45 protein-coding genes, 19 tRNA genes and 2 pseudogenes are annotated in these 57,671 nt (G+C 40.7%); 31 read left to right on the plus strand and 35 right to left on the minus strand.

Going from position 1 to position 57,671, the window contains the following annotated elements:
- The first annotated feature begins 58 nt into the window (after nucleotides 1–58).
- The 10 genes from J8Z25_RS06300 to J8Z25_RS06345 all read left to right on the plus strand — a co-directional run bounded on the left by J8Z25_RS06300 (nucleotide 59) and on the right by J8Z25_RS06345 (nucleotide 10,041).
- Nucleotides 59–373 (plus strand): YqcC family protein, encoded by a 315-nt coding sequence (locus tag J8Z25_RS06300; RefSeq protein ID WP_130051872.1) that lies wholly within the window; start codon nucleotides 59–61, stop codon nucleotides 371–373.
- Nucleotide 374: 1 nt separating this feature from the next.
- Nucleotides 375–1,148 carry a tRNA pseudouridine(65) synthase TruC gene (truC, locus tag J8Z25_RS06305; RefSeq protein ID WP_130051871.1) on the plus strand — a complete coding sequence of 258 codons (774 nt, stop codon included), beginning with the start codon at nucleotides 375–377 and terminating at the stop codon, nucleotides 1,146–1,148.
- Entirely contained in the window at nucleotides 1,135–1,581 is a 447-nt protein-coding gene (locus tag J8Z25_RS06310) for a flavodoxin (RefSeq protein WP_130051870.1), read from the plus strand. The genes truC and J8Z25_RS06310 overlap by 14 nt, the downstream gene beginning before the upstream one ends.
- Nucleotides 1,582–1,692: 111 nt before the next feature.
- Nucleotides 1,693–2,424, plus strand: a complete 732-nt coding sequence (locus J8Z25_RS06315; RefSeq protein ID WP_250661860.1) for a TrmH family RNA methyltransferase — start codon at nucleotides 1,693–1,695, stop codon at nucleotides 2,422–2,424.
- Between the two features lie 60 nt (nucleotides 2,425–2,484).
- Nucleotides 2,485–5,886 (plus strand): chromosome segregation SMC family protein, encoded by a 3,402-nt coding sequence (locus J8Z25_RS06320; RefSeq protein WP_250661861.1) that lies wholly within the window; start codon nucleotides 2,485–2,487, stop codon nucleotides 5,884–5,886.
- Between the two features lie 37 nt (nucleotides 5,887–5,923).
- A complete protein-coding gene (gene zipA / locus J8Z25_RS06325; RefSeq protein ID WP_130051867.1) occupies nucleotides 5,924–6,652 on the plus strand; it encodes a cell division protein ZipA in 729 nt (242 codons plus the stop codon).
- Nucleotides 6,653–6,735: 83 nt separating this feature from the next.
- Nucleotides 6,736–8,757, plus strand: coding sequence for an NAD-dependent DNA ligase LigA (ligA, locus tag J8Z25_RS06330; protein WP_130051866.1), 2,022 nt, complete (start codon nucleotides 6,736–6,738; stop codon nucleotides 8,755–8,757).
- A complete protein-coding gene (locus tag J8Z25_RS06335) occupies nucleotides 8,750–9,094 on the plus strand; it encodes a DUF3392 family protein (RefSeq protein WP_167658503.1) in 345 nt (114 codons plus the stop codon). The genes ligA and J8Z25_RS06335 overlap by 8 nt, the downstream gene beginning before the upstream one ends.
- Nucleotides 9,091–9,579: a DUF2919 domain-containing protein gene (locus J8Z25_RS06340; RefSeq protein WP_167658504.1), complete on the plus strand. Its 489-nt coding sequence runs from the start codon at nucleotides 9,091–9,093 to the stop codon at nucleotides 9,577–9,579. Before J8Z25_RS06335 ends, J8Z25_RS06340 begins: the two co-directional genes overlap by 4 nt.
- A gap of 9 nt (nucleotides 9,580–9,588) precedes the next feature.
- Nucleotides 9,589–10,041, plus strand: a complete 453-nt coding sequence (locus J8Z25_RS06345) for a hypothetical protein (RefSeq protein WP_250661862.1) — start codon at nucleotides 9,589–9,591, stop codon at nucleotides 10,039–10,041.
- A gap of 61 nt (nucleotides 10,042–10,102) precedes the next feature.
- Here the strand turns inward: J8Z25_RS06345 and J8Z25_RS20845 are convergent, their stop codons facing one another.
- Nucleotides 10,103–10,231, minus strand: a complete 129-nt coding sequence (locus J8Z25_RS20845) for a CxxxxCH/CxxCH domain-containing protein (protein WP_350338354.1) — start codon at nucleotides 10,229–10,231, stop codon at nucleotides 10,103–10,105.
- Here J8Z25_RS20845 and msrB point away from each other — a divergent pair.
- Nucleotides 10,203–10,565: pseudogene (gene msrB / locus J8Z25_RS06350) on the plus strand (peptide-methionine (R)-S-oxide reductase MsrB); the annotation flags it as partial. The gene J8Z25_RS20845 and the pseudogene msrB sit on opposite strands and share 29 nt — an antisense overlap.
- On the opposite strand, the gene J8Z25_RS06355 reads toward msrB, so the two are convergent.
- The 10 genes from J8Z25_RS06355 to J8Z25_RS06400 all read right to left on the minus strand — a co-directional run bounded on the left by J8Z25_RS06355 (nucleotide 10,562) and on the right by J8Z25_RS06400 (nucleotide 16,787).
- Nucleotides 10,562–12,511 (minus strand): ATP-binding protein, encoded by a 1,950-nt coding sequence (locus tag J8Z25_RS06355; protein WP_130051861.1) that lies wholly within the window; start codon nucleotides 12,509–12,511, stop codon nucleotides 10,562–10,564. The pseudogene msrB and the gene J8Z25_RS06355 sit on opposite strands and share 4 nt — an antisense overlap.
- Nucleotides 12,508–13,884 (minus strand): ABC transporter substrate-binding protein, encoded by a 1,377-nt coding sequence (locus J8Z25_RS06360; protein ID WP_250661864.1) that lies wholly within the window; start codon nucleotides 13,882–13,884, stop codon nucleotides 12,508–12,510. The genes J8Z25_RS06355 and J8Z25_RS06360 overlap by 4 nt, the downstream gene beginning before the upstream one ends.
- A gap of 7 nt (nucleotides 13,885–13,891) precedes the next feature.
- Nucleotides 13,892–15,526 carry a response regulator gene (locus tag J8Z25_RS06365; RefSeq protein WP_250661865.1) on the minus strand — a complete coding sequence of 545 codons (1,635 nt, stop codon included), beginning with the start codon at nucleotides 15,524–15,526 and terminating at the stop codon, nucleotides 13,892–13,894.
- Nucleotides 15,527–16,043: 517 nt separating this feature from the next.
- A tRNA-Val gene (locus J8Z25_RS06370) sits at nucleotides 16,044–16,119 on the minus strand.
- A gap of 33 nt (nucleotides 16,120–16,152) precedes the next feature.
- Nucleotides 16,153–16,228 (minus strand) — tRNA-Val (locus J8Z25_RS06375).
- Between the two features lie 35 nt (nucleotides 16,229–16,263).
- A tRNA-Val gene (locus tag J8Z25_RS06380) sits at nucleotides 16,264–16,339 on the minus strand.
- A 43-nt stretch (nucleotides 16,340–16,382) separates the two neighbouring features.
- Nucleotides 16,383–16,458, minus strand: a tRNA-Val gene (locus J8Z25_RS06385).
- A 39-nt stretch (nucleotides 16,459–16,497) separates the two neighbouring features.
- A tRNA-Val gene (locus J8Z25_RS06390) sits at nucleotides 16,498–16,573 on the minus strand.
- Nucleotides 16,574–16,599: 26 nt separating this feature from the next.
- A tRNA-Val gene (locus tag J8Z25_RS06395) sits at nucleotides 16,600–16,675 on the minus strand.
- A 36-nt stretch (nucleotides 16,676–16,711) separates the two neighbouring features.
- Nucleotides 16,712–16,787: transfer RNA gene (locus J8Z25_RS06400), tRNA-Val, on the minus strand.
- Nucleotides 16,788–17,430: 643 nt separating this feature from the next.
- Here J8Z25_RS06400 and J8Z25_RS06405 point away from each other — a divergent pair.
- From J8Z25_RS06405 to J8Z25_RS06465, 13 genes are all read left to right on the plus strand, one after another.
- Nucleotides 17,431–17,506: transfer RNA gene (locus J8Z25_RS06405), tRNA-Ala, on the plus strand.
- Between the two features lie 39 nt (nucleotides 17,507–17,545).
- Nucleotides 17,546–17,621, plus strand: a tRNA-Glu gene (locus J8Z25_RS06410).
- A 130-nt stretch (nucleotides 17,622–17,751) separates the two neighbouring features.
- Nucleotides 17,752–17,827 (plus strand) — tRNA-Glu (locus tag J8Z25_RS06415).
- A 168-nt stretch (nucleotides 17,828–17,995) separates the two neighbouring features.
- A tRNA-Glu gene (locus J8Z25_RS06420) sits at nucleotides 17,996–18,071 on the plus strand.
- 77 nt (nucleotides 18,072–18,148) lie between these two features.
- A tRNA-Glu gene (locus tag J8Z25_RS06425) sits at nucleotides 18,149–18,224 on the plus strand.
- 77 nt (nucleotides 18,225–18,301) lie between these two features.
- Nucleotides 18,302–18,377: transfer RNA gene (locus J8Z25_RS06430), tRNA-Glu, on the plus strand.
- Nucleotides 18,378–18,454: 77 nt separating this feature from the next.
- Nucleotides 18,455–18,530: transfer RNA gene (locus J8Z25_RS06435), tRNA-Glu, on the plus strand.
- Nucleotides 18,531–18,696: 166 nt separating this feature from the next.
- A tRNA-Glu gene (locus J8Z25_RS06440) sits at nucleotides 18,697–18,772 on the plus strand.
- Between the two features lie 317 nt (nucleotides 18,773–19,089).
- Nucleotides 19,090–20,037: an HlyD family secretion protein gene (locus J8Z25_RS06445; protein WP_167659210.1), complete on the plus strand. Its 948-nt coding sequence runs from the start codon at nucleotides 19,090–19,092 to the stop codon at nucleotides 20,035–20,037.
- Complete coding sequence (locus J8Z25_RS06450) at nucleotides 20,034–20,960, plus strand: ABC transporter ATP-binding protein (RefSeq protein WP_167659211.1); 927 nt, start codon at nucleotides 20,034–20,036, stop codon at nucleotides 20,958–20,960. The genes J8Z25_RS06445 and J8Z25_RS06450 overlap by 4 nt, the downstream gene beginning before the upstream one ends.
- A 2-nt stretch (nucleotides 20,961–20,962) precedes the next feature.
- Nucleotides 20,963–22,111 carry an ABC transporter permease gene (locus tag J8Z25_RS06455; RefSeq protein WP_178927465.1) on the plus strand — a complete coding sequence of 383 codons (1,149 nt, stop codon included), beginning with the start codon at nucleotides 20,963–20,965 and terminating at the stop codon, nucleotides 22,109–22,111.
- 92 nt (nucleotides 22,112–22,203) lie between these two features.
- Nucleotides 22,204–23,343: a sugar ABC transporter substrate-binding protein gene (locus J8Z25_RS06460; protein ID WP_250661866.1), complete on the plus strand. Its 1,140-nt coding sequence runs from the start codon at nucleotides 22,204–22,206 to the stop codon at nucleotides 23,341–23,343.
- Nucleotides 23,340–25,577 (plus strand): ATP-binding protein, encoded by a 2,238-nt coding sequence (locus tag J8Z25_RS06465; protein WP_250661867.1) that lies wholly within the window; start codon nucleotides 23,340–23,342, stop codon nucleotides 25,575–25,577. Before J8Z25_RS06460 ends, J8Z25_RS06465 begins: the two co-directional genes overlap by 4 nt.
- A 10-nt stretch (nucleotides 25,578–25,587) precedes the next feature.
- Here the strand turns inward: J8Z25_RS06465 and gloA are convergent, their stop codons facing one another.
- Together gloA and J8Z25_RS06475 are read right to left on the minus strand one after the other, a co-directional pair.
- Nucleotides 25,588–25,986, minus strand: a complete 399-nt coding sequence (gene gloA / locus J8Z25_RS06470; protein WP_054553771.1) for a lactoylglutathione lyase — start codon at nucleotides 25,984–25,986, stop codon at nucleotides 25,588–25,590.
- Nucleotides 25,987–26,238: 252 nt separating this feature from the next.
- Nucleotides 26,239–28,146, minus strand: a complete 1,908-nt coding sequence (locus J8Z25_RS06475) for an aminotransferase class V-fold PLP-dependent enzyme (protein WP_167659214.1) — start codon at nucleotides 28,144–28,146, stop codon at nucleotides 26,239–26,241.
- Nucleotides 28,147–28,399: 253 nt separating this feature from the next.
- Between J8Z25_RS06475 and J8Z25_RS06480 the strand changes: the two genes are divergently transcribed.
- Entirely contained in the window at nucleotides 28,400–29,938 is a 1,539-nt protein-coding gene (locus J8Z25_RS06480) for a S10 family peptidase (protein ID WP_250661868.1), read from the plus strand.
- A gap of 124 nt (nucleotides 29,939–30,062) precedes the next feature.
- Here the strand turns inward: J8Z25_RS06480 and J8Z25_RS06485 are convergent.
- Nucleotides 30,063–30,300: pseudogene (locus J8Z25_RS06485) on the minus strand (iron-sulfur binding domain-containing protein); the annotation flags it as partial.
- A gap of 230 nt (nucleotides 30,301–30,530) precedes the next feature.
- Here J8Z25_RS06485 and J8Z25_RS06490 point away from each other — a divergent pair.
- Nucleotides 30,531–31,724, plus strand: coding sequence for a sensor domain-containing diguanylate cyclase (locus J8Z25_RS06490; protein WP_250661869.1), 1,194 nt, complete (start codon nucleotides 30,531–30,533; stop codon nucleotides 31,722–31,724).
- A 214-nt stretch (nucleotides 31,725–31,938) separates the two neighbouring features.
- On the opposite strand, the gene nth is transcribed toward J8Z25_RS06490, so the two are convergent.
- The 12 genes from nth to J8Z25_RS06550 form a co-directional block, all read right to left on the minus strand.
- On the minus strand, nucleotides 31,939–32,571 hold the full coding sequence (gene nth, locus J8Z25_RS06495) for an endonuclease III (protein ID WP_130051851.1): 633 nt from the start codon (nucleotides 32,569–32,571) through the stop codon (nucleotides 31,939–31,941).
- A 38-nt stretch (nucleotides 32,572–32,609) separates the two neighbouring features.
- Nucleotides 32,610–33,308 carry an electron transport complex subunit E gene (locus tag J8Z25_RS06500; RefSeq protein WP_130051850.1) on the minus strand — a complete coding sequence of 233 codons (699 nt, stop codon included), beginning with the start codon at nucleotides 33,306–33,308 and terminating at the stop codon, nucleotides 32,610–32,612.
- The gene (gene rsxG, locus J8Z25_RS06505; RefSeq protein WP_130051849.1) at nucleotides 33,308–33,943 is read right to left on the minus strand and encodes an electron transport complex subunit RsxG; all 636 of its coding nucleotides are present in this window, start codon (nucleotides 33,941–33,943) and stop codon (nucleotides 33,308–33,310) included. The genes J8Z25_RS06500 and rsxG overlap by 1 nt, the downstream gene beginning before the upstream one ends.
- The gene (gene rsxD / locus J8Z25_RS06510) at nucleotides 33,943–34,998 is read right to left on the minus strand and encodes an electron transport complex subunit RsxD (RefSeq protein WP_130051848.1); all 1,056 of its coding nucleotides are present in this window, start codon (nucleotides 34,996–34,998) and stop codon (nucleotides 33,943–33,945) included. The genes rsxG and rsxD overlap by 1 nt, the downstream gene beginning before the upstream one ends.
- Entirely contained in the window at nucleotides 34,995–37,457 is a 2,463-nt protein-coding gene (gene rsxC, locus J8Z25_RS06515; RefSeq protein ID WP_250661870.1) for an electron transport complex subunit RsxC, read from the minus strand. Before rsxC ends, rsxD begins: the two co-directional genes overlap by 4 nt.
- Before the next feature lie 8 nt (nucleotides 37,458–37,465).
- Entirely contained in the window at nucleotides 37,466–38,020 is a 555-nt protein-coding gene (rsxB, locus tag J8Z25_RS06520) for an electron transport complex subunit RsxB (RefSeq protein WP_178926809.1), read from the minus strand.
- Between the two features lies 1 nt (nucleotide 38,021).
- Nucleotides 38,022–38,603, minus strand: coding sequence for an electron transport complex subunit RsxA (gene rsxA, locus J8Z25_RS06525; protein WP_054553689.1), 582 nt, complete (start codon nucleotides 38,601–38,603; stop codon nucleotides 38,022–38,024).
- Nucleotides 38,604–38,779: 176 nt separating this feature from the next.
- Nucleotides 38,780–40,723: an EAL domain-containing protein gene (locus J8Z25_RS06530; RefSeq protein ID WP_130051846.1), complete on the minus strand. Its 1,944-nt coding sequence runs from the start codon at nucleotides 40,721–40,723 to the stop codon at nucleotides 38,780–38,782.
- Between the two features lie 193 nt (nucleotides 40,724–40,916).
- Nucleotides 40,917–40,993 (minus strand) — tRNA-Asn (locus J8Z25_RS06535).
- Nucleotides 40,994–41,022: 29 nt separating this feature from the next.
- Nucleotides 41,023–41,099, minus strand: a tRNA-Asn gene (locus tag J8Z25_RS06540).
- 19 nt (nucleotides 41,100–41,118) lie between these two features.
- Nucleotides 41,119–41,195: transfer RNA gene (locus J8Z25_RS06545), tRNA-Asn, on the minus strand.
- 21 nt (nucleotides 41,196–41,216) lie between these two features.
- A tRNA-Asn gene (locus J8Z25_RS06550) sits at nucleotides 41,217–41,293 on the minus strand.
- A gap of 1,063 nt (nucleotides 41,294–42,356) precedes the next feature.
- On the opposite strand from J8Z25_RS06550, the gene J8Z25_RS06555 reads away from it, so the two are divergent.
- Genes J8Z25_RS06555 through J8Z25_RS06570 form a run of 4 tightly spaced genes read left to right on the plus strand, consistent with a single transcriptional unit; the run spans nucleotide 42,357 to nucleotide 47,318 of the window.
- Entirely contained in the window at nucleotides 42,357–43,736 is a 1,380-nt protein-coding gene (locus tag J8Z25_RS06555; protein ID WP_130051845.1) for an MATE family efflux transporter, read from the plus strand.
- Entirely contained in the window at nucleotides 43,733–45,727 is a 1,995-nt protein-coding gene (gene uvrB, locus J8Z25_RS06560; protein WP_130051844.1) for an excinuclease ABC subunit UvrB, read from the plus strand. Before J8Z25_RS06555 ends, uvrB begins: the two co-directional genes overlap by 4 nt.
- A gap of 5 nt (nucleotides 45,728–45,732) precedes the next feature.
- Nucleotides 45,733–46,662, plus strand: a complete 930-nt coding sequence (locus tag J8Z25_RS06565) for a class I SAM-dependent methyltransferase (protein ID WP_130051843.1) — start codon at nucleotides 45,733–45,735, stop codon at nucleotides 46,660–46,662.
- A complete protein-coding gene (locus tag J8Z25_RS06570; protein ID WP_250661871.1) occupies nucleotides 46,662–47,318 on the plus strand; it encodes a tRNA (adenine(22)-N(1))-methyltransferase in 657 nt (218 codons plus the stop codon). The genes J8Z25_RS06565 and J8Z25_RS06570 overlap by 1 nt, the downstream gene beginning before the upstream one ends.
- On the opposite strand, the gene J8Z25_RS06575 is transcribed toward J8Z25_RS06570, so the two are convergent.
- The 9 genes from J8Z25_RS06575 to J8Z25_RS06615 form a co-directional block, all read right to left on the minus strand.
- Nucleotides 47,319–47,561: a hypothetical protein gene (locus J8Z25_RS06575; RefSeq protein WP_054563649.1), complete on the minus strand. Its 243-nt coding sequence runs from the start codon at nucleotides 47,559–47,561 to the stop codon at nucleotides 47,319–47,321.
- A gap of 69 nt (nucleotides 47,562–47,630) precedes the next feature.
- Nucleotides 47,631–48,518 (minus strand): DMT family transporter, encoded by an 888-nt coding sequence (locus tag J8Z25_RS06580; RefSeq protein ID WP_130051841.1) that lies wholly within the window; start codon nucleotides 48,516–48,518, stop codon nucleotides 47,631–47,633.
- Between the two features lie 72 nt (nucleotides 48,519–48,590).
- Entirely contained in the window at nucleotides 48,591–48,749 is a 159-nt protein-coding gene (locus tag J8Z25_RS06585) for a DUF2496 domain-containing protein (RefSeq protein WP_130051840.1), read from the minus strand.
- Entirely contained in the window at nucleotides 48,746–49,018 is a 273-nt protein-coding gene (locus tag J8Z25_RS06590) for a late competence development ComFB family protein (RefSeq protein WP_130051839.1), read from the minus strand. Before J8Z25_RS06590 ends, J8Z25_RS06585 begins: the two co-directional genes overlap by 4 nt.
- Nucleotides 49,019–49,064: 46 nt before the next feature.
- A complete protein-coding gene (locus tag J8Z25_RS06595; RefSeq protein ID WP_205987945.1) occupies nucleotides 49,065–49,958 on the minus strand; it encodes a histone deacetylase family protein in 894 nt (297 codons plus the stop codon).
- Nucleotides 49,955–50,563 (minus strand): primosomal replication protein, encoded by a 609-nt coding sequence (locus J8Z25_RS06600; protein WP_130051837.1) that lies wholly within the window; start codon nucleotides 50,561–50,563, stop codon nucleotides 49,955–49,957. The genes J8Z25_RS06595 and J8Z25_RS06600 overlap by 4 nt, the downstream gene beginning before the upstream one ends.
- Nucleotides 50,564–51,340 (minus strand): TSUP family transporter, encoded by a 777-nt coding sequence (locus J8Z25_RS06605; protein WP_178926812.1) that lies wholly within the window; start codon nucleotides 51,338–51,340, stop codon nucleotides 50,564–50,566.
- Complete coding sequence (dinG, locus tag J8Z25_RS06610; protein WP_130051835.1) at nucleotides 51,340–53,415, minus strand: ATP-dependent DNA helicase DinG; 2,076 nt, start codon at nucleotides 53,413–53,415, stop codon at nucleotides 51,340–51,342. Before dinG ends, J8Z25_RS06605 begins: the two co-directional genes overlap by 1 nt.
- 85 nt (nucleotides 53,416–53,500) lie before the next feature.
- Nucleotides 53,501–55,216 carry a tetratricopeptide repeat-containing sulfotransferase family protein gene (locus J8Z25_RS06615; protein WP_250661872.1) on the minus strand — a complete coding sequence of 572 codons (1,716 nt, stop codon included), beginning with the start codon at nucleotides 55,214–55,216 and terminating at the stop codon, nucleotides 53,501–53,503.
- 68 nt (nucleotides 55,217–55,284) lie between these two features.
- On the opposite strand from J8Z25_RS06615, the gene J8Z25_RS06620 reads away from it, so the two are divergent.
- The gene (locus J8Z25_RS06620; RefSeq protein WP_250661873.1) at nucleotides 55,285–57,633 is read left to right on the plus strand and encodes a DNA polymerase II; all 2,349 of its coding nucleotides are present in this window, start codon (nucleotides 55,285–55,287) and stop codon (nucleotides 57,631–57,633) included.
- Nucleotides 57,634–57,671 lie beyond the last annotated feature (38 nt).

Below are 57,671 nucleotides of genomic sequence, written 5' to 3' on the forward strand. Positions count from 1 at the left end.
CAGGGTATACTAGGGTCTGTTTACCTTCCCTAAGTAAAAAGGTATTAAGAGTTTTACAATGCATCAACAGACTTTGGCGCTGCTGCGCGAATTAGAATCCACATTACAACGCCATTCATTTTGGCAAACAACAGCCATTGACCCAAGTGCGCTCAATTCAAGTGTACCGTTTTGCCACGACACTATGGCCTTTGAGCAATGGCTGCAATTTGTTTTTCTTGAAAAAATGCATACCTTAATTGCACATGCTCAGCCTTTACCCCGTAATTTTGCAATTGCACCTATGGCTGAAATGATGCTGGCACAACACAGTGGCGGAAATGATGTGATTACCGTTTTACAAAAACTCGATCAACTTTTAAGTGATAACTAACATGCAAGAGATTGTTAAGCCACAATTTGACGAGTTAACGATTTTGTACCGCGATGAAAATTACATTGCGATTGATAAACCGTCAGGTTTATTGGTTCACCGTTCGTTTTTAGATAAACACGAAACCCAATTTGCTATGCAAATGCTGCGTGACCAAATTGGTCAACACGTGTTTCCTGTACATCGTTTAGATAGACCAACGTCCGGCGTATTGCTGTTTGCGTTAAGTTCAGAAGCAGCCCGTGACATGAACCAGTTATTTATTGATGGGCAAATTGAAAAACGTTACTTAGCTTTAGTCAGAGGCTTTTTAAACGAATCAATCTTCTTAGATAAACCTTTAAAAGAAGAGCTTGATAAAATTGCCGATAAGTTTGCTGATCAAGATAAAGCACCGCAAGAAGCACAAACGCAATTTCATTGCCTGCACCAAGCAAGCTTACCTATTCCAATAGGTAAGTACCCAACAGTTCGTTACTCGCTGGTGGAGTGTTTTCCAAAAACTGGTCGCAAGCATCAAATTCGTCGTCATTTAAAACATTTATCATTGCCTATTATTGGTGATGTAAATCATGGTGATAATCAGCATAATCAATTTTTTAGAGAGCATTTTCAGCTTCGTCGTTTAATGTTATTTGCCTCTGAATTAAAGTTTGTGCACCCTTATAGCAAGCAACCAATAACAATTAAAGCGCCATTAGGCGATGCAATGTTAACGATTTGCCAGCAACTTGGCTGGCCAACAGAAGAAAAGGATTATTATGGCAACCATTAGTATTTTTGTCGGCAGTGTTTACGGCGGTGCCGAGCGCTTAAGCGAACAAGTTATTGAAGTCATTGAAAAGTCAGAGCATCAAGCGCAATTAGTTGAAAATGGCACGGTTGATGACATGCTGGCAGCGTCACATATTTTAGTGATCACATCAACGACGGGTCAGGGGGATATTCCTGATAACTTAGTCGCTTTATACAGCCAACTGAATGATCAATTCCCTATGTTAACAGGCAAGCAATACGGCATTATTGCTATGGGTGACCGTAGCTATGGCGATACGTTTTGTGGCGCAGGTCGCAGTTTTGATGAGCTGTTTCGTGATTTACAGGCAAAACCTGTTGGTCATCGTTTAGAAATTGATGCCTGTGAAGATTTTGAGCCTTGGCCTGTTACTGAGCCATGGTTAAATGAATGGCTGACAAAAATTAGCTAGTGTCCCTTAAAAGTGCTGATTGAATAAGCAATTGGCACTTTCCCCTTGGTTTTTCGAGTACAGAATCTGTGACCTTGGTGATATACTAGAACATCATTTTATGAGGCTGTTATGATTTCAAAAAACCAACTGAAACTAATTCGTGCATTAGGTCAAAAGAAATACCGAAAGCAATATAACCAGTACCTTGTTCAAGGCGAAAAAAATGTACTTGAATTACTAAACAGTGGTTTAAGTGTTGCCCATATTTTTGCGACCCCTGCATTTATTTCTGCGCACCAATCTGCGCTTGCAGCCCATCAAGTCATTGAAGCAGACGAAGACAGCCTAACTAAAGCCAGTACGCTCGTTAGTAACAACGCCGCAATTGCTGTTGTTGATATGCCAAGTCAGCAATCGTTACCAACATCAGGACTTATTTTAGCCCTTGATGGTGTGTCGGATCCGGGTAATTTGGGCACGATTATTCGTGTTGCTGATTGGTATGGTATTAAGCATATTGTTACAAGCGCAGACAGTGCGGATGCTTATAACCCGAAAACTATTAGCGCAACCATGGGTTCATTTGCTCGCGTGTGTGTCTCGCAAACTGACTTAAGCAATTACTTGTCTAGTTTAAACCTTCCTGTGTATGGTGCATTTTTAGAAGGTGAGAACATCCACAAAACCGCTCTAAAGCAAGATGCGGTTTTACTTATGGGCAGTGAATCTCATGGTATACGTGCTGATTGCGAAAGCTTAGTTACTGATAAAATAACCATTCCGGCTTATGGCCAAGCAGAATCGCTTAATGTAGCCATGGCAACGGGTATTATTTTAGATAATTTTAAGCGCCACGCTTAACCTTTTACCCTAAAATGGGTTAAATTGAAGAATAACAATAAAAATCGGTAAAACAATTAGATGCGCTTAAGCACCATAAAATTAGCGGGTTTCAAATCGTTTGTTGAACCCACTAAGATCCCATTTCCTGATCAGATGACGTGTGTTGTCGGCCCGAACGGCTGTGGCAAATCAAATGTCATCGATGCAGTGCGTTGGGTGCTAGGTGAAAGCTCAGCTAAAAACTTACGTGGCGATGCCATGACCGATGTTATTTTTAATGGCTCTACTAATCGAAAACCTATTTCGCAAGCCTCTGTTGAATTAGTTTTTGATAACACTAGTGGTCACCTTCCAAATACCTTTGCTGATCGAAACCAAGTGGCGATTAAGCGTTTAGTGACGCGAGATGGCCAGTCAATTTATTTCCTAAATGGCAGTAAATGCCGTAAGCGTGATATTACCGATATCTTTTTAGGCACTGGTCTTGGCCCGCGCAGCTATGCGATTATTGAGCAGGGCATGATCTCGCGTTTAATTGAGAGCAAACCGGCTGATTTACGAGTTTTTTTAGAGGAAGCCGCGGGGGTTTCAAAGTACAAAGAGCGTCGTCGTGAAACGCAAACCCGCATTAAAAGTACCCGCGAAAACCTTGAACGTTTACTTGATGTAAGACAGGAATTACAAACACAGCTTGATAAGCTTGCGGTGCAATCAGTAGATGCTAAAAAATACCGAGAGCTAAAAGCCACTGAGCGCACCTTAAAAGGGCAAATTGCGGTTTTAAAGTGGCAGAAGTTACACCAACAACAAATCGAGAAAGCTGAGCAAATTAATAAACTTAAAGAGCAAATCAAGTTCTTTAAAGAAGCGCATTCTGGCCATGATGATGTTTTAGCAAGTCTTGAAAATCAGGTGCAGCTTGAGCAGCAAAAACTGCAAGACGCACAGCAGGCTCAGCATCAAACACACACTGATTTGACGCGCAAAGAGCAGCAACAGATCAGCTTAAAGCAGCAACAGCAAACACTTAGCCAAAACCTTATCAAACAGCAACAACTGCAGTTACAAAATAAAGAGCTGCAAGAAGAGCAACACGCCTCAGCCGCCATTTTACAAGAGCAGCTACAAGAAGCGATTGAGCAAAGTTTGTTGTGCGCTGAGCAAGTAGCAGAGGTTGAAGAACAAGTTGCTTTGCAACAGCAAAGCACGCAAAGTGCTAATGAGCAATATCAAAGCGTATTACAGAAAAATCAAGCTCATAGCAGTGATATTACTGTCGCAAAAAGTCAGCTAAGGCATTTTGCACAGACACTTGCACAACTTGAATCTCAGCAGGCACAACTCGCCGCTGAAATTAGTGAGCTTGAAGCCACCCCAGTTGCAGCACAAATTGCTGAGCAGCAACAGCATATTCAAACATTGACAAAAGAACTTGCGCAGCAGCAAAGTGCGCTGAATAAGCTAACTCATAATCTAGAACAAGCTGATAAAGAGCAACAGCACTTAGAACAGGATTTTAGGCGGGTTCAACAGCACAGTAATGAAAATAGAGCCAGCATTGCTGCGCTTAATTCCTTGCTAGTAGAGCAAACTGACAGCGGGAGTGTCTCTTTATTAGCGCAGTTAAAAGTTACTTCTGGCTTTGAGCCTTTAGTTGAGCAAGCTCTGCTAGGTCTAGAGCATCTAAAGGTGAATCAACATAAAGAGGCTAACAGTGTTTGGCCTGCGACTGATAGTGCTGCGTTACCAAAAGAGTCATTAGCTAATTATATCGAAACGGGTGTTTACCCTGATTTATTAGCACGGTTTGCTTTTCAACCCCATTTTGATGAAGCTATTTTAGCGGATCCTTTTTGGTTAGCTGTTATTGATGAAGAAGGCCATATTCATGGGCGTAACTTTCACTCTAATGCCAATAAAGACGCCGATAATTCATTGCTTTTAAAGCATGCCCAGCTCAGTGATGCACAGCAGTTAGATGAAGAACTCAACGAGCAATTAGAAACAAAGCAGCAATTGCTAAATGAGCATCTAGCACATAAGAAAATGCTTATCGCTGACAAAGAGCAATACAGAGAGCGAATTCACCAAGCGGCTCAGCAGATAGCATCGGCCAGCACGCGACGTGACATGTTGCTAGAGCAGCAAACGCAGTGGCAAAACCAGCTTGTAAAGTTACAGCAGCGTCAAACTTTATTGGCTGAGCAAAAGCAAAATGCCGATGAGCAGCAACAAACTCAGCAGTGTTTACTTGAACAATTGCTAGAGCAGCAATTAGAACTTGAAATTGAGTTAGAGCAAGCAAAACACCAGCAAACTGAGGCAAATAACCGTTATCGCCAAGTTGCTTCTCAGCTTGAGCAATATAAAACTCAGGCGCATCAAGCAAACTTGGCTGAGCAAAAAGCTCGCAGTGAGTGTCAACTTAGCGAAACTAAATTGCAACACGCCAATGCAGCGCAAAATGCTGCGAGTGAAGCGGTATTAGAGCTCAACGAGCAGCTAGAAGAATTAGTGATCCCGCTTGAAGAGGTGACAGAGCAAATTATGCTACTGCTTGAAAAGCATCAACAAAGTGATGTTGAGCTGAAAAACTTGCAAGCGGCCTTGAGTCAAGCTAAAAAGGAGCTTGCTGATAAGCAAACAGCGCTGAAATCATCGCAATCTGAGCTAGTTACGCTACAAGAGCAGTTGCAAGCATTAGCACTGGATGAGCAAAGTTTAATCGTTAAAGCTCAAGCGGCTTTAGAGCCACTTGCAGAACTGGAACAAAATTTAAAAACAGTACTTGAAGAATTGCCTGACAATGCCAATTTAAATAGCATGCAAACTAGGCTGACAAAAACCACACAAGCTTTAAATGAGCTCGGCGCGGTGAATTTAGCGGCAATTGATGAGTTTGAGCAGGCTAAACAACGCAGCGATTATTTAAATCAGCAACTTGATGATTTAACGCAAGCGCTAAATACCCTGGAAGGGGCGATTCAAAAAATAGACCGAGAAACAAAAAACCGTTTTAAGGCGACGTTTGAACAAGTAAATACAGACTTTGGGGAATTATTCCCGAAAGTATTTGGTGGTGGCAGTGCTTACCTCGAATTGACCAGTGATGATCTACTTGAAAGTGGGGTGAGCATCATGGCTAGACCACCAGGAAAGAAAAATTCGACAATTCACCTGCTTAGTGGTGGAGAAAAAGCGCTGACCGCATTATCATTGGTGTTTTCAATATTCAGGCTCAATCCAGCTCCATTCTGTATGCTAGATGAAGTGGATGCACCATTGGATGATGCGAACGTGGGTCGTTTTTGCCGTTTGGTAGAAGAGATGTCACAATCAGTACAATTTATTTATATTAGTCATAACAAAATTGCTATGGAAATGGCAGGCAGGTTGACTGGTGTAACTATGGCTGAGCCAGGCGTATCTCGTATGGTGGCTGTAGATATAGAACAAGCTGTGCAAATGGCACAAGCATAAAATTTAATTAGGCATATCAAATAATAAAGGTGAGGGGATGGCCGAAGAATTAAGATGGGCTTTAATCGTAATCAGTGTATTTGTCATTGGTGGTTTATTAATTCACGGCTTATGGTCGGTGCGAAAAAAGGACAGTCCAGATGCGCCTTCAGTGGAACGGGTTGAACCAACTGAAACAACCAGTGAAGTTCAAGAACCAACGAAAGCAATGTCACAAGAGCGTGATGAACCAGAGTTTGGTGATTTAAGCTTTTCAGCAGAAAGTCACGATGAACCGGTTGTTTCAGAAGAAGTGGTTGAAGAAACTGAGATTCAGCAAGAGGAAACAGATCAAGAGCAAGCAGATGCTCAAGGACCAAGTGATTTCATTATTGTGCATTTACAAATGCCAGAAGGCTTAACCATGGCTGGCAGCCAACTATTACCAGCTGTTAATATGTTAGGTTTTAAGTACTCTGAAGAAGGTTTCTTTAACCGTCATTTAGACCCAGCAGGCACTGGTCCTGTTTTATTCCGTTTAGTGAATATGTATAACCCTGGCACGTTCGATATTGATAATATGGAACAATTTAGCACTGCGGGAATTAGCTTATTTATGACCCTTCCATGTGATGGTGATGGTCTAAGTGCATTTAATATGTTGCACAGTGCAGCTAAAAAGTTAGCCGATGAATTTGGCGCAACTATTTTAGATAGCAACCGTGAAGAAATGACGGTTGAAAGCGTTCGTGAGTATGTTGAGAAAGTTCGCAGCTTTTCAGCTTAATCGCACGCACAGATGATAAGTATTAGGCCACTTGGCGTTAAGTCGTCTAAGTGGCTTTTTTTATGTAGATTTTTGAGGTTTTCATGTCCAGCCCTATCTTTGAGCAAATTAGCCAACTACGTGCCCAGTTAGAAGAGCATAACCATAATTACTATGTGCTGGATGCACCAAGCATTCCTGATGCTGAATATGACCGTCTAATGCGTGAGTTAAGTGCGCTTGAGCAAGCGAATCCTGAGTTTCAAAGCCCAGATTCACCCACGCAAAAAGTCGGTGGCGCTGCACTTGATAAGTTTGAACAAGTAACTCACCAAGTGCCTATGCTGTCACTTGATAATGCTTTTTCAGAAGAAGAGTTTGCTGCCTTTAATCGTCGTATAAAAGAACGTGTAATGGATAACAAAGAGCTAACCTTTTGCTGTGAGCCAAAGCTTGATGGTTTAGCGGTATCAATTATTTATCGTAATGGCGTTTTAGTACAAGCCGCGACTCGTGGCGATGGCATGGTGGGCGAAAATATCACCCAGAATGTAAAAACGATTCGCAATGTACCGCTGAAGTTACGTGGCGATGACTTCCCCGCAGAACTAGAAGTACGCGGTGAAGTATTTATGGACAGCGCTGGTTTTGCCAAGCTTAATAGTGAAGCTGAAAAACGCGGCGACAAGGTGTTTGTAAACCCGCGTAATGCTGCTGCTGGTAGCCTACGCCAGCTTGATTCTAAAGTAACAGCAAAACGTCCACTGATGTTTTATGCCTACAGTACTGGGCTTGTTGCGGATGGGCAGCTACCAGAAGATCATTATCAACAGCTTGCTAAACTTACTGATTGGGGGTTACCTCTGTGTCCAGAAACAAAACTCGTTGAAGGTCAGCAAGCTGCTCTTGATTATTATCAAGACATCTTGACGCGTCGTAGTGATCTTGCCTACGAAATTGACGGTGTTGTTATCAAAGTAAACGACAAAAAGCTACAAGAGCGTTTAGGCTTTGTGGCACGTGCACCACGCTGGGCAATTGCCTTTAAGTTTCCCGCACAAGAAGAAATCACACAATTACTTGATGTTGAGTTTCAGGTAGGTCGCACTGGCGCAATTACACCAGTTGCACGACTAGAGCCAGTATTTGTGGGGGGCGTTACAGTGTCTAATGCAACGCTTCATAACGGCGATGAAATTGCCCGTTTAGGCGTTAAAATTGGCGATACCGTGATTATACGTCGTGCGGGTGATGTTATTCCACAAATTACCCAAGTTGTACTTGAGCGTCGTCCAGACGATGCTAAAGACATTGAATTTCCTGCTACTTGCCCAATTTGTGACTCACATGTGGAGCGCATTGAAGGTGAAGCGGTTGCCCGTTGTACCGGTGGTTTAGTGTGCCAAGCGCAGCGTAAGCAAGCAATTAAACATTTTGCGTCACGTAAAGCCCTTGATGTTGATGGTTTAGGCGACAAAATTGTTGATCAACTTGTTGATCGTGAGCTTATCAAAACGCCTGCTGATTTATTTATCCTTAAACAAGGGCATTTTGAATCACTAGAGCGAATGGGCCCTAAATCTGCTAAGAACTTAGTTAATGCACTACAAGATGCGAAACAAACAACCTTAGCTAAATTCTTATATTCGTTAGGTATTCGCGAAGTGGGTGAAGCAACCGCGCAAAACTTAGCAAACCATTTTTTAACGCTAGAAAAAATCACTCAAGCAAGCGTTGATGCGTTAACAGAAGTAAGTGACGTAGGTGAGATCGTTGCCAAGCATGTGCGTGGCTTCTTTAGCGAGGAGCACAATATGGCAGTTGTAAATGCGTTAGTTGAGCAAGGTATTCACTGGCCAGAATTAACAGCGCCGAGTGCCGATGCGCAGCCATTAGCTGGCTTAACTTACGTACTGACCGGCACATTGAGCGAGCTTAACCGTAATGATGCAAAAGCACGTTTACAAGCGTTAGGTGCAAAAGTGTCGGGTAGTGTATCGGCGAAAACAGATGCGCTTATTGCGGGTGAAAAAGCGGGCTCAAAATTAACCAAAGCACAAGACCTAGGCATTGATGTGTTAACTGAGGCTGACCTCATTGCACTTTTAAGTGAGCACAATGGATAGTCTATTGCAGGCATTGTCGTCAGTTGCTTTAACAATTGGCAGCTGGCTGCAACCACACCTTTACAATATTTCATTATTGCTGGTGGTGTGCTTTTTATCCTTGTATGCAAACGACATTATTAAAGTGACCAAGCGCTTTGTTGCGCGTCGTCACTTTATTATCCGTGTGCTTTGCTTTGTGCTAGTCACCGGGTTTGGCATGGGCTTACTTGTGGTGTTTGTAACTCCATTTTTAAGTAAGTTGCTACTGCTACTCGGTGTTAAATGGCTGGCGCTTACACTTACGGCTGCGTTTTTTGTACTTGGCATCATTGCCGATAAGAAGAACCAAATATGAATCGCTATGGCCCAGAATACTGGGATAAACACGGTGCTTATCGTACCCCATTAGCGTTTCATTTAACCTTACTAGTGCTTTTGCGAAGTTATTTTATCTGGATAATCGCGGCGCTGAGTCGCCGCCCTGATTTAGATATAATGTCGCTGTTTTTTAAAGCTAAAAGCGATTTCTTTACAGCAATTGCGATTGCTGCGATTGCCTTATTACCGGCAGTGATCTTTTGCTTACGCAGGCCACAAGAAAACGCCATAAGTGCAAAACGTCTCGCGTCTATTTGGCGATTTATGCGCTGGCCATTAATTTTGTGTGCAATCACAGATTTAAGTTGGTTAACCTATCAGGCTGCGCACAGTCACTATCAGTTTTCGTTTTTCTTAGCCTGTCAAATGGTGCTGGTGTTATGGGTACTGTTATATTTATTAAAAAGCAGATATCTATCAGTTTTTTTTAATGATTGGCCAGATCCAATCGAAAAGAAATAGGGCTGCAATATGTTGGCAATTAATAAGCTTTTAGCAAAAATTTCACTCACTATCGCGCTGGTATTAATTGCTTTATGGGTATTTACGCCACTTTGGCACAGCGCTGCATTCTCGTTGCTTGTGATGTTATGGGGTTTTATAACCCTATCAAGCCTTTATCGAGTTACGCCGTTATTTGTAGCACGCAATCCCATTACTGACTTATTAAAACGTGATGTGAATCAGCTAGCACTAATAAGCTTAGCGGGTTTATTCGATTTCAAACGCAAAGCTGAGTTTGTATTAATTGGCCAAATTAAGCAGGTTGAAATCGGCGAAGGGATAATCCATGTAACTGATGTCAACGATCAGCAGATAACTGCCGTACTAAGTGTTAACAGCAGCCAAATAAATAGTCATTTAGCACAGCTACTTTCTGAGCGTGAACGTGCACAAATAGATATCAGGCTGCAAACAAGTTAATCACTAGACGCACGTTGCTTGCCCTTGATAGGGATTGTGATGTACTGTGCAACTGTTGTATTCAACCCTGAGGGAGCACTATGTTAACTTGGCAAGATATTTTAGAGTTTGCCCATAACGGTAACCCAACACCTCTACGTCGAGTCGAGAAGTCGCCATCTGAGTGGCAAGCTGAGCTCGAACAAGACACATTTTATGTTACTCGCTTAAAAGGCACAGAACGCCCGCACAGCTCTGATTCATGTACATTATTTGAACCTGGTCAATATGCGTGTGCCTGTTGTGACAATTTATTGTTTGACGGCGATGAAAAGTTCGATAGTGGCACCGGCTGGCCTTCGTTTACACAGCCTAGCAGTCTTGAAAGTATTGCTTATGTGGCTGATTCTAGTCATGGTATGCAACGAATAGAAGCTATTTGCAATGTTTGCGACGCGCATTTGGGCCATGTCTTCCCTGACGGTCCACCACCAACTGGTTTACGTTATTGTATGAATGCCATAGCGATGAAAAAACGCGACTAATCTAAATATTGAGCGATGATAAAAATAAGGTGCTCGCGGTAAATTGGCTTACTAATAATGTAGTCTGTCAAAATATTCGATTGCGCCTTATCATCTTTTAGCGTTGACGCTGTAACTGCAATGATTGGAATATGTTTAAAGCGATCATCACTACGAATTAATTGACTTGCCTCTAAACCGCCCATTACGGGCATTTTTAAATCCATAATGATCAAGTCAGGTTGATGTTGCTCCATTTTATTAAGCGCATCTTCTCCGTTGATAGCTGTATCTATAGTAAAGCTCCAGCGTGATAAGAAGGACTCTAAATAGTCTCGGTTATAAGGGATATCATCAACAATTAAAATACGTGCAGGATTAAAATGATAGCTTGAAATGGCAGGGTAATTACGATGCTCAACTTCGGTTTTTGATTCGGCCAATTCAACGTTTGGTAACGATACAATAAATTCACTACCTCGGCCTTTTTCGCTGATCACTGATAAATCACCACCCATTAGCTTGATAAAGCGCAAAGAAATAGCTAGACCTAATCCGGTTCCGCCAAACTCAGAACTACGTTGGCCTTGTACTTGTTCAAAATCATTAAAAATAAGATCTTGTTGATCTTTAGGAATACCTTTACCTGTGTCTTTGACATGAATTTTGATATCAATATTGCTGTTGTCATCGTGGGCTTTAAAATCGAAATACACTTTGACACTGCCTTGTGCAGTGAATTTAATAGCATTACTGATCAAGTTTGTGAGTACTTGGCGCACTTTATTACTATCAAGTAACACGGGCGTTTTTAGCGCTGGGTTAGAAATCACCTGTAAGTCGAGATCTTTTTGTGCACTGAGTTGTAAAAACATCATATTGAGTTCATGGCACATTTTAGGGATTTCTACACGCTCAATATCGAGTTGCATTTTACCAGCATCGATTTTTGATAAATCGAGAATGTCATTCAATACATTAAGCAGGGAATTACCCGAGATTGAAATTGCTTCTAAGTAACGACGTTTATTTTTATCTGTTTCGCTATCTTGCAGTAACTGGCTAAAGCCTAACACTGCATTAAGCGGAGTTCTAAGTTCATGGGACATATTGGCTAAAAAGCGGCTTTTAGCCTGATTTGATTGCTCAGCTTGCTCTTTAGCATCAAGATACTCTTGAGTACGTTTAGCAACGGTATCTTCGAGTAAACTATGTTGTTCATGCATGCTGTTAATCTGTTGCCTAACCGCAGCACGCATCATTTTAAAGCCACTGGCAAGGGTGCCAATCTCATCTTGGCTTTTTATGTTAATAGGGCAGTTTAGATCACCAGTGGTCACAGCATGAGAAAACTCAACAAGCTGATCAATTGGCTGCAAGATAATACGGCGAATAATGATGTAGGCGATGATGAGTGCAGTTAAAAGGTAGATTGCAAATAGTGACACAGCATTACTAATGATAGATTTAGTTTTTAATGCTAAGTCTTTATCTGAAAAGCTCACAATAACATAACCGATATTTTCGCCCTGAAAGTTGCTAATTGGTACAGCAACAGCATATTGTTGCTCCATAGCTACAATGGTATTTTGCTTTGGATTAAGCTGCTTTAATAGCATTTGGTTAGTTTCAAGGGTATCAACTTTACTGTTATCAGGATGGGCAGCAATAAAGTTATTTTGATCGATAAAGTAAATCGTCTGTAAGTCATCAAAGGTATTATTTTTTAGAATATTTTTTAATGTTAATCCCTGAATTTTAAGTACCCAACTTCCTACCGTATTGTCTTTAGTTAAGCTTTTTATTTCTGACAACATGGGTGAGACAATAGCGTCAGCTTTTTCACTCATGTTCAAAAGTGTTTGTTCTTTTAGCTCCATAACATGCAAAGACGTACTTGCCCCTAAAATAAGGGTAATGGTAAAGCCGATGATCATTAAAATTTTATGGGCAATACTAATTCTCATTGCTGAATATTGCTCCGTACTTTTAGCGCTTGCATATTAGTGTTTATTTTTTCGTCAGCAGCTTTAATAGATTGCTTTATATCTGCACCATAGAAAATTTGGCTAAAGGTTTGCGAGATAATTTTGCCAATAACAGGAAACTCGACCATACCAGACTGCAGGCGGTCCGGAGTTGCGTGATCAAATACCCATAACATGGTTTTATTAAAGCCAGGCTTGTTTACTAAAGTAAATAGTTTTTCGTGCCACACCTTTTGCCTTGGTGGTGAACCTCCGGTACTCAGTAGTGCGGCTGTTTGTTCACTTGTTGCCCATTGAATAAATAACCATGCAGCATGTTTTTCATTTGATTTGCTATTTATCGCGAACGCCCATGCCCATGGCGATGTTTCTCGGGCTATTGGGCCAGCAGGCAAGGGGGCGGCCTCCCATTTATTCCAAATATCAGACTCTTCTGCGGTATCTATTTCATTATAAAAATGAGAGGCCAAAAAGGCCGAGGCAAGTTGGCCTTCTTTAAAAAGGCGACGAATTTCATAAAAGTGAAGTAAGCGGCTGTTATCAGGGGTGCCGAACCCCGTGACTAGATCACGATACACTTGTAAGCTTTTTGCTGTCTGAGGACTACCGAAAACAGATTGACCTTGCTTATTGATAACCTCAGCACCATAAGCTCGCATAATAGGCAAGACTGTCCAGGTGTTTAATCCTGCCCCCGGCAGTGTGCGTGAGGCAAATGCGTGCATACCATTCAAAGAAGGGGTGCGGTCAATAGCCTTTTGCAGCTTAATTTTAGTCGCTTGCAGTTGCTCGTAGGTATTGGGTACTTCTAGGTTGAAACGCTCGAAAAGATCTTTACGGTAAAAATATATCGGCGCAGAAAAATCAAACGGTAACGAATATAGTGTATCGTCGATCTTACAAAGGGCTAGGCTACGCTCACTAATATCTTCTAACTGATACCACGCTTTGTCTGTAAGTCTAGGGTTTTCAATGTATGGCTGTAAAGGGTCAACCCAGCCTTGGCTTTGAGCTTCACCTAAAAATGTGATTCCCATAGGCAGTACATCATAAAGACCTGTGGCTTCGCTTAAATCTTGATGTCGACGAGCACGCATTTGCGACTGTTCTAAGGCATGAAAACCAACAGAAATTCCTGTTAGCTTTTCAAACAAAGGAATGTAGGGTTTTAAAGCCATAAATGCGGGTTGCTCGTCAGCCAAGATATTTATATGGCTACCCGCTTCACTTTGCCAATTTATAGTTGCTTGCTGCCAATGTTGTAACGTTGCTGAGGCAAAGCTACATTGACAAAAAACCAAAAGCGCAACGCTGAGGGGGAGATTTTTAAGTTTTAACAAACGAAACGCCATAAAGAAGTTACTCTGCAAGTTTAATTTTTAATTTTGCAGCCTGTGCTTTAATTTTTTCAAAGCGGATTGCTTGTTCATCTTCTAATGTTTGAGCATCTAACAAGGCAAAACATTTTTTCGCGAGTGCTAAATTAAATGATTGGCCTTGGTTATTTGTATCGAATAAACACTGCAGTAAATTTAAGGCGATGCTGGCATTTTTTGGCATTATTCTAAATGCCTGTGTGAATGCTTCAAGTGCAGTATTTAGCTGGCCTTTATTAAACTGCGTCACAGCGTGGTTATTGAGCTCTTTTGGACCTAACTTAATATCACGCCGCTCAGTTTGTTGCTGTTGAATATAACGTAAATAAACCGGATCGCTTATTGATGGGTGACGTTCACAGTGATTGATAATTTGGTTAAACAATGTTTGTGCTTTGTGGTGGAAGCCCAATTCATGAAACGCTTTCGCTTTATCGAGGGCTCCATCTACCGAACGAATTTGGCTGTCACTTTCATCCAGTTGATTGATGAGTGCTTTGGCCTTTTGATGTTCATCCTTTAAGTAATGCAAACGCGCATTGAGAACGTCAATCTGTGTTTGGTTATTACTATTAGGAAATTGTTTTTTTAAATCACTCAAGTATTGGTTTGTCTGTCTTGAAATACGATTAACTTGATCGGTCTGATCTGTAGTTAAAGCAAAATCAATACCGGCACGAGCCGCATTTAAATACACATCAGGGTTGTCGTGAATAGAGTGCTTTGCGTAACTAGCAATGTCTTTTTGAGTTAGATAATTCTTTTCGTAGTCGTGATTAAGTAACGATACATGACTCAAGGTTTTTTGACGGTCAATATTACGTGGCGCAATTTCAACAGCTTGACTAAAAAACTGCTGAGCCTCATCAAACTTATGCAGCTTTATTTCTAATCGACCGAGTAAATCAAGAGCAACGAGTCGAGTTTCACTGCGCTGCAACATTGTCTTCAGCATACGATGTGCAAGTGTGTGTTCATTATTGGCAATGAGTGCTTCTACTAAACCTACTTTTGCCCATGTGAATTTTTGAATATCGAGCACTGATTTAAAGAATGTTTTTGCATCTTCAAAGCGTTTGAGGCGAAGTAGGGCATCACCTTTTAATCTCAATAGAATCGCGCTATAACTATTGCCTTTATTTTGCAACAAAGCATCAATTTGTTTAATTGCTTTTGAATCGTTACCATCATCAATAAGCTGATAAACTTGGTGGAGGTTGTTCTTGCGTAATAATACTTTTTCTATACGATTTTTTAATTCGTAAATTGTAAATGGTTTAACTAAAAAATCATCTGGTTGTAGCTCAAGCACACTGTGAACCAAAGAACCACTTGTTTCAGCTGAGATAAAAATGAAGCCCGTGGAGTTTTTAATAAGGCGCTTCATTTTCAGCTCTTCATAAAGCTGATAGCCATCTTGAGGTTTACTTAAGTTAAATGAACAAACGATGAGGTCAAATTGCTCAATTTGACATTGTTCTTTTGCTGCAATGGCATGCTCTGCAAAACGCAATTGACGAAAGCCCAACCCTTCTAAGGATTGTTTCATATAGCTTTGAGCAAGAGGCTGCTCTTCAACTATTAAAATTTTGGCTTTCGAAAAAATCTTTGCAGGCATTGGACTTGCGACTAAGTGACATTAACAACGACTATAATAAACAGTCTAGCTGCTGACAAGGCAAATTACAGCTTTTGCAGCGATTTAAAATTTACTTTTAGGCTATATCAATAGTGGGGGAGGTTGGTATTAGAGTTTAAATCTCAAATGTCAGATAAAAGGAACTAGATACTAGAGGTTTATATGTGGTGGGTCGTACTGGACTAGAACCATCGAGCCTGTGTTTTGTTAATGGTGGCGATGCTTTTGAAAGCTAAGGGTAAAATAAAGAAATATATTTAATGAAGTGTCTATATGTGGTGGGTCGTATTGGATTAGAACCATCGAGCCTGTGTTTTGTTAATGGTGGCGATGCTTTTGAAAGCTAAGGGTAAATAAGGAAATATATTTAATGAAGTGTTTATATGTGGTGGGTCGTATTGGATTAGAACCATCGAGCCTGTGTTTTGTTAATGGTGGCGATGCTTTTGAAAGCTAAGGGTAAATAAGGAAATATATTTAATGAAGTGTTTATATGTGGTGGGTCGTACTGGACTTGAACCAGTGACCCTCGCCTTGTAAGGGCGATGCTCTCCCAACTGAGCTAACGACCCACATATAAATTGCCTAGTGGCTTAAAGATTAAATGGTGGGTCGTACTGGACTTGAACCAGTGACCCTCGCCTTGTAAGGGCGATGCTCTCCCAACTGAGCTAACGACCCATATAATCTTTTTCTTCGCTTACCATCGGTGAAAATGGTGGGTCGTACTGGACTTGAACCAGTGACCCTCGCCTTGTAAGGGCGATGCTCTCCCAACTGAGCTAACGACCCGCGAAGATTAATCTAAATGAGAACACCACTAAAATGTGTTTAATGGTGGGTCGTACTGGACTTGAACCAGTGACCCTCGCCTTGTAAGGGCGATGCTCTCCCAACTGAGCTAACGACCCATTTAGATTTTTTGTAATATGAACACCATTAGTGAATAATGGTGGGTCGTACTGGACTTGAACCAGTGACCCTCGCCTTGTAAGGGCGATGCTCTCCCAACTGAGCTAACGACCCATATTACATGCAGCCCTATTTCTTAATGGTGGGTCGTACTGGACTTGAACCAGTGACCCTCGCCTTGTAAGGGCGATGCTCTCCCAACTGAGCTAACGACCCATTAAGAATTTAGATATGAACACCATTAGTGAATAATGGTGGGTCGTACTGGACTTGAACCAGTGACCCTCGCCTTGTAAGGGCGATGCTCTCCCAACTGAGCTAACGACCCATATCTAAAACAACTCATTGCTGCGTTGTTGTGGGGCGCTATTATAGATAGAGTTGTAAATGTGTCAACACTTGAATGAGTAAAAATGTGTTAGATGCAGCTTTTATAAACAATGACATGGCAATTAAGCATTTTTTGGTGAACAAATATGCAATTTATATTCATAACCTTGTATTTATAAGTTGATCTATAGCTCTATGACCTTAGTAAAATGATCGAAGTGATATGAAAACAGTAAAGCTTTATAGCAGTTTCTTCGTATCAATAAGTTTGCATCAGTTAAAAGCGACCTATTTTGTATATTAAAAAACAACATAGGGTACGCTTAGTTTCTTTATTTAAAGCTTTAGGTAGCGATCTTTGTTTTGCATATAAATGTATACCTTATTTAAATAAGCAAGTTTATAGGCAGGAAGCCTTTAAATGAGAAACCAGTACTGCAAGTAGCTCAAAATAGCGAATTTGATAGCACTTTGTTTAAAACACCACCGTAACGGATTGATATTTAGTCAGCTTGTTGAAATTTAAATCATTTAAATAAACTTAGATAAAAAACTGTTGACTTTATTTGGGGGGCTGCATAGAATGCGCCCCGCACTCAGCGATACACAGCCAACATTAATTGGTGGTGTGTATGCAAGTCGGGGCTATAGCTCAGCTGGGAGAGCGCTTCGCTGGCAGCGAAGAGGTCTGCGGTTCGATCCCGCATAGCTCCACCAGATTTGCATAGTGTTTGTCCTAGGGTTGCAGTTTTCTGCGTCCCCATCGTCTAGAGGCCTAGGACACCGCCCTTTCACGGCGGTAACAGGGGTTCGAATCCCCTTGGGGACGCCACTTACTTCAAGTAAGTGAGCAATTGCCAAGAAAATAAATATGTTAGTCTCGAGTACTTACATGTTAATTTAGTAACCTTAACTCCGGTATGAGTCAAACTATCATTTAATGTCCTAGTGACACATTATGTGTCCCCATCGTCTAGAGGCCTAGGACACCGCCCTTTCACGGCGGTAACAGGGGTTCGAATCCCCTTGGGGACGCCACTTATTTAATTAGGTTATGTGTAGCGGGGCGGTGAACACCGCGCAATCTATGCACGACGTTATCAAGAGTACGAATCTCTTGGGGACGCCACTTACTAAAAGTGTTGTGTTATTAAAACTCGTCTGAATCGAGTCTAACTATTCAGTTGTCCTAGTGACACATTATGTGTCCCCATCGTCTAGAGGCCTAGGACACCGCCCTTTCACGGCGGTAACAGGGGTTCGAATCCCCTTGGGGACGCCACTTACTAAAAGTGTTGTGTTATTAAAACTCGTCTGAATCGAGTCTAACTATTCAGTTGTCCTAGTGACACATTATGTGTCCCCATCGTCTAGAGGCCTAGGACACCGCCCTTTCACGGCGGTAACAGGGGTTCGAATCCCCTTGGGGACGCCACTTACTAAAAGTGTTGTGTTATTAAAACTCGTCTGAATCGAGTCTAACTATTCAGTTGTCCTAGTGACACATTATGTGTCCCCATCGTCTAGAGGCCTAGGACACCGCCCTTTCACGGCGGTAACAGGGGTTCGAATCCCCTTGGGGACGCCACTTACTAAAAGTGCTGTGTTATTAACACTCGTCTGAATCGAGTCTAATTATTCAGTTGTCCTAGTGACACATTATGTGTCCCCATCGTCTAGAGGCCTAGGACACCGCCCTTTCACGGCGGTAACAGGGGTTCGAATCCCCTTGGGGACGCCACTTACTAAAAGTGCTGTGTTATTAACACTCGTCTGAATCGAGTCTAATTATTCAGTTGTCCTAGTGACACAGAAACTTTCTGTTTAAGCTAAGGCCATTCGCCTCGCAGGCTCGGTCTCATCTTACACAGAAATAGCAAATCGGTGATTTGCAAACCAATTTCTGCGTCCCCATCGTCTAGAGGCCTAGGACACCGCCCTTTCACGGCGGTAACAGGGGTTCGAATCCCCTTGGGGACGCCACTTACTTAAGTAGGTTATGTGTAGCGGTTCGGCGAACTCCGAACAATCTATGCAAGACGTTATCAAGAGTACTAATCTCTTAGCGCGATGCCACATATTGACATAATCTTATGTTAAGTAGGAATAATCACCTTGTAATCTAACTTCAAATGGTTAGATAAACATATCTAGAATTTCATCGCTTTAACTCTCCAACATATCTCTGCGATATTATTTTTTTAATTTCTAAAAAATCAATTTTTACAGAACACTTTTACTGAACATTTTATTACTTTATAGTATTTAGCAACTCATCAGCTAACCGTAAGGAAATTAAAATGTTAGCTAAACGTGTTGTACTCATATTTATTTCTTTAGTTATTTCAGCTTGTTCAGACTCTAATGAGGGAGTAGCGCTAGGGACTCTTGAGCGTGAACGTGTGATCCATCCTGCAACGACTAACGAAGTACTGATTGATTTACCCGTCTCAGCAGGTCAGTTAGTTGAAAAAGGGCAGGTAATTGCACAGTTCGATGCTGAGCTTCAACAAGCCATTGTAGCCAAAGCTCAAGCGCAACTAGCTCAAGCAACAGCATTTCTTGAAAAAACTTTAAATGGTGCTCGCCCAGAAGAGGTTGCTGCGACATCAGCCAAAGTAGCAGCGGCAAATGCTGCATACACACAAAGCGAAGCTAATTTTCGCCGAGCAAAAACGTTAGTTAAAGATAAGCTCGCAAGCCAAGAAACCTTAGACAGCGCAACAGCCGCACGGGATGAAACTTTTGCAAATTTAGAATCAGCAAAGCAGAACCTAAAAGAGCTAACAAATGGCTCTCGTGTCGAAGATATTAATAGTGCAAAGGCGCAAGTTCAAGCCGCAGAAGCTGAGCTAAAAGTACAACAAAAATATCTTTCAGATCTGACAATTAAAGCGATGCGTTCCGGCAGAGTCGATAATTTGCCTTGGCATGTAGGTGAGCGAGTTACTAAAGGAAGCCCTGTGGTTATTATTCAAGCGAACAGCGCACCATACGCACGCGTATATATCCCAGAACCATATCGCGCCAAGCTCAAACAGGGCATGAGGCTCATGGTTCGCGTAGACGGTATAGATCAAGAGATTGAAGGCGAACTTACTTGGATCGCCACAGAGCCTGCTTTCACTCCTTTTTATGCCCTTAATCAGGAAGAGCGCGCGCGTTTAATGTATCTTGCTGAGGTAACACTACCTGCAACTGAGAATAACTTACCAACAGGCGTACCTGCCCAAGTGGTTATGCCATGACTGAGTCGGTGATCCATGCCAAAGGCTTGATAAAACAATTTGGCGATTTAACAGCGATTGATAACCTTGATCTAGACGTTCAGCAAGGCCAAATTTATGGCTTTTTAGGCCCCAATGGTTGTGGTAAAACGACTGCAATACGTATGCTTACGGGTTTATTGAAGCCAACCGCCGGTGATATCAATGTGCTTGGCTTGAGCCTGCCAAAAGATGCAGAAAAGCTGAGAACACAACTTGGTTATATGACTCAAAAGTTTTCACTTTATAGCGACTTAACTGTACTTGAAAACCTCCAGTTCATGGCTGCGCTTTACCCTTTAAAAAAGCGGCAAAAACAACAAAGAATTGATGAATTGCTCCATACCTACGGTCTTGATCAAAGAGCGGAACAAATGGCCGGAAGTATGAGTGGGGGCCAAAGGCAGCGCTTGGCATTGGCTGCTGCAGTGATCAATAAACCGAAAATTTTATTTCTTGATGAGCCAACATCGGCAGTCGATCCACAAAATCGCCGTGACTTTTGGGAAACACTTTTTGATTTAAGTAATGCCGGTACAACAATATTAGTCACTACTCACTACATGGATGAAGCGGAGCGCTGTCATCGTTTAGCAATTTTAGAATCCGGTATTAAACGCGCCGATGGCTCACCAAAACAATTAATGACAGACATGCATGCCTATGTTGTAGAAATAGCTGGGGCGCAAACTAGAGAATTAAAAAAACAGCTCGCAACAATCGATCAAGTTATCTCGGCGACTCAGTTAGGCGCACAATTGCGAGTATTAGTGAAAAAAGATGTTCAAGATCCCGTTGAGTTTATAAAACAGCAATCATTTTGTAAGGATACGTGGCAAGTAAATATTGTTCGCCCAAGCCTTGAGGACGTGTTTGTAACTTGTACAGGGCAGGGCAGACAATGAATATTGTTACCTCTTTAAGCCGTATAAAAGCTATTGTAAGCAAAGAGTTATTACAATTACGCCGTGATAGAATGACATTTGCTATGGTGGTAATGATCCCCCTTATCCAGCTGATTCTATTTGGGTATGCTATTAACACTAATGTTAAGGATATCCCTGTTGCAGTAGTCGATCATAGTCACACTGCTCTCAGCCGCATTTTAGTACAAACAGTATCAGCCACAAATGTGGTCAAAGTGACAGATTACTATAACAGTATAGAGCAAGCACAAACAGCAATAGCCAGTGCTAAAGTGCGCGCCGTGCTTTTTATACCCCACGATGTAGCAAACCGGCTTGCTCAACACCCAACAGTCGGTTTTGGTTTACCAGATGGTAGTAATGAGTCGTTAGTCAGGCCAATTGCGCATTGGTTAGTTGATGGCTCAGATACAATGGTAGCGTCGAGCATTAAATCGCTTCGCAACATGCCGCTTGCTGAACTGCTCGATAAGCCCGCGAATAGAACTTATCCTACCTTTGAAACAACCTTATTTTATAACCCTGAGCAGCGCTCTGCGGTTAATATTGTGCCAGGTTTAGCAGCTGTCATTTTGACCATGACCATGATTATGTTTACCTCTGCTGCAATTGTTAAAGAGCAAGAGCGAGGCAATATGGAGCTCTTAATAACCTTACCTTTAAGCTCACTTGAGTTGATGATAGGTAAAGTGGTGCCTTATATCTTCATTGGTTTTATTCAGTTATTTATTATATTAGGAATGGGCAAGATATTATTTCATATTCCTTTTGGCGGTGGTTTAGTGGCACTGGTTGTCGCAACATTTGCCTTTATATGCGCCAGTTTAGTGCTAGGTTTAGTGCTCTCGACCATCGCTAAAAACCAGCTTCAAGCAATGCAAATGACTATTTTTATTCTGTTACCTTCCATTTTATTGTCTGGTTTTGTATTTCCCTATGAAGGAATGCCTATGGCGGCGCAGTGGCTTGCTGAATGCTTACCAGCAACGCACTATTTAAGGCTAATAAGAGGAATAGTACTAAAAGATGTCAATCTAATGAGTATGAGCAGTGACTTAATTTGGCTTTTGATCTTTACTATTTTAGGCTTGGCTATGGCTGCACTAAGGTTCAAGAAAACCCTTGATTAAGCTAGGCAATGTACGGCATATGTGCTTAACTAAAATATAATTTTCATTATTTATGAGCAAACCTTAGCGTGTGGCAAGTATTTTGGGTAGTGATGCTAATAGTTACATTTGATAGCTATGCGGCAAAGATAAACCTAGCCCATACCATGAAACATGAGCATTTTGATCAACTGTTAAGCACACTCGCTGAGCAAAGTGGTTTGACGGTTAATTCTGTGTCGGTTGATCAAAAAGCTCTAAAAGTAAGACTGGTACAAAACACCAGTACCAGCACCTCAACAGACGTTATTATTGTGCCTGCAGATCATTTAGGTCTTGATAAATATGCCAACTACAGTGTTATTCCAAGCTCACTCATTGCTGACACTACAGATAAGCGAACCTTAGACACTGCTAAGCTAAACAATCAGCTCTTGGGTATTCCCATTATTCAAGGTAATCACCTGCTACTTTTTTATAATAAGCAGTACGTTAAAGAGCCAATAGAAAATTGGCAGGATATATATAGCTTTAAATCATCCTTGCCTGAAGAGGTTAAACTAGTTACATGGAGTTTTATGGAGATGTACTGGTTTATTCCGTTTTTATCGGCTTTTAATGGTGATCTAATTGTAGATAATAAAGCTCAGCTAAACACGCCTGCAATGCAATCTGCTCTCAAATTTGTTTGGGATTTAAGTAAACAAAACCTCGTTGACAGACAGTGCGATTACACTTGTTCAAATAACGCATTTAAAGCGCAGCAAGCCGCATTTACTATTGATGGTGCATGGGCATTAAAAACGTATGATCAGGCGCTTGGTGATAATTTAGGGATGCAACAGTTACCGAAACTCAATGGTGAGTATATGCAGCCTTATTACTCTACTTTTGTACTGGCGTTTCCAAATGATGGCCTAAATGGTGCAAATAAAGAAAACTTATTCAAATTTGCTAAATTGGTTCAATCAGAAAAGTTCCAAACAATGATTTGGCAACAGCTCCAAGATATTCCTATCAATACAGAGGTTTTAAATAAGCTAAAAGCACAACAAGGTTCATGGTTATCAACCTTAGTTGATGCTATGCAATTCACAAAACCTATGCTATCAACGCCATCTATGATCATTGTATGGGAAGTATTAAATAAAGGTTTTATTCGCTATGGGAGTGGAGCCTTAACTGCTGAGCAAGCGGGGTTATTTATGCAAGGGTTGGCAGAGCGTTCGATTGCCAATGAAGGGGATGAATGAGCAGTCCACGCTTTAGTCGCGCCTTGTTTATCAGTGTTTTACTTCTGGTAATTATACCTTTATTGATACTTGCAGGTTTGATGACAGGGCGTTTCTATTTAAGCTCGATTGATCAGGCAAACACTAGTTTACAGTGGCAAGCCAGAAATAATGCGGCTAGTCTTGAGCAACTATTATTTAAGCTTGAGAAAAACAGCCAATTACTTAGTAGTATCAAGGCGATTACTGAATTGCCTAATAAAGTTGTATACTCACAGTTCGCGCTAGTACAGCTACAGGAGTTTGTCGCCCAAAACCCGCAAATCAAAGCTGCAATTGTTATTGATAACCAAGGGTTTATAGTTGAGGGTTATCCTATTACCTCTTTAAATTTGAACTATAAGCTCACAAAAAGCATTCTCGATAGCGCCCAAACATCGACACAACAGAACACAATTCAAATTATTGATAACCCCCAAGTGAGTGAGTTGTTTGTTCCTGCACAAGCAAAACAAAATGCCTTGTTGGCTATTACATCAACACTGCTCCATGAGCAAGATTCACTGAGCGAGCCAATTATCAAAACGGGCGTATTAGTGTCTTTTGTCCCCTTATCCGAAGCGTTAAAGTGGCTTGCAATACATAATGAGCAGCCAGTTTATCAAGAAGGCAAGCAAGTACAAATCACAGCAGAAAAAAATATTTTGTTTAGTTTGGGTGATGCGGGCGAAAATGGGAAACTAATGGGGCAAGCAACGATTAATAATGTTTACTTCGAAGGCAAACCAACGAACTTACAGTTTCAAATTAACGAAACCAAAACAAGTTACACCAGCGCCGTTAAACAAACAGCCGTATTAGCAGGACTACTAATTTTTGGACTCTCTGTTATTTCATTTATTCTCGTCCGTTGGCTGACTGCGCGACTTCATAACCCGCTGAATCGTATAACTGCCCTTAGCCGCGAGTATGCGTTAGGGAATTACAAACAAAATACTGACGACTTTCACTACCAAGAGTTTAAAGATATTGCTGAGTCGCTAAATAGCATGGCTGAAACCATTGATATTCAAATTACTTCTTTGCAGCTAGAAAAACATCGGGCTGAGCGTTCTGAGCAAGTTAAAAGCCAATTCTTAGCGAATATGAGCCATGAAATACGCACTCCAATGAATGGTATCGTGGGCTTTTTACAGTTACTAAATAAAAGCGAATTAACGCAAGAGCAAGCAGAGTTCGTTAGGCAAATTAATAACTGCAGCGATGTTTTATTGACCGTTATTAATGACATTCTTGATTTTTCAAAAATAGAGGCAAAAAAAATAGAGCTAGAGTCGCGTGAATGTGATTTAGTCGCGCTTTGTCGTGACCTTATTTTATTATTCAAGCCTAGTTGTGATAACAAAGGGATTCGCTGCAATCTAGATGTCCCCTCAATACAATCTTTGATCGTTGAGTGTGATGAAATACGTGTTAAACAAGTGCTTATTAATTTGCTTTCGAATGCAGTTAAGTTCACTAACCAAGGGGAAATTGTACTCTCACTTACTTTGCTAAATAGAGACGAACGCGTCACAGACGTTGAGTTTTCTGTAAAAGATTCAGGAATTGGTATCGCAGAAGATAAAATTAAAGCACTGTTTAATCCATTTGTTCAGGCGCAAAGTAATATCACCCGTGAATATGGCGGTACAGGCCTTGGGCTTGCAATTAGTAAAGGGATGATTGATTTAATGGCAGGGAATATAGCGATAATTAGTGAGCTTGGCAAAGGAACCGAGTTTACGGTTAATGTCAGTTTTAAAACGCTATATCCAGAAGGTGTAAGCGCTAAAGTGGATCAGTTAGATAAAGACTCTCAATTTGATTTTAACTCAGTCGATAAGCCTATATTAATTGCCGAAGATAACCCAATTAACCAAATTGTTATCACTAAGTATTTAACTCAATTAGGTCTAAGTTATGAATTGGCCGAAAATGGACAAATTGCGTGTGAGAAAACCCTAATAAAAGACTACGCACTGATTTTAATGGATATCCAAATGCCGGTGATGGATGGTTTAACTGCCAGTGAAAATTTATTAGCAAGGTCAGGTTTTAATACACCAATTATTGCAGTCAGTGCCAATGCAATGAAAGACGACATCGAAAGAAGTTCAAAAATTGGTATCAGCGACCATATCGCAAAGCCAATTAATTTTACTGAACTGGAAAAAGTACTCGCAAAGTGGCTATCTCAGCAATTGCTGAAATAGCCACTATCAATCAAAAAGTGTTGTTATCTTTTTTCTGAATTAACTCAATCGCATAACCATCTGGGTCTTTAACAAACGCGATTTCAGTTGTGCCGCCTTTAACAGGACCCGGCTCACGACTCACATTACCGCCAGCAGCTTTAATGTCTTCGCAAGCTTTATAAATATCATCAAACTCAATAGCAATATGACCGTATGCATTACCTAAATCATAGCTGTCTGTATCCCAGTTATAAGTAAGCTCAAGCACTGTCGAATCTTTTTCATCACCATAACCGACAAAAGCAAGGGTGTAGCGGTACTCTTCATTGTCTGCACGACGCAGCTCTTTCATACCCAATACCTGCGTATAAAATTCAATTGATTTGTCTAAATCAGCAACGCGAAGCATTGTGTGTAATAAGCGCATTTTTAGCATCCTCTTTCTTGTCTTTAAATTCGCACAATTCTAATAACGCAGTGTGGTATAAGGCTGCGCGTTAAAATTATCAAAAATGGATTATAAGTTATTTCGATTGCTTGCACAGTAGCATTGAGACAAATCGCAAAGTCCATGCTGTAAAATTAATAACTAAGCTTTGGTATAAAGAAGGTAATGATATGCAGCAATGGGAGAGCTATTGCTGCATAACAATGAGGTATTTGAGATATAAGCGTACGTTTAGCTTTTCACTTTACCTTTCAGTACATAGATTTCGCCATCAAAACTCCCTTGGATTGTCAGACCTTGTCCCGCCAACTCTTTAAGATATTCGATATGCTCATTAGTGATATGTTGCCCCGGGACTAACAGTGGGATACCAGGAGGGTAAGGCGTCACTAATCCGGCACAGATTCGGTTGTTACTTTTACTAATCGGCACAGATTCACGTTCACCATAGAACGCATCACTTGGGATACAAGCCAAGTCTATAGCAGGTAAGTTTTCTGGTAAGCGAGTGCGCCTCATTGTGGTGGCTAGCTTCACTTTACCACTGTCGAGTTTTTTCAGTGCATTGTAAAGACGAATGATCTTTGAGCGTGTACCGCCAAGAGTTAGTAAAACTAAGATAGTACTGTGAGTATACTTTTCAATTTCAAGGCCAATTTCATCTAATAGGAATTTATGAATATCCTTTAATGAATAAGGTAGCTCACTAATATCTATAAGAATTTTTAGTGGGTCGTGGCCCATGTTATCGCCACGAAAATGTGGGAATATATCCATGAAATCTTGCTTATCGAGCACTTTTATATGTTTTAGGGAAGCCATTTGTTGCTTAAATTCTGCAACGTGATTCAGTAGGGCATTCAGTAATTTATAACCTTCCATTTCTAATTGTTTTTGGCATACATCTAGCGAAGCAATGAGCTGATATTTTGGCGAGGTACTGGCGTAAATACTGTAGATCTCACGAAAGAAATCGGCATCAAAATCAGGATCGTTAACATGAATATAAGATGCTTGAGAGAACGCTGAAACCACTTTATGTGCCGAATGGGTAACATAGTCCGCGCCAGCATTAATCGCCGAGTAGTGGCGTAAACTCGGGTGAAAAAGTGAATAAGCAAACCAGGCTTCGTCGATAAACACTTTAATACCGTGCTGATGCGCAAATTCAACCACTTGCTTTAAATCGCTAAGCAGGCCATCGTAAGTACAGCCTGTTAAAACCAATAATTTAGCATCGGTATTTTGTTCAATTGCTTGCTTAATGTCAGCCAGTGACGGTGGTGCGAAGATACCATATTTAGGATTCAAAATACTCGACAAGTAGATAGGTAAACTAGCCGATTGCAAAATGCCATAATGCACTGACTTATGGCAGTTTCGGTCTATTATCACCTTATCGCCTTTACGTAGCAAAGTTTGCAAAATAATTTTATTTGAAGTAGATGAGCCGTTGGTAACAAAGTAGGTATGTTTTACTTCAAATGTCGCCGCTGCTGATTCTTGAGAGCGGCCTATAGTGTTGGTACTGTCTGACAATGAGCCAAGCGAATCGACAGAAACAGACAAGTCGCCAACAAACACATTACGGCCATAAAACTGATAAAAGTCTTTAATATAGGGAGAGTTTCTAAAGCTAGCACCGCCACTGTGCCCAGGTGTGTGCCATGAATCGTTCGATTCACTTACATAACGACGGTAAGCGGTCCAAAATGGGGTTTCTGATCTGTCATCAAAGTCATTGATCATATAGCCCAAGATTGCTTCAGGGTCTGAAATGACCTCGTCTTTAAAAAAGAAAGATTCAATTTCTTCAGACTCGTTGACTATTTCCAAGCCTTTCGTATCGTCACCGATAACATAGACTGGCAGTTCAAGACGGATGCCTTTTAATTGCTCGATAAAGCGACTATAGGTGCGTTCGCCATTATTTAATACATCCCAACTAAGCACTACAGCTTGAATATCACCATCTTCCTCTACATAATTCAACGCCTGCTTGAGCTCAATGCACTCAACAATCTCGATATCAACATCAGTACGTTCAAAGTTAGGGATTGTTCTTGCTAGGTTCGTTGAAAGCTCTTTTAAGGTGGCAGGATCTTGCTCAATTAATAAGATACGAAGTAAAGGTAACATAGCAACTCTCATAAAAAATTCACATTACTCAACAGCATAACGAAAGGATGGAAGCTTGTGAAATTAATACATTGATATTTTTGTTTCGATACAGGGTATGCTTTTTTGCGTGTTAATCGCAGATAGTTGAAATTACATGTTCTTACTGTAAAAGTAATCGCTAAAGTAAAAGGTTAATTGAGCACTGAGTGATAAAACCACTCAAGCCAGATACAGCTAAAAATAAAGGCAAGCTTCCAAGGGAGAATAAAACATGGCGTATGTTGCCAATTTCAAAACCGTAGTCATCTCGACATTGTTTGCGTTTTGTACAAACGCGGTCAATGCAGATGAAATTTCAGATTCAAACAACAGTAAAAAGTCGATACCCGAAGCCACAAAATTTGTTACGCAGCATAAAGGCACTTTCAATGGCAAAAAGCTGAAATACAAAGCTGTAGCAGGTGAAACTTATTTATTAAACAAAAACGAACAGCCAACAGCTGCTATTTTTTCGTTTGATTACATAGCCTCAGACGGCAACAAAAATAGACCTGTTACATTTATCTGGAATGGTGGCCCTGGCTCATCGTCTAATTGGTTACACATGGGGGCTTATGGCCCCAAACGAGTTGTTGTACCAAGCGATGCAACATCTCCTGGAATGGCTCCTTACGAATTAAAAGAAGCGCCTGAGACGATTCTAGATGTGACTGATATGGTGTTTGTGGACCCTGTTGGTACAGGTTACTCACGTGCATTAGGTGACACTGAAAGCAAAGCCTTTTGGGGCTTGAATGAAGATGCATCTTCTATCGCTGATTTTATTGCCCAGTGGCTGACGAAAGAAAATCGCTGGAATGCACCAATATTTTTATTGGGAGAGAGTTATGGTACAACTCGAGCAGCAGCGGTTTCTAAAGTGCTTATGGATAAACACCTGATTAATGTAAATGGCATTATTTTTGTTTCGCAAGCTTTAGACTATCAAGGTTCAAGCCCTTATGTAGATGACAATATCATTTCTTACGTCACTTACATACCCACACTTGCTGCAACCGCTTGGTATCATAAAAAAGTAGACACATCAGGAAATTTTGAAGCATTCATTGATGCTAGCCGAAAATTTGCTGTAGATGAATTACTGCCTGCACTATTTAAGGGTAATGCGCTCAGTAAAGCTGACAGAGCGCTAATTGTTGATGGACTTCACCGTTATACAGGGCTAAGTAAACAATATATTGAACAGGCTGATTTACGCATTAACGCCTTTAGATTTGCAAAAGAATTATTGCGTGATGAGGGCGTTGCCGTTGGCTTTCTTGATGGACGTTATAAGCTTGATGAAAGCGATGATCTAACAGCAGCTCCTAAGCAAGACGCTTCGAAAGTTATAGGGCCGGCATATAAAGCGGCACTGATGAAATACATGCACACAGACTTAAACGTGCAGTGGAAAAGAAAATACTTAAATCCTGGCGACCCTGAGTTATCTGATAATTGGCGCTGGCGAACTGCTCCTGACGGACAAGGTTGGGAGCCAAAATACGTCAACACAGCACCGGATCTATCTTATGTTCTTCGTAGTAACCCACAGATGAAAGTGATGGTTGCCTCTGGATATTACGATATTGTTACCCCATTTTTTGATGCTGAATACACTTTAAATAGACACGGTATATACGCTGATAAAATTGACTATCACTATTATCACGGCGGTCACATGATGTATGTTCACGAACCAGCAAGAGTGTCGCTTTTAAGAGATACGCGAGAATTTATTAAAAAGCAGGTGAGCCAAAATCCTCGATAATAGCCTAGTACATTGTGTCAAACCCTGTGTTTGGCACAATGTGCAAAATGAGCTTGCATGGGGATAGAAAAAGAAGAAGTGGGGAACATCACCTTTAGATTATTTGCTTTCGAGTAGACTTCAACTACTCAGTCTTTTCTTTAAACTCACACAAATCTTCAATATTACAACTGCCGCATTTAGGCTTACGAGCAGTACATACATAGCGGCCATGCAGGATTAACAAGTTTAGGTACCACTTCTTCTAGTTTTTGTTCTACAGCAAGCACATCTTTACCCATGGCAAACTTAGTGCGGTTAGAAACGCGGAAAAAATGCGTATCAACAGCAATTGTCGGCCAGCCGAAGTATACTGAAAGTAGATTTAGATGATTGCGCTAAAATAGGCTGCTTTGAGAGGCCAATGGCCGTTGTTAACGATTAAGTTGTCTAGTCTATTTGTTTGATAATCTTAGATACTTCAGTGTTTGGTTGATTAAAAATCGATTCTTTCGATTCCTGTATAGAAAGTAATGTGATCAATTTGTTAATTATTTAGTAACCTATCGCTGTTTTATCGTTATAATGATAGTGACTTAATAGGTGAGTGAATGTGAGCATCATTTTTATAATTTTAGTTTTGACACTGTTGTTTACCTTTATAAAAATTAGACAGTATCAAATAGAAGTGCGTGCTGCTAGGTTCGATAAACAGCGTGCTGACATCGTTAATAAAATAGCAAAATGTATCAGCTCTGAATTAGCGCCGAATCAAATAATAACCATTGCGCTAAAGGATATAGCCCAATATTTCCCTATGTATCGTGTATCCTATTCTACTATTTCACCTCAAGGGATTTTATCCGTACATAGCTGTATACCCACTGAAAACTCACCCTCTATCGAAGGCATAGAAGCTGATTTAACTATTGCTCCGCAATACCTCGCAGCGCTAAAAAAACAAAAAATATTGGCGATTGATGATGTCGAAACCAACTCACTTATAGCGCCATTAAAAGACGCTATGATAGAAGGAAAGACCAGAGCTGTACTGGATGCTCCTATCAATGTAAAAAATAATGTCGTCGGTTTATTTTGCTTGGACAGTGCATCAACTCAACACTGGTCGGCCAGTGAAATTGAAATAATAAAAGAAGTTACTTCTTACATTGAAATTGCAATTCGCCAAGCGAACTATGTGATTGATATTGAGCAAATGGCAGCCAAATTAAAAAAATATAATCATAGTCTTGAAGAGCATGTTAAAGCCCGTACGGCAGAGATCGAAATAGCCAAGAAAAAAGCTGAAACACTTGCCTTAACGGACGAATTAACACAGCTTCCTAATCGCAGAGCTTTTTATCAAATGGCTGAATGTCAGCATTCACAAGCTGTACGTTATTGTCATTCGTATTGTGTAATGATGTTTGATATCGATAACTTTAAGTCTATTAACGATACCTTCGGTCACGCTGCTGGTGACAAGGTGCTCTGTTCACTTGCAGATTTAGTGCGAAAAATTATAAGAAAGTCCGATGTCATCGGGAGAATAGGCGGCGAAGAGTTTGCGATGATGCTACCTGAAACTGAAATAGAAGAGGCAAAAGACATGGCTGAACGTCTGAGAGCACATGTAGAACAATGCCAAGTAAAATTTGAGCAACAAACTATTCGTTTTACCTTATCAATAGGTGTCGCCCAGCAGCCAGATTATAAACAAAGTTTTGACTCTATTTTAGCTCAAGCAGATACTGTGCTTTACCAAGCTAAAGCCTCAGGTCGAAATAAGGTAAACTGTACTGCCTGAAGAAATATTGTGGCTGCGTTTTTCGAATAACCGAGAGTGAGCTGCATCTACTTTTTATGAAGAGAAGCTTTCATTTAGAAGTACTGTGCTTATTGAGGGGTGTTATCACGTCAGGGGTGATTGTATGCCCATCACTTACTTACCGAAGCCGCCCCTTAATGGGTGGTCTAAAGGTGCTGACTGAGTTTGAGTAATACAACAATGAAGTCTTTGATTACTCAGTTTTATCCTTAAACTCACACAAGTCTTCAATAATACAACTGCCGCATTTGGGTTTACGTGCAGTACATACATAACGACCATGTAAAATGAGCCAGTGGTGCACATCGACTTTAAATTCTTTAGGTACTACTTTTTCTAATTTTTGTTCTACAGCAACTACATCTTTACCCATGGCAAACTTAGTGCGGTTAGAAACGCGGAAAATATGCGTGTCTACAGCAATGGTCGGCCAGCCAAAGGCACAGTTTAAAACAACATTCGCGGTCTTTCTGCCAACACCCGGTAATGCTTCGAGTGCTTCACGATTCTCTGGTACTTCTGAGTTATGTTTATTGACCAGAATCTCACACATTTTATAGACATTATTAGCTTTAGAATTAAATAAACCAATGGTCTTAATGTAATCACGAAGGCCTTCAAGGCCCAAATCAAGAATCGCTTGAGGCGTGTTAGCAACAGGGAAAAGCTTACGTGTGGCTTTATTAACCCCCACATCTGTTGCTTGTGCTGATAAGGTAACAGCAACTAATAATTCAAACGGGCTTGAATATTCAAGCTCTGTTTCTGGGTGCGGATTTTGTTCACGAAGACGAGATAAGATCTCGTAGCGTTTTTCTTTATTCATGGTGGCGTAAAGCACGCAGTGACGGTGCGCGCTCTCCTTTAAGTTAAACTCGTTACTCGGGCTCTTGGGCCTTTTTCTACTTCTGGAGTAACAACTTGCTTAGATTTTATTTGTGTATCAATGACATTTTTTGCAGCAATCAATAAACCAAGTCCCAAAAAGGCACCCGGAGGTAAGATAGCTAATAAAAATTGGTTATCAAAACTGAATACTTCAATACGAAGTGAAGCAGCCCACGGCCCTAATAGTAAATCGGCGCCATCAAATAGCGTACCTTGGCCAATAAGCTCTCGCATCGCCCCTAATACCACTAAAACTAGCATGAAACCAAGACCCATCATCAGTCCGTCAAAGGCTGAAAGTGGCACGGTATTTTTAGAGGCGAATGCTTCTGCGCGACCGATAATGGCACAGTTAGTAACAATAAGTGGAATAAAAATCCCCAGTGATTGGTAAAGCCCAAATGTATAGGCATTCATCATCAGCTGCACAATGGTTACAAAGCCTGCGATGATCATCACAAAAACAGGGATACGAATATCTTTAGGCACCCAGTTACGTACTATCGATACGGTTACGTTAGAGCCAACCAGTACCAATAAAGTCGCTAATCCAAGGCCTAACGCATTGGTAATCGTTGATGTAACGGCAAGTAGCGGGCACAAGCCTAATAACTGAACAAGGGCAGGGTTATTGGCCCACATACCATCTTTAAACAAGGTTCTAACTTGGCTCATTACTTGGCTCCTTGACAGATGTTTGGTGCAGCAAACAGATTATCAAATTCAGCTTGGGCAAACAGCACAGCTTGTTTTACTGAGCCGACAACGGCACGAGGTGTAATGGTTGCACCGGTGAATTGATCAAACTGGCCGCCATCTTTTTTAACCGCCCAGCGGTTGTCATCTTCACCCAGTACATTTTGGCCTTTGAAAAGGGTGATCCAGTCAGATTTTTTGATCTCGACTTTATCGCCAAGACCCGGCGTTTCTTCGTGTTTAGTGACACGGACACCGGCTATTTCGCCATTGGCAAAAACTGCTGTTAATAAGTTGATATCGCCGCTATAACCACTTGGTGTTACATGGCGCATCACTAAAGCATAAGGCTTATTGTCTTTGTAGGCGCGGTAAATAACTTGCTCTGGGCGTGGACCTAAGCGCTCATCGGTGATCACAACACAATCTTTATAGAGCTGATTGTCGTAATGATGAGCATCAAGTACTTGTTGCAGTTGTTCTGCAAGTTGTTGCTTTTCTTGCTCTTCAATACGCTCAGCAGTCAAGTTATGAGTAAGGGCTACAGTGCCTGTGGTAATGAGCGCAAACGCAGTAAGAATAGCACCATTTTTAGTCATTGAGGAAAGGATCATTATTTCACCCCATGGCCGTAAGTTCGTGGTTGCGTGTAGTAATCAATTAAAGGCACCGCCATATTTAACAGCAATACACTAAATGCCACTGCATCAGGGTAACCACCAAAAGTACGAATTAAGTAAACAAGCAAACCAATTAACGCGCCGTAAATTAAACGCCCTTTATTAGTTGTTGATGCAGAAACAGGATCCGTGGCAATGAAAAATGCCCCTAACATAGTCGCACCACTGAATAAGTGAAATACCACACCTGGTTCTGTGCCAGGGGCGGCGATATAACCTATACCACTGCACACGGCTATCGAGGCTAAAAAGCTAACAGGGATATGCCAATTAATGATTTTAGCTTTTAATAAATAAAGACCACCGATTAAAAAGCCGAGGTTAACCCAGCCCCAGCCAAGACCAAACCAGTCGTTAAAAATTGGTTTACTCATGCTTTCAGCCACCGTTAGGTGATGGGCGACATCTGTTTTAACGGTATCAAGCGGTGTTGCCATAGTTGTGCCATCAATTGCTACACGTAATTGATCGACACTAAACCCAGCGCTGGTAAAGCCATTGAAAATAACAGACAGCTGTTGTGAGAAGCTAATCGGAGATGCAAGTAAATCACTCACAGGTAACCAACTAGTCATTTGCACCGGAAACGATACAAGTAGTAATACATAAGCCGCCATAGCAGGGTTAAATAAATTAAAGCCAAGGCCGCCATAAAGCTGTTTTACAATAACAATTGCAAACATACAGCCAATTACGATAATCCACCAAGGCGCTAAAGGTGGAATACTCAACGCCAGTAATACGCCCGTTAACCAAGCACTGCCATCACTGAGTGTTGGCCAAACTTTGCGCTTACGAAGCAGCAATACAGCGGCTTCACAGGCGCTTACTGTTATAAGTGCGAGAATAAGCTGAATTAAAACGGCTGTGCCAAAAAAGTACACTTGGGCAATTAAGCCAGGAATACACGCAGCAATCACCGTCATCATTAATCGACTTAATGATTTATGGCTATGATTATGCGGCGAACTCGCCATGGTTAGTTTCATGACTTATCGTTTCCTTCTTGTTGTAACTTTTTAGCTTTAGCTTTTGCAATTGCACGGGCGACTGCTGCTTTTTTCTTATCTTCGCTAGACTCAGGTTCATCAGATTGCGGTTTGGCATCTGCCTCATCACTTGAATCATTTATTTGCTCTGAATAATCGTCACTCTGCGCTTGCTCTTTAGCGGCTTTTTTCGCTTTGGCGCGAGCGATAGCTGCAGCAACGGCGGCTTTTTTCTTATCTTCGCTAGACTCAGGTTTATCAGATTGCGGTTTGGCATCTGCCTCATCACTTGAATCATTTATTTGCTCTGAATAATCGTCACTCTGCGCTTGCTCTTTAGCGGCTTTTTTCGCTTTGGCGCGAGCGATAGCTGCAGCAACGGCGGCTTTTTTCTTGTCTTCTCTAGATTCAGTAGCATCAGACTGCGGCTTGGCATCTGCCTCATCACTTGAATCATTCGTTTGCTCTGATGAACCGTCACTCTGCGCTTGCTCTTTAGCGGCTTTTTTCGCTTTAGCGCGAGCTATGGCTGCAGCAACGGCAGCCTTTTTGTCATCAACTGGTGCGCTATCTTCTTCAGCTTCAGTTTGGTTTTCAGCAGCTTGAGCGGCTTTCTTCGCCTTTGCACGAGCGATAGCAGCTGCAACAGCTGCTTTTTTGTCATCTTTTGTTGAGTCTACTTCTGCGTTATCTTCTTTAGCTTGCGCGGCCTTTTTCGCTTTAGCGCGGGCAATAGCGGCAGCAACAGCAGACTTTTTATCGTCTTTATCGACGCCTTCTTCACCTTGCTCTAGTGCTTTTTGCTCTTTATATTTACGTGCTTGTTCTTTACGCGCAGCACGCTCTTTAGCTATTTCAGAGTTATCAGGCTCAAGCTCTGCACCCTGCTTTTTCGCTTTAGCACGCGCGATAGCAGCAGCGACAGCTGATTTACTCTCTTTGTCATCAGATTTAGTTTTAACTCGTGCTAGTGCATCGGCCACTTTTTGTTTTTCGCTATCTGACTTAGCAGCTGGCTTACGTTTGTGGCGGTTTTGACGTTCTTCTTGTTCGCGCTCTAAACGCTCTTTACGTGCTTCAAAACGCTCCTTTGCACGCTCAGCTTTAATTTGTTCTGCTTGCTGTTCTTTTATTTCTGCTTTAGCAACACGATAGTACTGAACGAGTGGAATTTCACTTGGGCATACATATGCACATGCACCGCATTCAATACAATCGAATAGGTTGTGCTCGTTGAGTTTGTCGTATTCTTTAGACTTAGCGAACCATTGTAATTGCTGCGGTAACAATGAAGCAGGGCAGGCGTCAGCACAGGCACTACAACGAATACAGGCTTTTTCATCACCCGGCTCAGCAAGTTCTTGGTGATCTGGCGCTAAAATACAGTTTGTCGTTTTAACGACACCAATTCGCACTGTTGGTAGGGTAAAGCCCATCATCGGGCCGCCCATTACAACACGTTGTTGTGGTACTGGTGAAAAACCTTGGCAATCTAATAAATGTTTAATTTCAGTGCCCAGTAAAGCCCACACGTTACCCTGTTTATGAATGGTGTTACCAGTTACAGTCACCACACGCTCAATCAGAGGTTTACCCTCATGCACAGCTTGATTTACTGCAAACAAGGTACCGACATTTTGCACTAACATACCAATATCAGCTGGAATACTGCCACTAGGGACTTCTTTGCCAGTTAGCAATTTAATCAGTTGTTTTTCACCGCCAGAAGGGTAAACCGTTGGCACTGTTTGTACCATTATGCTGTCGTTATGTTCAGCTGCTTTTTTCATAGCAGCAATGGCTTCTGGCTTATTATCTTCAATACCAATAATTGTGAGCTGCGGGTTTAACAGCTGCTGCATTAATTCAATGCCCGCGATAATACCATCAGCATGTTCGCGCATTAGCATGTCATCAGCGGTGATATATGGCTCACATTCGACGGCATTGACAATTAAAAACTCAATGTCTTTACGTATATCTGCTTTGACATAAGTAGGGAAGCCAGCGCCGCCCATACCTGAAATACCGCTTTGATGAATAATATCCACAAGCTCATCATGCGAAAGTGCTTTGGTATCAGACACAGACCGAAGCTCGCACCATTTATCTTCACCATCAGGTTCAATGATAACGCTAAGTTCTGGCAGCGCTGATGGGTGAGCAGATGGCATTGGGCAAATATCGCTGATCAGCCCAGATGTTGGTGCGTGTACTGGCACTGACCAATTCCCGCTTGGTTTCGTTAATGCTTGGCCTTTAAGTACCTGTTGGCCTTTTTCAACAATGAGTTTGCCGTTAGCGCCAATATGTTGTTTTAGTGATACAACAAGTTTGTCAGGTAGTGGTAGTCTTGCGATTGCTTGCTTAGTTGATTGCTGCTTTTGACCAGGTGGGTGAATACCTCCAGGAAATGGCCACACTTTACCTTGTTTAATTTGATCTATTAGCTTTTCCATCTGTGCTCCTAATCTACCTGAGTCACAGGGATTGCGTTTAATTGCCATTTCCAGGTTTGTTTAGTTTCTTTTACGGGCAACATATCAATACAGTCTACAGGGCAGGGTTCTACACATAAGTCACAACCGGTACATTCATCAATTAACACGGTATGCATTTGACGCGTTGCACCGATAATGGCATCAACAGGGCAGGCTTGAATACATTTGGTACAGCCAATACATTCATCTTCACGAATATAGGCGACTGTTTTAATCGGATCAGCTTGCTCACCGCCTGCAAGTGGTTTTGCTTCAACACCCATTAAATCAGCTAATTTTTTTACAGTTGCTTCGCCGCCTGGTGGGCATTTATTTATTTCATCGCCGTTGGCAATCGCTTCAGCATATGGGCGACAGCCAGGGTAACCACATTGGCCACATTGTGTTTGCGGTAAAATGGTATCAATTTGGTCAACTATAGGGTTGCTCTCTACGCGAAAACGCACGGCAGCGAAACCTAAAATTAAACCAAATATTAGCGCTAATGAACCTAACGCTATCAAAGCATAAAACAAGGTCATATTAAAACTTCACTAATCCTGTAAAACCCATAAAGGCCATCGACATAAGGCCTGCAGTGATCATCGCAATAGAAGCACCCTTGAAAGGAGCAGGGACATCAGCCGCAGCTAAGCGTTCACGTAATGCAGCAAACAGTATTAACACCATAGAAAAGCCCACTGCGGCACCAAAGCCGTAAACAGCGGATTGCAAGAATGAGTGGTCTTCTTTGATATTAAGTAGGGCAACGCCTAATACAGCACAGTTAGTGGTGATAAGCGGTAAGAAAATCCCTAATAAGCGATAAAGTGTCGGGCTGGTTTTTCTAACCACCATTTCAGTAAATTGCACGACAACAGCGATAACCAAAATAAAGCTCATGGTACGCAAAAACTCGATATCCAGCGGGATCAAAATATAATGATTTACTAGATAACTAGTCACGGAGGCAAGTGTAAGTACAAAGGTTGTGGCTAAGGACATACCAATCGCGGTATCTAACTTACCCGACACGCCCATAAATGGGCATAAACCTAAGAATTGAACTAAAACGAAGTTGTTGACTAGCACGGTGCCAATCAATAACAAGACATACTCTGTCATGCGTGCCTCACGAGAATAAAAACGACCCTATTATCCTTTTTTCTGGGGGCTGACACAACACATGAGGGACGAATAGATAAAATTAACAAAGCTGTTTACGATTAAAGTGTTAAAGCTAAGTTAATAGATAGAATAGGCCCAAAAACAGTAAGGTTTTTTGGGCCTTTAATAGGGGGTTAAATGTCTTTTGGTTTTTCGATGTAATAGCCTTGCACACCATCAAGACACAGAGTTTCAATGATATGCTTTTCTTCTTGGCTCTCTACACCTTCAGCAAATACACTCACTCCAATACGGTGGGCAAGATCAACCATTAAGCGCATAAAATATTGATTATTTTTATCTTCTTCAAGGCCGCGGGTATAACTTGCATCCATTTTGATGAAATCAGGTTTTAAATCTCTAAAGAATTTAAATGACGTTAAACCAACACCAAAACGCTCTACAGTGATACGCGCACCGACACGATGCACCATATCGATAAAGCGCTTACTTGCTTTAATATTTTGTTGCAAGCCAAACTCGCTCACTTCAAATATAAGCTTAGAGGCGATATTACTGTCTTTTAGTAGGCGGCGCTCAAGCCAGATCACAAATTGATCATTATGGGCGCTTGATGCGGTAACATTGATTCCAAAGAATTTCTCAGAAAAATTACGGGTTTTAATTTTTTCTAAGCTGGTGTCAATGATTAAGCGGTCAATTTCCATAGCCATTTCTAGCTTTTCGGTCATAGCAAGAAAAGAGGCAGTTGGTAGCATTTGATTTTCTGCGGTTTTGAAACGAACCTGAATCTCTGCATAGGCCTTCACACTTTTACCAATTGGCATAATGTTTTGCATGACCAAGTGAACACGTTTGGTTTCGATCACTTCGTTAATCACTTTACGCCAGTTTTGGTTACCAAAACCAGCGCTAGCATTATTTACAAGGTCAGTCTCGCGTTGAACATGCCATGCGTTAGCTTGCTTTGATTGCGCCATACTCATCGCATTATCAACAATAGATAATAACTCTCCTAAAGGTTTACCTTTTTCGTAACCGACAATACCTGTGTTCGCGACTGAGCTTAATTCTTGATTTTGTTGATACTGAGTAAATCGAGACTGTAAGTTATCACCAAAACGTTCCGCTTCTTTTAGTGGGGTATTGGGCAACACAACTGCAAAGTCTGAGCTGTTTAAACGAAACACTTGGCTACCAGTATAAGTACCACTGATATGTTTAATTATATCGGCCACGCTTTTAACATAATCATCACCTTTTTGGTAACCACGAGTTTGGTTGATGGCTTGCAGCTCGCTACAGCGAACCATCGCAAGTGAACCAAAAGTACTTTTTTCTGCGTTTTCGATATTCTTTTCGTAGTACTCAACAAACATATTACGGTTGCCAAGGTTAGTCACTACATCTTTATAAGCTTCTTTTTTGATGTTCAGCGCATTGTTTTGAATATCGTCGTGTTTAGTTTGTAAAAAGTGAGAAAGGCGGTTGAATGAAGGGATTAAATCTTTGCTTAACTTTTTTAGGCTAGTTGTATCAATTGATTGTTCTAGGTCATCATCAATTTGGTTTTGATTAATATAAATATCAACTATATCTGCAACTGTAGTGCTAATTTTACGATTAAGGCGGCGGAACATGCTCTTCATATAGATAATAGGAAGTAGGGCAATCAAGCCTGAAATTAAAATAACAACAAATAGAGCCTGTTGTAATAAGCTTGCGAGATTATGCGCATTAATTGTGAATTCAACCTTTATATCAGATGCTTGGTTAACGGCAAATTGAGGGCGAATTGAGTTAAACGTAGCATTTACAATTTCAGCAAATATGGGTAGGGGTTGACTTGATTCAACTGAGCTAACTACTTGGCCCGCTTGATCACGGATCACAAACTTAGAAAAAGTACTGCCATCGGCAAGCGCGTGTTTAATTTTTTCTGGTGCTAGTTCATCTAATGTCTGAGTATTTATATAAGCACTAACGACATTTTGTGCTTTTTGCTGAGCATCACTGACAGCACTGTCGAAACTAAGGGCAATAAAATAACCACCTAATAAAGCAAAAAGCAGCCAAGATATGAGTTGTATAAATATAAGTTTTTTAAAGCCAGCCATGTTCTTATCTTATAAAAGCCTAACGGAAGGAATCAATTCCTTGATTGATCGCTTTAATTACAGTCATTACATTCTATCGTAAAAAATAGAAAAAACTTTAGAAATAACTTTAATGTAGGGTAGATTATAAGCGCTTTAAAGTCTAATACAATCGAAGAATAGTAGTAGATAAACCTGATTATTTTCTGTGAGTTGGCTCCCCCTCCCCGACTCGAACGGGGGACCTGCGGATTAACAGTCCGTCGCTCTAACCAACTGAGCTAAGGGGGAACTAAATAGAGTAGTAGGGTGCTATGATTTGGCTCCCCCTCCCCGACTCGAACGGGGGACCTGCGGATTAACAGTCCGTCGCTCTAACCAACTGAGCTAAGGGGGAACAATCATATTCATAAACTTGGCTCCCCCTCCCCGACTCGAACGGGGGACCTGCGGATTAACAGTCCGTCGCTCTAACCAACTGAGCTAAGGGGGAATCGTTTATGATTGAAAAACTTGGCTCCCCCTCCCCGACTCGAACGGGGGACCTGCGGATTAACAGTCCGTCGCTCTAACCAACTGAGCTAAGGGGGAAGCGTCATGCCTTTCAACGGGGCGAAATATTAATGACAGCATTGCAAAGTGTCAACATAAAAACTTCATAAATTCAAAAAAGAAGCTTATTCGATGTTTTTATGTTCGATCTGCGCAAAATGTAGCTGAAAACCACTGCATTTTTTAGCTTGTAGTAGGGGACCTATGTCGAAAGCTTTTATTTTTTGCATGCTTTTTAAACAGAAGCATCATTTTAAAAGTATAAAAAAGTTTCTTTGCTTAGATATTCTTTACCAAGTTGAGTAAATCATCATTTATCCAATGTTTTATTCTAACTATGAAAATCAGATCTAATTCTTTTTGTTTGAAGTTCTCCGAGCGTAATTTTTTCTTTGTATTTACTGTGTAGGACTAGTAAAGATTTCTCTATTCTTTGCAGAGAAACTCAAAAATGATCTGAACCCAATAGAAGTAAACTCATTTTTAGTGCTGTATTTCATATGCTTAGCATATGAAATTTTATAGAACTTTAATTGTCATACTTAACTTTATAATAGGGTAGAACAATTTTTACGCGTTCTTTTCTAGAAACTTATAAAAAGGTTAAAACAATAGGCTTTGTTACTTTTCCTATACAGAGATGAACATCCACCTTAGAAGCCTTTATATTTGCGGCTTCTAGAGAGTTATCCACGGTTTCTGTGGATAACTCTGTTTATTAAACTTTAAGAACAGCTATAGTACTAGGATTTTAGGGCGCTACAGCAATTTCAAGCATTTAATTAAGTTTTTTTATTTTATTATAAATCAATTGCTTAGTATTTTTATCTGAAGCCATGCTGAATTGATAAGTAAATTTATTCGTGACGATGAAATAGCGCGATTTGTTGTGTAAAAAAACAGCGAAAACTGCCTTTTAATTGTAACAAAGCTATTAAAGTTGTTTTTATCTTGTATTTTATGAGGGTTAGTGGTTATTTTTATGTCAAAGTGTCAAAAGTGATAGTTTTGTGTATCAATTTTGATTCTGCTAATAAAGCATAGCTTGCAAGAGAAGGATGCTTTAAACTAACAGGTTCAGAAAAAGAGGCAAAGTATCCCCATGAGCGTGAAACCGCAGAGCAAAACTAAACCTGATCTTTTAAACTCACCCATTCTGCCAACCTTAAAAAAAATGACCATTCCGATGATCTTTGGAATGATCACCCTAATGATGTTTAACCTTGTTGACACCTTCTTTATTAGTTTACTAGGCACTGAACCTCTCGCCGCTGTCAGTTTTACCTTTCCTGTTACTTTTACTGTTATTAGCCTTGCAATTGGTTTAGGTATAGGCACTTCAGCGGTTATCGCTAAAGCCCTCGGTAGTGATAAGTTAGATGAAGCTCGCTTTGATGCCAGTATGTCATTGTTGGTATCGGTTGTGATGGTGTTTAGTCTTTCTGTGATGGGCTATCTTCTGATAGATCCTATTTTTAAGTTACTTGGTGCTGGTGAATTAGTATTACCGCTTATTCATGAGTATATGAGTGTATGGTTCCTTGGCAGCGTGTTTTTAATTACACCTATGGTTGGCAACTCAGTACTTAGAGCAAGTGGTGATACCAAAACTCCGAGCATTGTTATGGGTGGAGCGGGGCTGATTAATGCTATTTTAGACCCTATGCTTATTTTTGGCTTTGGGCCTATTCCCGCATTAGGTATACAAGGCGCAGCAATTGCCAGCGTTATTGCGTGGTCGGTTGCGGTGGTTATCATTTTATATATTCTAGCAATTAAAAATGGCTTATTGAGTTTGCATGCTGGTTTGCAAACACCATTTAGCTCAATTCAAAAAATTCTTAAAATTGGTTTACCAGCGGCGGGGGCAAATATGCTTACACCAATAGCAATGGCGGTAATTACGGCATTAGTGGCTAAGCATGGTCCTGAAGCTGTAGCAGCGTTTGGTGTTGGAAGTCGAATTGAGTCTATCGCAAGTCTTGTTGTGCTTGCTTTATCGATGACTTTACCGCCATTTGTTAGTCAAAACTTTGGTGCCGGTAAGTTTGAACGTGTAAAAGAAGCCTACACTAAAACCTTAAAATTCGTGATGATTTGGCAGTTTGCTATTTATATTTTACTGCTATTAACTTCTGGCTTGATAGCTAATGTATTTGGTAAAGAGCAGGCGGTAATGGATGTTATTAAGCTGTTCATTTATATCCTACCGCTAAGTTATGGCCTACAAGGGGTAATTATTCTATCGAACTCTTCATTTAACGCATTACATAAACCGATGAATGCGCTTATTTTAAGTGTAGTACGTCTGTTTGTTTTTTACGTGCCTTTTGCTTATATCGGCAGTGAGTTTGCTGGGTTAAAAGGGTTATTTATTGGCGCGGCTATAGGTAACCTATTTACTGCGGTAGTTGCCTATAGATGGTTTATCAAAGAAGTTGATGGGTTAAGTGAGTCTTATGTGAAGGAGTGTCATTCATGAGCGACCATTTTCAGCTAGTTTCTAAATTTCAGCCAAATGGTGACCAACCAACGGCGATTGCACAGTTAAAAGACGGTCTTGAGGCTGGGCTTGCACATCAAACATTATTAGGGGCTACAGGAACGGGTAAAACCTTCACTATGGCCAATATCATTAATGATTTGAATCGGCCAACCATTATCATGGCACACAACAAAACACTCGCTGCTCAGCTTTATGGGGAAATGAAAGAGTTTTTCCCTCATAACGCGGTTGAGTATTTTGTTTCTTATTATGATTATTACCAGCCAGAAGCCTATGTTGTTGCTAGTGATACATTCATTGAAAAAGACGCGTCTATCAATGAGCATATTGAGCAAATGCGTTTAAGCGCTACTAAAGCGCTACTTGAGCGTCGTGATACGATCATTGTGGCTTCGGTGTCTGCTATTTATGGTTTGGGCGATCCAGACTCATATATGAAAATGATGCTACTGCTTAAAGTTGGAGAAACTGTCGATCAACGCGACATGCTGCGTCGTCTTGCTGAATTGCAATATACTCGAAACGATATTGAATTTAGCCGTGGTACATATCGTGTTCGTGGGGAAGTGGTTGATATATTTCCTGCAGAATCTGATACTTATGCCGTTCGTGTGGAGATGTTTGACGATGAAATAGAGCGTTTAAGTATTTTTGACCCACTTACTGGGGCTGTTGAAAAGCACATTGTACGCGCTACTATTTACCCAAAAACGCACTATGTTACGCCGCGTGAAAAAATTCTCGATGCTATTGATAAAATAAAAGATGAGCTTAAAGACCGTCGTTCTCAGCTACTTAGTGCCAATAAACTTGTAGAAGAGCAACGTATTGCTCAGCGCACCCAGTACGATATCGAAATGATGACCGAGCTTGGTTATTGCTCAGGAATCGAAAACTACTCGCGTTACTTATCTGGCAGAACGCCAGGCGATCCGCCGCCAACATTGCTTGACTATTTGCCTGATGACGCATTAATGATTATCGATGAATCGCATGTTACGGTATCGCAAATCGGTGCTATGTATAAAGGTGATAGAAGCCGTAAAGAAAATCTCGTTGAGTATGGTTTTCGCTTGCCATCGGCGTTAGATAACCGCCCATTACGCTTTGAAGAATTTGAAGCAATCGCGCCGCAAACTATTTATGTGTCAGCCACCCCAGGTGACTTTGAGCTTGAACGCTCGTCAGGGGAGGTTGCAGAACAGGTCATTCGTCCAACCGGGCTTATTGACCCAGAAATTGAAGTGCGCCCAGTGGGCTCACAAGTAGATGACTTACTCTCTGAAATATACAAACGAGTTGAGGTCAACGAACGGGTATTGGTAACTACTTTAACCAAGCGTATGGCTGAAGATTTAACCGACTACCTAAATGACCATGACGTAAAAGTTCGTTATTTGCACTCAGATATCGATACCGTCGAACGGGTTGAAATTATCCGCGATTTACGTGCAGGTGTGTTTGATGTGTTAGTGGGCATTAACTTATTACGAGAAGGTCTCGACATGCCAGAGGTATCCTTAGTAGCGATACTTGATGCCGATAAAGAAGGTTTCTTACGCTCTACTCGTTCACTGATCCAAACCATAGGTCGTGCTGCACGTCACTTAAATGGTAAAGCGATTCTTTATGGTGACCGCATTACTAAATCAATGAGACAAGCCATTGATGAAACAGATCGCCGCCGTGAAAAACAACAAGCTTATAATCTTGAGCATGGTATTGAGCCGCAAGCTTTGGTTAAAAGCATCACCGATATTATGGATGTGGGCGAAGAAGCAAGCCCTAAAGACAACCTTAAATTGGTGCGTAAAGAGTCTAAACAAGTACTCAGCGCAAAAGAAATTGCCAGCCAAATTAAAGAGCTTGAAGCGAAAATGCATGCCTATGCTAGCGATCTTGAATTTGAAAAAGCGGCATCTGTGCGTGATGAAATTCACGAATTACAACAACAGTTAATTAACTAAAGATTATGACAAACGATTTTTCTGCCATTTTAAATGCTTTAGCAGAGGCTCCTCTTGCTACAAATGAATTATGCCGTGTATTTCATGGCCGTGGCCACTCCGTGGCTGAGCTTAGTCACATTAACTTAGACTTTTATCCGCCAGCACTTTTTTTAGTTTCATATGAAGAAATAGATGAACAAGTGCTTGAGCAATTAACTAATACAGTGTGGCAATGGGCGCAAGTAAACGCACCAGAGCTTGTGACTGCATTGGTTTACCAACAACGTTGTGGAATTAATACCCGAAATTCTCTTCTGTTTGGTGAATTACCACAAGAGCACCTTGTTAGTGAAAATGGTATTAAGTTTAAAGTAGATTTACTTAGTCGCCAAAATACCGGTATATTCCCTGATATGCGTCGTGGTCGTGAGTTTGTCCAAGCTAATAGTAAAAACGCAAAAGTGCTAAACTTGTTTTCTTATACTTGTGGCTTTTCTGTTGCTGCAATGCAGGGTGGTGCTGACCAAGTTATTAATATGGATATGAATAAAGGCGTGCTTAGAACGGGTAAACAAAACCATCAGTTAAATGGTTTTGCTCAAGGAGTTAGTTATTTCCCACACGATATTTTAAAGTCATTCGGCAAGTTAAAAAAATCAGCACCTTATGAATTGATCATTGTTGATCCACCGAGCTTTCAAAAAGGAAGCTTTATATTGACTAAGGATTATCAAAAAATTCTGCGTCGTTTACCTGAACTGTTAAATGAAAACACCCAATTATTGCTTTGTGCTAATAGCCCTGAGCTTTCAGAGCAGGCGTTTAAAGAGCTAATTGCTGAGCATACGCAAGGGGCTATTTGTTTTGTTGAGCGTTTAAAACCGACAGATGGCTTTGTTGAAGTAGACAGTGATCGAAGTTTAAAAGCCTTAGTCTATAAAACAGCAAATTAATGGCATTGAGTAAACGACTATCAGCCATCGTTGATGTGGTTGATTCAGGCTATGACGAAATCTGGGATTGCTGCTGCGACCACGGTTTGTTAGGAATTGAGCTTTTACAGCAAAATAAAGCACAGCTTATACATTTTGTTGATATTGTGCCTGAGTTGATGCAAGCACTAAATGACAAACTGGTGCGCTTTGCCACTAACGAGCAATGCGCTCGCTGGCAAGTTCATTGTCAGGATGTTGCGATGATTTCCCCTGATCCAAATAAACGTCATCTTGTTATTATTGCGGGTGTTGGTGGTGAGCTATTGGTGCAATTTTTAGCGAAGATTGTGGGTCATCACCCAGGTATTCATATTGACTTTATTGTTTGCCCTGTACATCACAGTTATCAAGTTCGCCGCTATTTGCAAACACTCTCATTAGGGCTCGTATCAGAACAGTTGATTTGTGAAAATAAACGCTTTTATGAAATCATAGCTATGAGTGCGTCATCATCGAAACAGGTTACTCGAGTTGGACAGCAAATGTGGCAACTAACAAGTAAAGAGCACCAAGCCTATTTAAAGCAGTTATGTGCTCATTACCAACGCATGTTAAATCAAGACGCGGCTTATTATCAGCCAGTGCTTGATGAGTACTCAGCTTTATTATTGTAATTAAAGTTTATTAATTTCTTGTTTTACGCTGTAGCTAGAGTCAGTGACAATGGCTTCGAGCGTTTGTACACGTTCTCTTAATTCTTGAAGTTCTTTTGTCACTTCGGCAACATGTTCGTTTGCTTCTTTTGAATTCTTTAAAGTCCGTGATTTAAACTCAAGGTGTTTTTTATACATATCATAAATTACCCCAGAGCCGACTGATATCAGCACGATTAACACCACCATGGTAGTACCTGACATACTATTCTCCTTCCATATTTAGTACCTAATAGAGTATAGATTGTATTTAAAAATGCAATTTGCATTCTGTTACAAGGTGTTTCGTTTTAAAAATGGTTTTATACGGATAAAGCCTGTGACCAGCATGGTGCCAGCGATAACACAAAGTGCGCCGCCTAAGGTATTTGGCCCTATTTGTTCATCTAAAATTAAATTACCCCATACAATACCAAAGAGTGGGATTAAAAAGGTAACAGTCAACGCAGAAGTTGGGCCAATGTCATCAATCAAGCGGAAAAACAGTATATACGCCACAGCAGTACAAAGCACACCGAGAGCGACCACTCCAAGCATCACTTCATTACTTGGCATTTCTCTGGCAGGAATAACAAAAATAAGCGGTAGTACCATAATACTTGCTGCCCACATACTGCCATGAGCATTATCAAAAGCAGACAACTTTGGTGCATGCTTAGTGTAATGGGATGCTATGGCATAACTTAGTGAAGCACAAAGTGCTGCAAAGATTGCTGTAACTGCTTGGGTATCGATAGTGAGGCTATTTTGACCCACTAAAATTGCTACGCCCGTTAAACCTAATAGTAAGCCAAGCAGCATACTTTTAGTGGGTTTAGTTTTACTCCAAATAATACCAACAATCACGCCCCAAATTGGGGTTGTTGAGTTTAGTATTGATAAGGTTGATGCATTGATTGTTTGTGCTGCATAGGCAAACAGTAAAAAGGGGATAGCGGAATTAAGTGCGCCAATAATAAAAAAGTGTTTTTTATGTGTCGTGAAAGCGAGTGTCTTTCGTAAGTATAAAGCAAAAATAAAGAGTGTTATTGCTGCAAAGCCAACTCTTAGCTCTATTAATACCGCAGGGCCTAAGCTATTAGCTGCCATACGCATAAATAAGAAGGAAGCGCCCCAAATAGCAGCAAGGATGAATAAGCGCAAAAAACTTGGCAATGACATGGTGTTACATTCTTTAATTATAAAACCTGAGCATAACAAATTTATGCCCTAATACTCGCCATTTTCGGACTATTAATTAGTTGATTTTGAGAGTTTCTTTTCGAAGTCAGATTTTACGATTTCTAGTGCGGCTAATACATCTTCAGCAGGTACGTCGTTTTGCTCTAAGAGCATAATTAGGTCAACAGCAATCTTTATATAGTCAGGCGCATGCTCTAACTCACTACTCATGATTGTAGTTCCTTTTTCTTAGCAACTTGACTGATTGCCACATCGATTGCCGTTTGTACTTGCTGCTCCATTTTTATACGCTCTGTTTGCGGTAAATAAAATTCCATATCAACATCATAGCGTATGTAGCGGGCAGGGAGTTGATTTAATACAGTGCAGCATAAATCTGCCATAACATCATCACTGTAGGTCGTTTCTAAGTTACGTTTTGTGATGTCTTCGACAACCAGTTTTTCATAGTAGTTGTGAATGTCGTCATGCAATTTCATACAAAGTGAACCCAATTAAAAAGTCACTTTAAGTGTATACCAAGCTTTAAAATAAATCGACAGCAGCCCTAAAAAGCTGACCATGAACATCAACCAAACGGCTTACATTTCGCTGATAGCCACCGCCCATGACTGCAAAGACAGGGATTTTTGCTTCTTTCGCTTGGTTTAATACAAAATAATCACGTTGATACACTCCCTCCATACTGACTTGAAAGTGTCCTAATTCGTCATTCGTTGCAATGTCTGCGCCGGCGTTGTACAAAATGATATCTGGCTGGTGGAGTCTCATCGTTAAGGCTAATGCTTGTTTCACTGTTTCCAAGTATTCAGTATCTTTTGTGCCATGCTCTAGGGAAAAGTCGTAGTTTGATTGCTGTTTAATTCGCGGGAAGTTTTGTTGACAATGAATTGAGCAGCTAATGATCTGAGGGTGCGCTTGTGTCACTTCAGCGGTACCGTCACCTTGGTGAACGTCGCAGTCAAAGATTAACACGGTGTCGGCTTGATCTGTATTAATTAAATGCGCAGCTGCTATCGCTAAGTCATTGAAAATACAAAAGCCACTGCCATAGCCTGTAAATGCATGGTGATAACCACCACTTAGGTTAAAAGCTGCACCATGTTGCAAGGCATACTCTGCGCCATGAATACTCGCCCCTACAGAATAAAGTGTTCGTTCAACTAATTCATGTGACCAAGGGAAGCCCATTTTTTTTATCTCTTTTGTATCAAGGCTGCCAGTTAAAAAAGCATCGACATAATCTTGGTCATGGCACAGAGCAAGCTGTGCTCGAGTGGCTTGTTGTGGGGTAATGAAATGCTGCTCATCAATAAAGCCGCTGATAAGTTGTTTCAACAAGCGATATTTATCAATCGGGAAGCGGTGACGCTCAGGTAAAGCTAACGCTGAATAACTTGGATGATAGTAAAACATTATCTGAGCTGCTGTTTTTCGACCTGTTGAATTTTGTCTTCAGTGGCTGAAATTGCCTTACGGCAACGGCCCAACCTAGCATGCAATGCAAGTATTTCTTTATTGATTTCGGCTGCTTGCTGCGTATTTGCAGCTTCGAGCTTAAGTTTTCGCTCTTCAATCATCAAAACTAAGCGGCGCTCAAACTCGTGATTTTGCTTTAGTTCATCATACAGTTCATGTGACGACTGCATGATTTTTTTTACTGCTTGTTTATAAACTTGTGGCTTTGTTTTTGGTTTAAAACTGTACTTATTTTCTTTAGCCCACACAGGGGTTGATTTGATCACATTGAATACAGCTTCTACCTGAAGGGCAATTCGTTCAAGAGCATATTGATATGCGTGACGATGCTCAGCAGGTGGCAGGCTGTTAAGCTCATCTTCGATTTCTATGACATAATCTGCCAGCTTCATACTTTTTGTGCTAAATACTGCTTTATCAAATAAACTTGGTTGGGCTTGCATATAACGATTTTTCGCAAACAAATTACCCTTATCAAATTGTGTAGCTAATTGCTTTAGCCTTTCAATTTGTGAACGCAGTTTATCAAAAGCAGTCGATTGCATTTATAAATAAGCCTCATAGATTAACTTTAATGCTAAAACAATAACCACAGTGTTAAACACGGGGCGGATCATTTTACTGCCAAACTTAATTGCCGAATGCGCACCTAACCATGCACCTAGCATCAAGAAAAAGCCCATCGTGATACCAAGTATAAAGTTCACATGCCCTAACGCAACAAAGGTGATCAAAGAAATAAAATTTGAAACGAAGTTCATCGAGCGAGCAAGCCCACAGTTAAGTAACAAGCTCATTTTATATAATAGACTATTTGAAGCAGTCCAAAACGTACCAGTCCCTGGGCCTGCTAAACCATCAAAAAAGCCTAGCCCAAGCCCTTGCAGCCACTGTTTAATTTTAGTTTTGCCATCAAGTTTTGGTAATTCGTTATGCTCGGTAGTACTTAAACTGCCAAATAAGCTGTAACAAGCTACTAGAATAATTACCACGGGCAATAATTTATTCAGAAATTCAATACTTAAGTAATCAACCACCAGGGTACCTATAAGCGCACCTATGGCTGTTGCTAGGATGGACGCGGCCCAAAATCGAGGGTTGAATAACTTTTTACGAAAATAGGTCACGCTGGCTGTTAATGAGCCAAAACTTGCTGCAAGTTTATTTGTGCCTAATGTGAGATGGGGAGGTAAGCCCGCAGTTAATAGCGCCGGCACAGTTAACATGCCGCCACCGCCTGCGATAGCATCAATAAAGCCAGCTGCCAGCGCCACTGCGCATAATAGTGCCCATGTTGTTGGGTCTAAAGCTAATTCAAACATTAATAATCAATTTGTCTTTTAAAGGGTGGCAAGGTATCGAGCATGGCTTTGCCATATCGCTTGGTCACTAATCGGCGATCAAGAATAGTAATACGACCCTGATCATTTTCTTTACGAAGCAGTCTACCACAGCTTTGTACTAATTTCTTTGCAGCATCAGGAACGGTTATCGAAAGAAACGGGTTGCCACCTTTACTTTGTACAAACTCAGCCTGCGCTTCTTCTATTGGGGAGGTCGGCACCGCAAATGGAATCTTTGTTATAACTAAGTTTTCTAAGTATTTACCCGGTAAATCAAGACCCTCTGACAGGCTTTGAGTGCCAAATAAATAACTAGCACGGCCTAAATCTACATTCGCTTTATGCTTTTTCAAAAGTGCCTCACGCGACATTTCACCTTGCACTAATACATCAATCCCTTTACTTCTCAACGCTTTGACGACATGGTCCATTTGCCAATAAGAGGCAAATAACACTAAATTAGCTTTTTTATCGTTAAGGAATTTAGGTAACTGTTCAGCTAAGTGGTCGCTAAAGGCTTTCTCTGTAGGCTCAATATGACTTGCAGGAATATGCAGCGTGGCTTGTTTTGGATAATCAAACGGAGAAGGAACTTTAATGTATTTGACACCTTCTTCTTTGGCAAGGCCACATTCATATGCAAAGTGATCAAATGAGCCAAGTGCCGTTAATGTCGCTGAACACAGAACAGCACCTGCACATTGGTTCCATAATTTATCTTTTAAGTAATAGCCAACTTCAATAGGGCAATCACTGAGTAAATGATCGTGATGGTTCTTATACTCTAGGCGTTTTATCCATCGAGCATGGGGAATACCTTCACCTTTTGTAGCGTAACTAAACCATAGCTTGTTTAATAACTCTAGGCGATTAATGTACTGGCCACTTTCAGCCAATATTGGATCGGCCACATAAGGTTTAATATCGCCATCACTCACGTCTTGCACTAGGGTGTCGTGCATCTTGTTAAGTGCTCTTAGTGCATCAAGGGTGGCATCGCTAATATCTTTTGCTTTAGCATGCAAAGCCGCTGGAATCTCACCATGCTCAAAGCGATAGGTATCATCACTATTGTAGTTAAAGTCGGCATTATCAAGAATGTCACGGACTACTTTTAGGTTTTTGCCCGCATCATTGATGCTGTCACTGAGTTTAAAATTTTGCCCAATCGCTTTTTGACCCACGAGTACATTCGCCATTTTCCCTGCGAATTTAACAAGCTTGTCGAGCCAGTCGATGGTGCCTTTGATTGTTGCCGCAGCAGATGAGAAGTCTCGAGTGATGTGCGCTAAGTGATGGGCTTCATCAATAACATAAATAGTATCGTCAGGTTCAGGTAGAATCTTACCACCACCCAAATCAAGATCAGCTAGTAACAAAGAATGGTTGATCACTAGCACATCCATTTGCATAAGACGCTGACGCGCCATATGGAAAGGGCAGAGCTGATGAGCGCGCATTTGTCGTTGGCATGAGTGTTTATCACAGGCAATTAAATTCCAAACTTTATCCGGAATAGTATCAGCCCAACTATCGCGATCGCCTTGCCATTGTTTGTTTGAATAAGCATCATAAAGTTGCTTTAAGCACTTGGTTTCCATATCTGAAAGTGGTGATGACAGGGTTGGCATAAACTCCATTTGCGTTTGGCTGTCGCCATTAACTGCAGCACTAAGTTTTTGTGCACAGATATAACGCTGACGACCTTTAACTAAATCAAATTTAATATCTAACCCAGAGTGCTCTTTAAAAAACGGCAGTTCTTTACTAATTAACTGTTCTTGTAGGGCAACAGTTGCCGTCGAAATCACTAATTTCTTTTTTTTGGCCATCGCCAATGGTAATGCACCTAAACAATAAGCGAGTGACTTACCGGTCCCTGTGCCAGCTTCAATGACACAGATACGTTGACTTTTGTGATACTCACCGGCAAGGGTTTTTGCTATCTCGGCAACTAAATAGTTTTGACTGCTTCTAGGGCGGTAGTCAGTAAGGTTATCAGCAACATGCTTATGAATTTGCCGAATTGTTTTTTTTAAAGAGTCAGATAGCATGCCCAGAAAACCTAAAGTATGTATATAATTACAGTAATGAATTTTAGAGATTTAACTGGGCAACTACAAGCGACTTGTTCGATTATTATTTTATTAGCTTTAATAGAGGTTCAAGATGAACCTGATAATTAGACCATTCTGTTAATGCATCTTTGTAAATGGGTTGCCTTACTTGTTCTGAGCTTGGTGTCATAATTGGGCGTTTGTGATTATAAAAACTCATGCAGCTTTCATGCATTTCTAAATCGCAGTAAGTTAGTAACTCACTCACGGTGTTGGAAAAATCATTAACAAGATTTTGATAGTCGACTTTAAATATTTCGTCAGGATATAAGCAATGCCAGTGCGACATTAAATCAGTGTAATCATTTATATATTCTGCAAGAGATGTAAAGTCGTAGCTATAGGCGTGACCCTCAGAGAAAGAGTGTTTGTATAAACTCCACGCAGTTGCGGCTTTATCTCTCGTTACTTCGAGTATCTTCGCATTTGGGAAGAGCGTTTTAATTAACGCGATATGATGAAAGTTCACTGGTTGCTTATCGATAAATATATTGTTTTTTCCACGTAAAGGAGCAATAAATTTTAGGTATCTATCAGCGTAGTGTGCTTTATCTTTATCAGTTAGCTTATCAAGGCCATAAGGAACATCTGAGAGTTTTTTACTTTCTAACTCTCGAGCGATTGCATTTATTTCTGTGAGCTCGTAACTTGCATCAACATCAGGGTGACTTGCTAAAATTTGCTCAACTAAGGTAGAGCCACTTCGCGGTAAGCTGACGATAAAAATCAGCTGTAGCGATTCATTAGATGTAAGATTATTAATAGATCTTTGAGTTAAATATTTTTTACAACGAAAAGTAAAGTTGCTTGGCTTGTATGGTATTAGTGCTTTTTGAATTTTGTTTGCTTTTTCTAATGTCTTAAATGAGAGTTCGTAGTTGTGGCATTGTTCATAGGCTTTGGCGAGAGCAAAGTAAAGTTGAGCACTGTTGAGGTTTTGAACAGCAGATTGTGTTTGTTCTACTAAACTGTCTATATCCCTATTATTAAATGTATATGTTTTTAAATTAGCTAAATTCCAATAGGCCTCACCTAGTCTGTTATCTAGTTGGAGTGCTTGTTTATAGTGCGTTATAGCAAGTTCAGTATCACCTTTGATTTTTTCTATGTTACCAAGTCGAAGGTGGCAATGGGCTGCGTAATAGTTTGCATCGAGTAACTTGTTATAGATGGCCTGTGCTTTATCAAATTGCATCATTTTTACATGAGCGATAGCAATTAAACTCTCAATAAATAAAGTAGGAGAGGGGATCGATGTGCGATAAAATGTGAGTAACTCTTCAAATTGCTTGGTATTGAGTAAGGCTTGGCAGTAGTTTTCTAGGACTGCTTGTTTTTGCGAGTTGTTCTCGAGGTTATGTTTTGATATGTCAAAGTACGCTTTGCTATCTCCCACCTTTAGTGCGATATCAGCCAGCGTTTGAAGTGCTCTATACTCATTAGGCACGAGTTGTAGTAGTTGCTTAGTGATTTGCTCAGCTTGGCGAGGGTTATGGTTATTTAACTGTTGTTTAGCCGTTTCTAATTGTTTGTTAAACCAAAAAATCATCTCATATTGTTTTAAAGCACTTTGCTGTTGTTCGTGCTCTTGCAGCATTTTGTGAGTTTCAGCGAGTAATGCCCAGCCATCATGATATTCAGGGTGTTGTTTGAGTATGTCTAGCAACAAAGCTTTAGCCTTATGTGGTTCAGTAGCAACGAGTGTTTTTGCGCTTTTAATTGCATTAATTGGGCTCATAATTGGCTCTTATAATTTTTTATAGTTAGGGTGTACTATACCTCTACCGTGATAGATATTTGAAGTAAATGGTTACAGATACAGGTTTTATCCTTTCAAAAGAGGCCTTCGATAGCTCAACAGGGGTTACTTTTGTGTTTTGGTTGTGGTGTAAACACGGCCCATTAAAAGTGCTCGTTGAACAGCAAGAAGTGGTGTTTTTCATTCCTGACAATCAAGTGTCTGCTGCAGAAAGGCTTTTGCAAAGTCAAAACATTTATGTTCGTTTTGCAGATGCAAAATTAAAAAACTTTCAAAATCAATCGGTGATCTGTTGTTATTTTAATTCATTAAAAGACTATTACCGTGCCATCAAAATTTTAAAAAGTTCACAAATAGTGACGTTTGAAGATGATGTTAGGCCAATTGACAGATTTTTGATGGAACGTTTTATAAAAGGCTCTGTATGGGTTAAAGGTGAAATTCATACACGAAGCGATTTTAGACTGCTAAAGAAAGCAAAATTAAAACCAAACAATGAATTTAAACCTAATTTTAAGCTCGTTTCTATTGATATAGAGTGTAATGGTGATGGCGTACTATTTTCTATTGGCTTAGTCGGAGACGGCATAGACAAAGTGTTAATGATAGGGCGCCCAGAATCTACTGCCGAATTAGATTATCAAATTAACTGGTGTGAAGATGAAATTGACCTGCTTTCTCAGTTTGAGACTGAAATTCAGCGAATTGACCCTGATGTATTGATTGGCTGGAACGTTATTGAATTTGACTTTAGTGTACTTCATGCAAGGGCTGAGGCACTAGGTATTTCACTAAAGCTTGGGCGTAATAAAGAAAAAATGCGTTTGCGTGAGGGAAACTTTACCCGCATTACAATACCTGGTCGCGTTGTGGTTGATGGTATTGATACCTTAAAAAATGCCACTTATCATTACGACAGTTTTAGCCTTGCCAATGTAGCAAGCATCGAACTTGGCGAAGAAAAGCTGATTAGCACTGATAATCGCCTTGAAGAGATTATTCGTCAGTTTAATGAAGAGAAGCTTTCGCTTGCTAACTACAACAGACAAGATTGTATATTGGTACTACGCATCTTTGAGAAGCTTAAACTGCTCGACTTTGCGGTTGTAAGAAGCCAGCTCACAGGCCTCGAATTAGAGAGAATGGGGGGGTCAGTTGCTGCCTTTACTAATCTCTATTTACCACTGTTACATAGAAGTGGCTATGTTGCCCCGAATTTAGGAGATCACGGGCTAAGCTTTGACAGCCCAGGTGGTTATGTTATGTCATCGCAGCCAGGCTTGTATCAGAATATACTTGTGCTTGATTATAAAAGCTTATATCCATCGATCATGAGGACCTTTTGTATAGATCCTCTTGGGCTTATAGAGGGATTAAAAAAGCCAGATAATGCAATCGAAGGATTTAACCAAGCACAGTTTTCACGCACTGAACACCACCTGCCTGAACTGATCCGTGAACTTGCAGCGACAAGACAAATAGCCAAAGACAAAGATCAGCCTATGCTCTCACAGGCGATTAAAATCATTATGAATAGTTTATATGGTGTACTTGGTTCAAAAGGTTGTCGCTTTTATGATCCTCGATTGTCTAGCTCTATCACTTTACGTGGTCATGAAATTATGCAAACCACCAAGCAGTGGATAGAAGAGTGGGGCTACGAAGTCATTTATGGTGATACAGATTCGACCTTTGTAAGGCTTGATGATGATCTAAATTCGCATGACTGTAATGAAATCGGTACGAAACTGGCAAAAAAAATTAACAAATGTTGGCAAATTAAATTATTACAAGATTATAAAATAGACAGTTTCTTGGAAATTGAGTTCGAAACCCACTATAGCCCATTTTTTATGCCTACAATTAGAGGAAAAACAACAGGTTCTAAAAAGCGCTATGTAGGAAAAGTTGAAAAAAATGGCGCTTCAAAATTAGTCTTTAAAGGCATGGAAACTGTGAGAAGTGATTGGACAGAGCTTGCTCATAAGTTTCAGACAGAATTATTTGAGATTTTATTTTCAGAAAATTACAGTCCACAATTAATAGTGCAAGCCTTTGATAGGTATGTTAAAAAACTCTATGCGGGTGAGTTTGATTCAAGCCTTATCTATCGTAAGCGTTTAGGTCAGCATTTAACTGATTATCAAAAAAACATCCCTCCCCATGTAAAAGCTGCGAAACAGCATTTAGCTGACAATCCCCACCTGGCGTTTCAGCGTGGTCAAATAATTGAATACGTTTACACCCCTAGTGGTGCAGAGTACTACATAGGTGAGCATAATTATGATTATAGCATTTATGTTAATAAACAATTGCTACCAATAGCTGAAATGATTGTTGTTGATTTAGGTACTATAGTTTCATCTCTAAGTGACCGTCAAATACAGCTTTTTTAAAAAAATTAACATTTTTTTGATTCTTTATTGCGATGAAT

It is taken from the genome of Pseudoalteromonas sp. SCSIO 43101, from assembly GCF_023650775.1.
GTDB lineage: Bacteria > Pseudomonadota > Gammaproteobacteria > Enterobacterales > Alteromonadaceae > Pseudoalteromonas > Pseudoalteromonas apostichopi.

Bases quoted from the DNA above. Each gene is read 5' to 3' on its own strand.
- J8Z25_RS06300 (WP_130051872.1), top strand. From the start codon at position 59: ATGCATCAACAGACTTTGGCGCTGCTGCGCGAATTAGAATCCACATTA.
- truC (WP_130051871.1), top strand. From the start codon at position 375: ATGCAAGAGATTGTTAAGCCACAATTTGACGAGTTAACGATTTTGTAC.
- J8Z25_RS06310 (WP_130051870.1), top strand. From the start codon at position 1,135: ATGGCAACCATTAGTATTTTTGTCGGCAGTGTTTACGGCGGTGCCGAG.
- J8Z25_RS06315 (WP_250661860.1), top strand. From the start codon at position 1,693: ATGATTTCAAAAAACCAACTGAAACTAATTCGTGCATTAGGTCAAAAG.
- J8Z25_RS06320 (WP_250661861.1), top strand. From the start codon at position 2,485: ATGCGCTTAAGCACCATAAAATTAGCGGGTTTCAAATCGTTTGTTGAA.
- zipA (WP_130051867.1), top strand. From the start codon at position 5,924: ATGGCCGAAGAATTAAGATGGGCTTTAATCGTAATCAGTGTATTTGTC.
- ligA (WP_130051866.1), top strand. From the start codon at position 6,736: ATGTCCAGCCCTATCTTTGAGCAAATTAGCCAACTACGTGCCCAGTTA.
- J8Z25_RS06335 (WP_167658503.1), top strand. From the start codon at position 8,750: ATGGATAGTCTATTGCAGGCATTGTCGTCAGTTGCTTTAACAATTGGC.
- J8Z25_RS06340 (WP_167658504.1), top strand. From the start codon at position 9,091: ATGAATCGCTATGGCCCAGAATACTGGGATAAACACGGTGCTTATCGT.
- J8Z25_RS06345 (WP_250661862.1), top strand. From the start codon at position 9,589: ATGTTGGCAATTAATAAGCTTTTAGCAAAAATTTCACTCACTATCGCG.
- J8Z25_RS06355 (WP_130051861.1), bottom strand. From the start codon at position 12,511: ATGAGAATTAGTATTGCCCATAAAATTTTAATGATCATCGGCTTTACC.
- J8Z25_RS06360 (WP_250661864.1), bottom strand. From the start codon at position 13,884: ATGGCGTTTCGTTTGTTAAAACTTAAAAATCTCCCCCTCAGCGTTGCG.
- J8Z25_RS06365 (WP_250661865.1), bottom strand. From the start codon at position 15,526: ATGCCTGCAAAGATTTTTTCGAAAGCCAAAATTTTAATAGTTGAAGAG.
- J8Z25_RS06445 (WP_167659210.1), top strand. From the start codon at position 19,090: ATGTTAGCTAAACGTGTTGTACTCATATTTATTTCTTTAGTTATTTCA.
- J8Z25_RS06450 (WP_167659211.1), top strand. From the start codon at position 20,034: ATGACTGAGTCGGTGATCCATGCCAAAGGCTTGATAAAACAATTTGGC.
- J8Z25_RS06460 (WP_250661866.1), top strand. From the start codon at position 22,204: ATGCTAATAGTTACATTTGATAGCTATGCGGCAAAGATAAACCTAGCC.
- J8Z25_RS06465 (WP_250661867.1), top strand. From the start codon at position 23,340: ATGAGCAGTCCACGCTTTAGTCGCGCCTTGTTTATCAGTGTTTTACTT.
- gloA (WP_054553771.1), bottom strand. From the start codon at position 25,986: ATGCGCTTATTACACACAATGCTTCGCGTTGCTGATTTAGACAAATCA.
- J8Z25_RS06475 (WP_167659214.1), bottom strand. From the start codon at position 28,146: ATGTTACCTTTACTTCGTATCTTATTAATTGAGCAAGATCCTGCCACC.
- J8Z25_RS06480 (WP_250661868.1), top strand. From the start codon at position 28,400: ATGGCGTATGTTGCCAATTTCAAAACCGTAGTCATCTCGACATTGTTT.
- nth (WP_130051851.1), bottom strand. From the start codon at position 32,571: ATGAATAAAGAAAAACGCTACGAGATCTTATCTCGTCTTCGTGAACAA.
- J8Z25_RS06500 (WP_130051850.1), bottom strand. From the start codon at position 33,308: ATGAGCCAAGTTAGAACCTTGTTTAAAGATGGTATGTGGGCCAATAAC.
- rsxG (WP_130051849.1), bottom strand. From the start codon at position 33,943: ATGATCCTTTCCTCAATGACTAAAAATGGTGCTATTCTTACTGCGTTT.
- rsxD (WP_130051848.1), bottom strand. From the start codon at position 34,998: ATGAAACTAACCATGGCGAGTTCGCCGCATAATCATAGCCATAAATCA.
- rsxC (WP_250661870.1), bottom strand. From the start codon at position 37,457: ATGGAAAAGCTAATAGATCAAATTAAACAAGGTAAAGTGTGGCCATTT.
- rsxB (WP_178926809.1), bottom strand. From the start codon at position 38,020: ATGACCTTGTTTTATGCTTTGATAGCGTTAGGTTCATTAGCGCTAATA.
- rsxA (WP_054553689.1), bottom strand. From the start codon at position 38,603: ATGACAGAGTATGTCTTGTTATTGATTGGCACCGTGCTAGTCAACAAC.
- J8Z25_RS06530 (WP_130051846.1), bottom strand. From the start codon at position 40,723: ATGGCTGGCTTTAAAAAACTTATATTTATACAACTCATATCTTGGCTG.
- J8Z25_RS06555 (WP_130051845.1), top strand. From the start codon at position 42,357: ATGAGCGTGAAACCGCAGAGCAAAACTAAACCTGATCTTTTAAACTCA.
- uvrB (WP_130051844.1), top strand. From the start codon at position 43,733: ATGAGCGACCATTTTCAGCTAGTTTCTAAATTTCAGCCAAATGGTGAC.
- J8Z25_RS06565 (WP_130051843.1), top strand. From the start codon at position 45,733: ATGACAAACGATTTTTCTGCCATTTTAAATGCTTTAGCAGAGGCTCCT.
- J8Z25_RS06570 (WP_250661871.1), top strand. From the start codon at position 46,662: ATGGCATTGAGTAAACGACTATCAGCCATCGTTGATGTGGTTGATTCA.
- J8Z25_RS06575 (WP_054563649.1), bottom strand. From the start codon at position 47,561: ATGTCAGGTACTACCATGGTGGTGTTAATCGTGCTGATATCAGTCGGC.
- J8Z25_RS06580 (WP_130051841.1), bottom strand. From the start codon at position 48,518: ATGTCATTGCCAAGTTTTTTGCGCTTATTCATCCTTGCTGCTATTTGG.
- J8Z25_RS06585 (WP_130051840.1), bottom strand. From the start codon at position 48,749: ATGAGTAGTGAGTTAGAGCATGCGCCTGACTATATAAAGATTGCTGTT.
- J8Z25_RS06590 (WP_130051839.1), bottom strand. From the start codon at position 49,018: ATGAAATTGCATGACGACATTCACAACTACTATGAAAAACTGGTTGTC.
- J8Z25_RS06600 (WP_130051837.1), bottom strand. From the start codon at position 50,563: ATGCAATCGACTGCTTTTGATAAACTGCGTTCACAAATTGAAAGGCTA.
- J8Z25_RS06605 (WP_178926812.1), bottom strand. From the start codon at position 51,340: ATGTTTGAATTAGCTTTAGACCCAACAACATGGGCACTATTATGCGCA.
- dinG (WP_130051835.1), bottom strand. From the start codon at position 53,415: ATGCTATCTGACTCTTTAAAAAAAACAATTCGGCAAATTCATAAGCAT.
- J8Z25_RS06615 (WP_250661872.1), bottom strand. From the start codon at position 55,216: ATGAGCCCAATTAATGCAATTAAAAGCGCAAAAACACTCGTTGCTACT.
- J8Z25_RS06620 (WP_250661873.1), top strand. From the start codon at position 55,285: ATGGTTACAGATACAGGTTTTATCCTTTCAAAAGAGGCCTTCGATAGC.